The following is a 56,047-nucleotide window of genomic DNA, read 5'->3' as shown; positions in this document are numbered from 1 at the left end:
CATGATGGGGGTGTCGACCCTGCTCTACCACCTGATGATCCGGCGGTGGTGACGGACGGGGGCCACCGTCGGCGGCTGCCCGGCCCGCACCCCGGGCCCGTCCAGGCGCGCGCGTGCGCCGGGACCCCTCCCTCACCTTCGCGGGGCACACCCCCGCCCGCTCGTCCGGGCCCCGCCAGACTTCTCTGGAGACCGTCTTGAGGTCACTGATCCCCCTGTGCTCGGCGGGACTGCTGCTCGCCCTGACCGCCTGCTCCACCGCCGACGACGCCGACGACTACTCGTCCGTTCCGCTGACCATCTGGGCCGACGAGGAGCGGGCCCAGGCCATGCGGACCTTCGCCGAGGCCTTCGCCCGGGACGCCAACCGGCAGGTGGAGGTGATCGTGGTGGACCACGAGGAGCTGCGTTCGAGCTTCCTGAGCGCGCACTCCACCGGTCTGGGCCCGGACCTGCTCGTGGGTCCGCACGACTGGACGGGCGAGCTGGCGTCGGCGGAGTCGATCGTCCCGGTGGGGTTGTCGGCCGACGACGCGGACCTGTTCTCGCCGGGCGCCCTGGACGCGGTGACCTACGACGGCCGGGTGTACGGGGTGCCCTACGCCACCGAGAACCTCGCGCTCTTCCGTAACACGGACCTGGTCCCGGAGGCGCCCGCCTCGCTGGAGGCACTGGTGGAGACCGGTACGGACCTGGTGGATTCGGGCGCGGTGGACCGCGCCCTGAGCCTCCAGGTGGGCGAGGAGGGGGACGCCTACCACATCCACCCGTTCTTCACGTCGGCCGGCGGCTACCTGTTCGGCGAGAACGCCTCGGGCGATCCCGACCCCACGGACCTGGGGGTGGCGGCACCGGAGTCGGTGGCGGCCTTCGAGCGGCTGGCGGAGCTCGGGGAGGAGGGTTCGGGGGTCCTGGACCGTGCCGTCGACTCGTCCAACGCCACCGAGGCGTTCACCTCGGGCCAGGCTCCGTTCCTGGTCAGCGGCCCGTGGAGCATCGCACCCACGCAGGAGGCGGGGGTACCTTTCGCGGTGGACCCGGTACCGGCGTTCGCCGAGGGGGACCCGGCGCGGCCACTCATCGGCGTGCAGGCCTTCTTCGTGGCCTCGGGGGCCAGCGACCCGGAGCTGTCGGAGAACCTGGCACGCACTTTCCTGGAGGACCCGGAGCTGTCGGTGATCCTGCACGAGGCCGACCCGCGCGTGCCCGCGCTCGACGCGGCGCTGGAGATGGTCTCCGACCAGGACCCGAACCTCGCGGCGTTCCAGCGCGCGGGCGAGGGCGGCCTCCCGATGCCCGCGATCCCGGAGATGGAGGCGGTATGGAGCCCGTTCTCACAGGCCAGCGCCGACATCATCGCCGGACGTGAGCCGTCCGAGGCCCTGGCCGAGGCGGAGCGGCTCATCCTGGAGGGTTTCGGTCCGTAGCGCCCTTGGGCCCACGGCGAGCGGGGCGACACGTTCCGTGCGGGGAGACCCGATCTGTTTCCGGGGTGTTTCCACATCTTTATCCACAGCGCCTGCAAAGACTTTCAAAGCCTGCAAGTTATTGCTAACGTCACATCACCACGCATGCCCGCAACGGCTCCGGTCCCCCCGGTGAACCGTATGCACCCCACCTCAGTCCTCCCGGAAGGAAGACACCATGAGATCCCGTAGCGCTTCGGCGGTCGCCGGTATGGCCGCGATCGCCCTGATGGCGACCGCGTGCGGCGGCGACGGTTCGGACGGGGGCGGCGACGACGCCGCCGAGGGCACCCTCGTCATCTGGTCCGACCCCGAGCGCGCCGACGCCATCCAGGGCGCGGCAGCCGAGTTCGCCGAGGCCAACGGCATCACGGTGGACGTCCAGGGCCTGGCCTTCGACGACATCCAGGGCGACCTCCTCAACGCCCACCAGGCGGGCAACGCCCCCGACATCTTCATCGGGGCGCACGACTGGACCGGCAACCTGGTCCGCAACGGCGCCGTCTCCCCCGTCGAGCTCACCGGTGACCAGGAGGGCGGCCTGGACGAGACCGCCGTCGAGGCGCTCACCTACGACGGCCAGCTCTTCGGCGTCCCGTACTCGCAGGAGAACATCTTCCTGCTGCGCAACACCGACCTGGCTCCCGACGCCCCCGAGACCTTCGAGGAACTCGTCGAGGTCGGCACCGAGCTCAAGGACGCCGGGGACACCAGCGAGGTCCTGGCCATGGCGATCGGGCAGGAGGGCGAGCCCTTCCGCATGAACGCCCTGTTCACCTCCGCGGGCGGCTACCTGTTCGGGCAGGACGACACCGGCACCTGGGACCCCTCCGACCTCGGCGTGGGTTCGGACGAGTCCATCGCCGCGATGGAACGGATCGCCGAGTTCGGCGAGGGCGGCGAAGGCGTGCTGCGCCGCTCCATCGACACCGAGAACGACGCCAACCTCTTCTACGAGGAGGAAGCGCCCTTCTTCATCGCCGGTCCGTGGAACATCGGTGACGCCAACGAGGCGGGCATCGACTTCGAGATCAGCCCCATCCCCGGCTTCGAGGGCGAGGCGCCGGCCAGCCCCTACATCGGCTACCACGCCTTCTTCGTCACCGAGGGCAGCGCCAACAGCGCCCTCGCCCAGGAGTTCGTGACCAACTACGTCACCGCCAGCGACTTCGTCCTCAGCCTCTACGAGGCCGACCCGCGCACCCCCGTGCAGGCCGAGGCCCTGGAGTCCGTCTCCGCCGACGACCCCACCATCGCCGCCATCGCCGAGGCCGGTGCCGACGGCATGCCGATGCCGTCCATCCCCGAGATGGGCGAGACCTGGGACCCGCTGGGCCAGGCCCAGGCCCAGGCCATCGCGGGCGGGGACGTGCGTGAGGCCATGGAGGCCGCCCACGACACCATCGCCGAGCAGATCGGCGGGTAGAGGTGGCCGCTTCCAGCCACGACAGCGCGGGCGCCCCCTCCCGGGCGCCCGCCCGTCCGCCGCTGCCCGGCGGGCGCTTCGCCGCCAGGGGGTCGACCGTCGGCCAGCTCGTCAAGATCGCCCTGCTCAGCGTGTTCACCGCCTTCGGCGTGTGGGCGGCCCTGCCCCTGTACGTGGCGGGCAACTGGTGGGGCATCGCCCTGGTCGCCGCGGTGGTCGGCCTGGTCTACTACGTCTACCTGTCTAAGCGCACCGTCCCGGCCAAGTACCTGGTCCCGGGCGTGGTGTTCCTGTTGGCGTTCCAGATCCTGCCGGTGCTCTACACGATGAGCACCTCCGTGACCAACCTCAGCGACGGACACCGGGGCGACAAGGCACGGGCGATCTCGGCCATCGAGGCGTTCTCGGTGACCCGCGACCCCGACTCCCCCGAGTACGTGCTCACCGTCGCCACCACGGGCGACCCCGACACCGGTGAGCTGGCGTTCCTGCTCACCGACGCCGAGGGTCACACCTACGTGGGCACCGAGGACGGTCTGGGCGACCTCGGCGGCGCCGACGTCGACGCGGCGGGGAAGGTGACCGACGCGTTCGGGTACACGATTCTCACCCCCGCCGAGGTGAACGCGCGCAGCGACGAGCTCCAGGAGTTCGCGGTTCCCACCGGCGACGGTTCGGGAATCCGTTCCAGCGGGCTGTCCAGCGCGTTCGAGGGCGGCGCGGTCCGCGTCTACGACCAGGACTGCGACTGCGTCACCGACTCCGAGACCGGCCAGGTCTACACCGCCGACAACGAACGCGGCGCCTTCTACAACGAGGACGGACAGCGGCTGGCGCAGGGCTGGCAGGTCAACGTGGGCCTCGACAACTTCGCCCGCTTCCTGTTCAACCCGACCTTCGCCGGTTCGTTCTTCGGCATCCTGCTGTGGAACCTGGTGTTCGCGGTGGCCGTCACCGGGCTCGTGTTCGTGGTGGGCCTGGGGATCGCCCTGACCCTGCACGTGCCGCGCATGCGCGGACGGGTGCTCTACCGCGTGCTGGTGATCCTGCCCTACGCGATGAGCTCGCTGGCCATGTACCTGCTGTGGCGGGACATGTTCAACACCGACTTCGGCCTGTTCAACCGGATGCTCGGGCTCCAGGTCGACTGGCTGGGCGACGTGTGGACCGCCAGGGCCGCCGTCATCCTCGCCAACGTGTGGCTGGGCTACCCGTACATGTTCCTGGTGGCCACCGGTGCGCTACAGGCCATCCCGCGCGAGCTGGGGCAGGCGGCGCAGATCGACGGCGCGGGCCCCTGGCAGGCCTTCCGGCACGTCACCCTGCCGTTGCTGATGGTCGCCATGACCCCGATCCTCATCGCCACGTTCGCTTTCAACTTCAACAACTTCAACGCGGTGTGGCTGATCACCAGGGGCGGACCGTTCTCGCCGGACAACCCGACGGCGGGCGGCACGGACCTGCTCATCACCTACACCTACCGGCTCGCCTTCAACGAGGCCACGGCCCAGTACGGGTACGCGGCGGCGCTCTCGGTGATGATCTTCCTGATCGTCTCCGTGATCTCCGTGGTCAGCCTCGGTCGGAGCAAGGCCCTCAAGGAGGTGGACCGATGACGGTCGGTGTGACCGAAGCGGCGCGCGCGACCCACACCCGGAGCGCGGGGACCCGGTTCGCCCTGTGGGCGCGCCGCCTGGGATGGCGGCACGCGGTCATGGTGGTGGTCGTGGCCTTCGCGATCTTTCCGGTGCTGTTCGTGGTCTCGGCCGCGCTCAACCCCCTGGGCACCCTGAGCAGCGCGCAGCTGTGGCCGACCGGGGCGAGCCTGGCCAACGCGCAGGACCTGTTCCGGAACACGCCGTTCACCACCTGGTACGCGAACTCGCTGTTCTTCGCGCTCACCAACGCCGCGGTGACGGTGCTGCTCTCGGCCCTGGCCGCCTACACCTTCAGCCGGATGCGGTTCAAGGGACGCCGGGTGGGCCTGATCGGCCTGCTCATCATCCAGATGTTCCCGCAGTTCCTGGCGATCGTGGCCATCTACCTGATGTTCTCCACCATCGGCGAGCTCTACCCCGCGATCGGCTTCGACACCCGGTGGGGTCTGCTGCTCGTGTACCTGGGCGGCGCACTGAGCATCAACACGTGGCTCATGAAGGGCTTCTTCGACACGGTGCCCAAGGAGCTGGACGAGTCGGCGCAGATCGACGGAGCCACCCACGCGCAGGTGTTCTTCCGGATCATGCTGCCGCTGGTGACCCCGGTGCTGGCGATCGTGGCACTGCTGGTGTTCATCTCCACCATCAACGAGTTCCTCATGGCCAGCGTGTTCCTGCGGGACACCGACGCCAAGACGCTGGGCCTGGGCCTCTACCAACTGGTCGCCTCACAGCGCAACGCCAACTTCGGCATGTTCGCCGTGGGGGCGCTGATGCTGTCCCTGCCCACGCTGATCGTGTTCTGGTTCCTCCAGCGCTACATCAGCGAGGGCCTGACCGCGGGCGCCGTCAAGGGGTAGGACGGTCCGCCCGGCGGACACCGCGTGTGCGGTCGCACGGCACACGACAGGAGGGGCGCTCCCTGACGGGGGCGCCCCTCCTTCGTCGGGTCACGGCCCGGTCGGCGTTCGTACCGACCGGGGCCGCCCCCTACTTCTTCTTCTTGTCCTCGGCGACGCTGGAGTCGGTGGACAGCGCCGAGATGAAGGCCTCCTGGGGCACCTCGACCCGGCCGACCATCTTCATCCGCTTCTTGCCCTCCTTCTGCTTCTCCAGCAGCTTGCGCTTACGGCTGATGTCGCCGCCGTAGCACTTGGAGAGCACGTCCTTGCGGATGGCGCGGATGTTCTCGCGGGCGATGACCCGGGCGCCGATGGCGGCCTGGACCGGCACCTCGAACTGCTGCCTCGGGATGAGCTCGCGCAGCTTCTTCGTCATCTCGACGCCGTAGGCGTACGCCTTCTCCTTGTGGACGATCGCGGAGAACGCGTCCACGGGCTCGCCCTGGAGGAGGATGTCCACCTTGACCAGGTCGGCCCGCTGCTCGCCGATGGGCTCGTAGTCCAGGGAGGCGTACCCCTTGGTACGGGACTTGAGGGCGTCGAAGAAGTCGAAGACGATCTCGGCCATGGGGAGCGTGTACCGCATCTCCACGCGGTCCTCGGACAGGTAGTCCATGCCCTGGAGCTCGCCGCGGCGGTCCTGGCACAGCTCCATGATCTGGCCGATGTGGTCCGAGGGGCTCAGGACCGTGGCCTTGACCATCGGCTCGTAGATGCCGTCGACCTTGCCCGTGGGGAACTCGCTGGGGTTGGTCACCACGTGCTCGGCGCCGTCCTCCATCTCCACCCGGTAGATCACGTTGGGCGCGGTGGAGATGAGGTCGAGGTTGAACTCGCGCTCCAGGCGGGCCCGGGTGATCTCCAGGTGCAGCAGGCCGAGGAAGCCGCAGCGGAAGCCGAAGCCCAGCGCGGCGGAGGTCTCCGGCTCGAAGGCCAGGGCCGCGTCGTTGAGCTGGAGCTTCTCCAGGGCGTCGCGCAGCACCGGGTAGTCGGTGCCCTCGATCGGGTACAGGCCCGAGAACACCATGGGCTTGGGTTCCTGGTACCCGCCGAGCATCTCCGTGGCGGGCTTGGCCAGGGAGGTGATGGTGTCACCCACCTTGGACTGGCGCACGTCCTTCACACCGGTGATGATGTAGCCGACCTCGCCCACGCCCAGGCCCGCGCTCTTGGTGGGCTCGGGCGAGCTGACGCCGATCTCCAGGATCTCGTGGGAGGCCTTGGTGGACATCATCTGGATGCGCTCGCGTGGGCTGAGGTAGCCGTCCACGACCCGCACGTAGGTGACCACGCCGCGGTAGGTGTCGTAGACCGAGTCGAAGATCATCGCGCGGGCCGGGGCGTCGGCCACGCCGACCGGCGCCGGGATCTGGTTGACGATCTCGTTGAGCAGGTCCTCGACGCCCTCGCCGGTCTTGGCGCTGACCTTGAGCACGTCGGAGGCCTCGCAGCCGATGATCCCGGCCAGCTCCTCAGCGTACTTCTCGGGCTGCGCGGCGGGCAGGTCGATCTTGTTCAGGACCGGGATGATCGTGAGGTCGTTCTCCAGCGCCATGTAGAGGTTGGCGAGGGTCTGGGCCTCGATGCCCTGCGCGGCGTCGACGAGCAGGATCGCGCCCTCACAGGCGGCCAGGGAGCGCGACACCTCGTAGGTGAAGTCGACGTGGCCCGGGGTGTCGATGAGGTCGAGCGTGTAGGTCTGGTCGTCCACCGCGGTGAACGGGATGCGCACGGCCTGCGACTTGATGGTGATGCCGCGCTCGCGCTCGATGTCCATGCGGTCCAGGTACTGGGCGCGCATCTGACGGTCCTCGACGACGCCGGTGATCTGGAGCATCCGGTCGGCCAGCGTCGACTTGCCATGGTCGATGTGCGCGATGATGCAGAAGTTGCGGATCAGCGCGGGATCGGTCCAGTTCGGCTGTGCCACCGTGCTCCGTTCACAGGGTTGGGTGTGGGTCGTCGTGCGCCCGGGGAGGCGCCGCCCCGCCGGGCTCTCGGTGATGGGAGGACCATCCGGCCACGGCATCGTCCATCATCCCACGGCGCCGAGACCGTCCTCACCGGATACGTCCGGTGGGGATACGGCAGTATGGGCGCGAGCGCGGGACCTGGGACCAGATTATGCGACCCGGGACCGGGAACGGGCGACGCGGGTGCCGAGCGACGAGGGCGCCGGACGAGAGCGGGTGGCGCAGGGTGAAGTGGCTTCTGAAGCGGTTGCTGGCCGGTGTGGCGGCGGTCCTGGTCGTGGTGGTGGGCGCGGGAGCGCTGCTGGTCTACCAGTTCGCGGGGTCTCCGGAGGAGTGGGCCGCCTCCCAGGGGGCGGACGCGGCCTGGGTGGGCTCGTGGGAGGACACCCGGTCGCTGGAGGGGCTGCTCGACACCGGGTCCGTGAGCACCCTGTACGTGTACGCGGGCGAGGTGGACGCGGCCGGCGGGGTGGAACGCACGCCCGACACGGCCGCGCTGCTGTCCTGGCTGGACGCGAACTTCCCCGACGTGGAGGCCCTCGCCTGGCTGCGGCACGTGGAGTCGGGGTCCTCCCTCATCAGGGACCGGTTCGACTCCGCCGCTCGTGAGGCCCTGGCCCCGGCCGTCGCCGAGGTGGGCGCGGACGGGTTCGACGGGGTGCACCTGGAGGTGCGTCCGGTGACGGTGAACGACCCGTCCCTGCCCGCGCTCGTGGAACTGGTGCGCGAGGAGCTGGACGAGGACTCCGTGCTGTCCGTGCAGGCCCACCACGTGGAGCTGGTGCCGGGCGGCCGGGTGCCATCCTTCGTCGCGGGCGGTGAGGAGAAGTACTGGTCCAAGGGCTACCTGGACCGGGTGACGGAGCACGCCGACCAGGTGGTGCTGCCCGGGGTGGGCGCGAACATGCCCTCGGCCGGGCTGTACGGCGGCTTCATGGTGCGCCAGGTGACCGAGGCGGTGACGGCGCTGCGCACGCGCGAGGACGTCACCGTACGGTTCGGGGTGCCGACCTACACCAGCCGGACGTGGGGCCCGGCGACCGGGAACGAGACCGCGCTGACCGCGCTCGCCGCCGTGCGACTGGGGATGTCGCGTGTGGAGGAGGTTCCCGAGACCATGACCCTGGGGGTTTCCCTGTACCTGGTGGACGAGGCCGAGGAGGGCGACCTGACCGCCTACCGGACGGCGTGGCTGTCCCCGGTGGACCGGGAGTGAGGCCGTGTGGTGACCGGGCCCACGGGCCCGAAGGCGCGGGTCGTCCCCCCGGGGTCCCGAGTGGTCCGCCCGGTGCGGCATACTGAGAAGTCCGTGTCTCGGACTTCCACGTTCGAATTTGAGCCCTGTGGACTCACACACACCCTGCGTCGGCGCCCACGCAGGCCTCTCATGGAACGGCTGCCCATGGGATGAGCCGCCTGTTCGACCGACGCGAAGATCACAGTAACTGGAGCACGTTTTCGCATGGCGAACATCAAGTCGCAGAAGAAGCGCATTCGGCAGAACGAGAAGGCTCGTGTCCGCAACCAGGCGGTGCGCTCTTCCCTGAAGACGGCCGTTCGGAAGTTCCGCGAAGCTGCCGAGGCCGGGAACGTCGAGCAGGCCACCGTCGCGCAGCGTGACGCCGCTCGCGCCCTGGACAAGGCCAGCAGCAAGGGCGTCATCCACAAGAACCAGGCCGCGAACCGCAAGAGCGCGATCGCCAAGCGCCTGCACGACCTGCAGTCCGCCTAGGACCCAGGTACACGGCTTCTGAGGGGCCCGGTCCGTGGGACCGGGCCCTTCGCCGTGCCCGGGGGAGGCCCGCGGCCCGGTTGTCCACAGGCGGGGATCGCCCGGTGACAGACGGTCCCGACCTGCCTAGCGTTGAACCATGGCCCCTTCGCGCCGGTCACGGCGTACTCCCGCCCCGCCCGACCCCGAGGAACGGCTGCGCACGCTCGGCCTGGACTCCGTTCCCGGCCCGGTGGACCCGGGCGGCCGGTCGTGGTCGCCCTCCGATCCCGTGGCCGCCCTGCCCCGGCCGCCCTACGCGGTCGGCGCGGACGGGGAACCCCCGCCCTCCCGGGCTGCCGGTCACGATCCGGGGCCGCACCGGCGTTCCCCGTCCCCGCCGGGCCCGTTGTGGGAGGGGTGGTCCGGGGCGGCCCCGGACACCGGGGAGGACGATCCGGCGTCCGCGTCCACCGTTCCGACCTCCCCGGCCGGGGCACCGGACGGTGCGAGGGCCCCCTCCCCCGCCTCGCGGGGCGGACCTCCCGGGCGGGTGAGCGGTCCCGGGGCTCCGGCGGCGCGGAGCTCTCACGACGGCGCGCGCCCGAGTGGCCGCGACGGCTCGACCGGGCGCCCCCGGCTCCCGACCCACGGCCGGAACGGGTCCCCCACCGAGCCCGAGCCCGGCTCCGCGCGCACTGGCCACGACGACACCGACCACGTCCGCCAGAAGCGCGGGGGGCCGCCCGGGCCCACCGAGCCGGAGCCGGTCCGGCCGCCCTCCGGGTACACGGAGCTGGCGCCCGAGTCTGCCGTCTCCGCCCTGGAGCGCGTCGCCGCCAGCTGGGGCTCGCGGACGGCGTTGTCCCGGCGCGCCGTGGCGGCCCTGGCGGTGCTGTGCGCGCTCGCCGTGGTGAGCGCCCTCCTGTTCCTGCGGGAGCGGCCCGCCGAGGTGACCGTGTCCGCGCCGGAGGGCGGGGGCGCGCCCGCCGGGGGCTCGGCTCCGCCCTCGCCCGCCGACGGCGCGGAGGCCGTGCCCGTGCCCGACGGAGAGGCCGTGCCCGAGGGCGACGTGGTGGTGCACGTGGGCGGCGAGGTGGCCGAGCCCGGCCTGTACACGATGCCCGGGGGGTCGCGTGTGGCCGACGCCGTCGAGGAGGCGGGCGGTGCGCTGCCCGACGCCGACCTGGACCTGGTCAACCTGGCCCGGCCGCTGACCGACGGGGAACGCGTCCTCGTGGGCGTCCCGCCGCCGGAGGGCGAGGCGCAGGCCGGTGTCGGGGGCGGCCCGGCACCGGTCGACCTCAACCGTGCCGACCAGTCCGCCCTGGAGACCCTGCCCGGGATCGGCGAGAAGAAGGCACGGCAGATCCTCGCCCACCGCGAGGCCCTCGGCGGCTCCTTCGGCAGCGTCGAGGACCTGTTGGGGGTCGACGGCATCGCGGAGAAGACCTTCCGCACCCTCGAACCCCACGTGACGGTGGGGTGAGCGCCGTGGCCAGCTGGCTGGGGACCGACGCCCACGGCATGGACCGTCCGCGCGATCTGCGGCTGCTCCTGCCCGCCGTCGCCGCCTGGCTGGCGGCGCTCGGCGCCCTGGCCCTGCCTCCGTGGCTGTCCTGGCTCCTGGCGGGGGTGCTGGGCTGCGCGGCCCTGGCCGCGCTCACGGTGACCCGTCCCGCCTTGGAGGCCCCGGTGCTGGCGGTGGTCGCCGCACTGGCCTGCGCGGCGACGGTGGCGGCCGTGACCGGTACCCACGTGCACCGGACGGCGTCCAGCGCCGCCGTGGCGGCGGTGGAACACGACGGTGAGACGACCTTCCGAGCGGTGGTCTCCACCGACCCCCGCGCCCGGGCGGGGATGCCGCGCCCCGGCCGCGCCGCATGGGTGGTGCCGGCGCGTACCGCGTGGGTGCGGGTGGAGGGGGCGGAGCGGGCGTCGCGGGCCCCGGTGGTGGTGCTGGCCTCCGGCCCCGGCTGGTCGGAGCTGTTGCCCGGTCAGTCCTTCGAGGCCCGGGGCTCGTTCCTGGCCACGGACGCCGACCCGTTGACGGCCTCGCTGGTCCTCGTGCGCGGTCCCCCTGAGCGGGTGGAGCCGCCCGGAGGGCTCCAGGCGTTTGCGGGCGGGGTCCGGTCCGGTCTGCGGGAGGCCTCCTCGGGGCTGCCCCAACCGGAGCGGGGGCTGCTCCCGGCACTGATCGTCGGCGACGTGTCGTCGTTGCCGGAACGGACCGCCGAGGACTTCCGCGCCACCGGGATGACCCACCTGCTGACGGTGAGCGGCGCCAACCTCGCGATCCTGACCGGGTTCGTGCTGGGGCTGGTGCGGTGGGCGCGGGCTCCCGCCTGGTGCGCCGTGCTGGGCGGGGCCCTGATGATCTGGGTGTTCGTCCTGGTCTGCCGCCCGGAACCCAGCGTGGTGCGGGCGGCGTTCATGGGGTCGTTGGGCCTGTGGGCGCTCGCCGCGGGGCGGGAGCACGCCGGGTTGCGGGCCCTGTGCGTCACGGTGGTGGGGGTGCTGTTCGTGGCGCCGGGACTGGCCGCTTCCTACGGGTTCGCGCTGTCGGTGCTGGCCACGGCGGGCATCCTGCTGCTCGTACCGGGGTGGACCCGGGTGTGGTCGGCGCGCTGGCCCCGCCCGGTCGCCGAGGCCCTGGCGGTCGCGGTGGCGGCCCAGGTGGCGGTGGCCCCGGTGCTGGTGCTGCTGTCCGGTGAGGTGTCGTGGGTGGCGGTCCCGGCCAACGTCCTGGCCGCGCCGGTGGTGGCGGTGGTGACGGTGGCGGGTTCGGCGTTGACCGCGCTGGCCTCGGTGTGGCCCGGCGCCGCCGCGTTCCTGGCGCCCCTGCCCGGATGGGGGGTGTCCTGGATCGCCCTGGTGGCGCGGGTCGGGGCGGGCGTCCCGTTCGGCGCCCTGCCCTGGCGGTCGGACGTGGCGGGTGCCCTGGTGCTGGCCGTGGTGCTGTCGGTGTTCCTGGTGACCCGCGGCCTGGTCCGCAGGGTGCTCGCCGCCGGGGCCGTGGCGGTGCTGGTCCTGGGTTTGGCGGCCCGCTGCGTACCGGGCGGGTGGCCTCCGCCGGGGTGGGCCCTGGTCGCCTGCGACGTGGGCCAGGGTGACGCGTTCGTGCTGTCGGCGGGGCGCGGGGAGGCGGTGGTCTTCGACACGGGGGACGACCCGGACCTGGTGGACGCCTGCCTGGGGCGCCTGGGAGTGCGCGGGGTCGCGCTGCTGGTCCTGAGCCACGACCACGCCGACCACGTCGACGGCGTACCCGGGGTGCTGCGGCACCGGAGGGTCGCGGTCGCGCTGGCCCCGCCGGGGTTCGGTCAGGGCGCGGTGGGGCGGCTGCTGGAGGAGGAGGGGGTGCGACTGGAGGAGGGCGAGCGGGGGCGACGGTACCGCGCGGGTCCGTGGCTACTACGGGTGCTCTGGCCCACCAGCGGGTTCGTGGGTTCGGTGAACGACTCCTCACTGGTGGTGCGCGCGGACGGACCGCACATGTCGGTGCTGTTCACCGGGGACGTCGAGGAGCAGGGCCAGGAGGCCCTGCTGCGCGAGCCGGAACCGGAGCTGTTGTCGGTGACCGTGCTGACCACGCCCCACCACGGGGCGAACACGCAGTCCACGGCCTTCCTGACCGCCACCGGCGCGACGGTGGCGGTCACCTCGGCGGGCAGGGGGAACGCCTACGGACACCCGACCCCGTTCACGGTGGGTGTGCTGGAGGGGGTGGTGCGGGCGCACGCGCGGACCGACCTCGACGGCGACGTCGCCGTCCTGGGCGACCCGGTGCGGGTGGCCGTCCGGGGTCCGGGGCCCGATCCGTAGCGTCTGGGAGCGGGCCCCGCCGGGTCGGGCGGCCGCGGCGGGGGTGATCGGGCACCGGTTGGTCGGCGGGGCGTGGCATCCTCGTTGTATGCCTGCACCCGCCCTCATCACGCTCATCGTCGGCGACGAGGAGCTCCTCGTCGACCGGGCCGTGGCCGCCGTCGTCGCCTCGGCCCGCGAGGAGGACCCCGAGGTGGACGTCCACGACCTCGTGCCCTCCCAGGTCGGCCCGACCACCCTGGTGGAGGTCACCTCCCCCTCGCTCTTCGGCGACCGCCGGGTGGTGGTGATCCGCTCTTCCCAGGACCTGGTCAAGGACCTCGCGGCAACCGTCACGGACTACCTCCGTGCCCCCGCCGACGACGTGTTCATGGTGCTCACCCACGCGGGCGGGGCCAAGGGCAAGGCACTGCTCCAGGCCGCGGTGAAGGCGGGGGCCCTGAGGGTGGACTGCAAGGGGCCCACGAAGGGGCCCGAGCGGGTCGCCTTCGTCAAGGGCGAGTTCTCCTCCGCAGGTCGGCAGATCACCTCCGACGCCGCCCAGGCACTGGTGGACGCCGTCGGTACCGAGCTGCGCGAGATCGCCGCCGCCTGCACCCAGTTGATCGCCGACACCCAGGGCCGGGTGGACGCGGCGGCGGTGGCCCGCTACCACTCCGGCAAGGCGGAGGCCTCCGGATTCAGCGTCGCCGACCGGGCCGTGGAGGGGCGTCTGGCCGAGGCCCTGGAACAGCTGCGGTGGTCGCTCGCGGTGGGTACCGCACCGGTGCTCATCAACAGCGCGCTGGCCGGGGCGGTACGCGGGATCGCGGTGGCCGCCCAGCCGCCGCGCGGCATGAACGAGGCCGAACTGGCCAAACGGGCCAAGGTGCCCCCGTGGAAGCTGCGGACCCTGCGCCAGCAGGCCCGGGGATGGAGCGCGGCCGGGGTGACCCGGGCCATGGCGGTCATCGCGGAGACCGACGCGCTGATCAAGGGCGCCGGACGCGACCCCGAGTACGCGCTGGAGCGCGCGGTGATCGAGATCGCCCGCGCCCGGGGCGCCCGCTGACCGGAAGACCACCACACCTCCCAGCACTCGTGTGCCGGAGAGAGGGAGTTCCACGACGGGCGCCGACCCGGGGATGGGCACCTCCCGGAACGCGCGTGGTGCGGTCGCTCCGCCGGGGCGACCTCAGCGGATGGTGCGGCCACCCTGCCACACGCGCAGGGTGTGCAGGCCCATGGACCACGCGAAGGCGCCCTCGTGGTCGGCGTCCCACTGCACGAGGTCGGCCAGCATGCCCGGGGCGAGCATGCCCCGGTCGTTGAGGCCCAGGGCGTGCGCGCTACCCGCGGTGGCCGCGTTGAGGGCTTCCTGCACGGTCATCTCGAACATGGACACGGCCAGGGAGATGACCAACGGCATGGACGTGGTACCGGACTGCCCGGGGTTGTGGTCGGTGCCCAGGCCCACGGGGACGCCGTGGTCGAGCAGCGCGCGCACCGGCGGGGTGCGGCGTTCGTGCAGGGCGGTGGTGGGACAGGCCACGACGGGCGTGCGGGTGGCCGCCAACGCCAGCAGGTCCTCGTCGTCGGCCTCGTGCAGGAGGTCCACCGAGGAGCAGCCGAGCTCGGCCGCCATCCGGACCGCTCCGTGGCGGGGCCGTGAGCAGGCGTGCAGCGTGGTGCGCAGGCCCACCGACTGGCCCACCCCCAGGAGCAGGTGGGCGTCCTCGGTGGTGAACTGCTGGTTGTCGCAGTAGACGTCCACCCCGTCGGCTCCGGCCATGGCGGCGTCGCTGAGCCAGGAGGCGGCGGTGGCCACGTACTCCTTGGGGCGGCCGAAGAACTCCGGCGGGACGCCGTGCGCGGGGAAGAAGGTGACGTGCAGCCGGGGCATGCCGGGCTCCTCCTCCAGGGAGCGCAGCAGGCGCACGTCGGCGAGCTCGCCGTCCCGGGTGAGGTGGTAGCCGGTCTTGGCCTCCACGGTGGTGCTGCCGGAGAGCACCCAGTGCCGCAGGCGTTCCCGTACGGCGTTGCACAGCGTCCAGGGGTCGGTCCCCCGGGTGATGGTGACGGTCGTGGACACCCCGCCCCCGGCGGCGAAGATGTCGGCTCGGGTCGCGCCCTTGGCCCACATGTTGACCTCGGCGTAGCGGTCGCCCGCGTAGACGGGGTGGCAGTGGGCGTCGACCAGTCCGGGGGTGATGAGTCCGCCGCCGATGTTGACGACCTCGTCGACGTCGGTGAGGTCCTCCATCACCCCGGGGATGCGCTGGGGGAGCTCCGCGGCCGGGCCGACCCAGGCGATCCGGTCGTTGTCCATGAGGAGGGCGGCCTTGGTGAGCAGCTCGTTCCCGGTCCACAGGCGACCGATGTTGGTGAGGAGTACTACCGTCATGGGGGTCGCCGGTCAGTTCCGCGGCGACACACGCGGAGCGGGGACGTGGCGTGCGCGGGCGGGCATGGCGACCTCGTATCTGGATGCGATTCCGACAGGGCCGAGGGCGACCCGGAGTCGCCTCGCGGTGCCGTGACAGTGGGGGTGCGCGTTGGCCCGGGGGGACAGCGATCACTGCCGGCCAGTGCTCCAAAACCGTAGTCCATCCCCGGAGTCCGTGTACACCTCTCCAGGCGGACGAATGCGAGCGTTACCGAGCGAAACTCGCAAGCCCGCAGGGTGACGAAGGCCACCCGACCTCCCGAACTGCCCGTCCTTGCCGTGTGCGGCGTTCGGGACGGTTCTCGGGAACGCGAGGTCCGGCCCGCTGCCGCCGGGAGAGGGGGCCCGAACGCACGGCGGCCGGGACGTCGCGTGGACGTCCCGGCCGGGTGGTCGCCTGGCCTCAGGCGTTGCTGGGCGTGTACTCGTCGAGCTTGGCGGCGAGCAGCGCGGGGACGAAGGCGTGCAGCGCCGTCCCCTCGGCCGTGTGCTCCTCGCTCAGGATGCGGCCCTCCTCGTGGGCCCTGGCGATGAGGTCGCCCCGCGAGTACGGGACGAGCGCGCGCACCTCCTTGGCGAGCTCGGGGAGCGCGTCGGCCAGCGCGGTGACCAGATCGGGCACCCCCTCGCCGGTGCGCGCGGAGACCTCGACCAGGTCGGGGTAGCGGGTGCGCAGCGTCCTGAGGGTGTCGGGGTCGGCGGCGTCGACCTTGTTCACCACGATGAGCTCGGGCACGTCGACGGCCTCGATCTCGGCGAACACCTCGCGGACCGCGCTGATCTGCTGTTCGGGGTCGGGGTGCGAGCCGTCAACCACGTGCAGGATCAGGTCGGAGTCGGCGACCTCCTCCAGGGTGGAGCGGAACGCCTCCACCAGCTGGTGCGGCAGGTGCCGGACGAAGCCGACGGTGTCGCTCAGGGTGAAGCCCCGGCCGTCGGGCGTGCGCGCCTGGCGGACGGTCGGGTCGAGGGTGGCGAACAGGGCGTTCTCCACCAGGACCCCGGCACCGGTGAGCCGGTTGAGCAGGCTCGACTTGCCTGCGTTGGTGTATCCGGCGATCGCCACCGAGGGCACCTCGCGGGTACGCCGGACGTCCTTCTTGACATCGCGCGCGGTACGCATGTGGGCGAGCTGACGGCGCAGCTTGGCCATCTTGTCGTTGATGCGTCGGCGGTCGGTCTCGATCTTGGTCTCACCGGGTCCGCGCAGTCCCACGCCGCCGCCCGCGCCGCCACCGCCGGAGCCGCCGGCCTGTCGGGACAGCGAGTCGCCCCAACCGCGCAGGCGCGGCAGCAGGTAGTTGAGCTGGGCGAGTTCGACCTGGGCCTTGCCCTCGCTGCTGCTGGCGTGCTGGGCGAAGATGTCGAGGATCAGGGCGGTGCGGTCGACCACCTTGACCTTGACGACCTCCTCCAGTTGGCGCAGCTGGCCCGGGGTGAGTTCGCCGTCGCAGATGACGGTGTCGGCACCGGTCGCCTCGACGATGTCGCGCAGTTCGGCGGCCTTGCCCTTGCCGACGTAGGTTGCGGGGTCGGGCTTGGACCGGCGCTGGGTGAGTCCTTCGAGGACGAGGGCGCCCGCCGTCTCGGCGAGTGCGGCCAGCTCGGTCAGCGAGTTGTCGGCGTCGGTCTGGTTGCCCCTGGTCCAGACGCCGATGAGCACGACACGTTCGAGCCGGAGCTTACGGTTCTCGACCTCGGTGACGTCGGTGAGCTCGGTGGACAGGCCCTGGACGCGGCGGAGCGCGTGCCGTTCGGCCAGTTCCATCTCGCCCTGGTCGGGCGCGTGGCCCTGGTCCTCGTGGTGGTCACCGCCGGTGGCGGCGCCACCGGTGGTGCTCTCCTCACGGAGGTCGTCCGCGCCGTGGGCCCCGTGGCCCGCGCGGTCGCTTCCGTGGGTGTCAGCTGTATTCATATCCCTCCAGGTGGGTCAACGCGTACGCCGCCGTCGTTCTTCCCGGAGCGGGTGGGCGGCCCCGTGGCCACGATGCTCGCACCTCCGCTCGGGCGGGGCATCCGAATTATCGCAGGGAACGTGACACAGGCCATGTCTCGACTCGGGCGCGTGAGACGCTGGGAGTAGATCGGACACTCAAGAAGCGCAGAACTTTCGGAGAAACTTTGGGCATACTTCCGAGACGATGAAGATCTCCACTGATCAAGCGTGTGAGTGACGTTGACCGCTCGACATCAAGATAGTAGCTTCATTTCCACATCCCAGAAGCTTGTTTCGTATTGCGGAAGGTTTTCCATGGGCGCCACGCACGGGGTCGAGATCACCGGCCCCCTCAACGATCGGTTCGACGAGATCCTCACCGAGGACGCCCTCGCCCTCGTCGCCGAACTGCACCGCACCTTCGAACCGCGCCGCCAGGAGCTGCTGGCCGCGCGCCGGACCCGCGAGGAGCGGATCGCCGCCGGTGAGGACCTCGACTTCCTCCCCGAGACCAGGCACATCCGCGAGGACGACAGCTGGAGGGTCGCCCCGGCCGCGCCCGGCATCACCGACCGCCGCGTCGAGATCACCGGTCCCACCGACCGCAAGATGACGATCAACGCGCTCAACTCGGGCGCGAAGGTGTGGCTGGCCGACTTCGAGGACGCCAACACCCCGCTGTGGGAGAACATGATCCAGGGGCAGCTCAACCTGCGCGACGCCCTGGACCGCGAGATCGACTTCACCTCCCCCCAGGGCAAGACCTACGCCCTCAAGGACGACTCCGAGCTGGCCACGATCGTGGTCCGCCCGCGCGGCTGGCACCTCGACGAGAAGCACGTCCTCGTCGACGGCCAGCGCACCAGCGGCGGCATCGTCGACTTCGCGCTCTACCTCTTCCACAGCGCCAAGCGCCAGATCGCCAAGGGCCGGGGGCCCTACTTCTACCTGCCGAAGATGCAGAGCCACCTGGAGGCGCGCCTCTGGAACGACGTCTTCGTGCTGGCCCAGGAGCGCCTGGAGATCCCGCGCGGCACCATCCGCGCCACCTGCCTGATCGAGACCATCCCGGCCGCGTTCGAGATGGAGGAGATCCTGTACGAGCTCCGCGAGCACTCCGCGGGCCTCAACGCGGGCCGCTGGGACTACCTCTTCAGCATCATCAAGACCCACCGCACCCGCGGCCGCGCGTTCCTGCTGCCCGAGCGCAACGCCGTCACGATGACCGCCCCGATGATGCGCGCCTACACCGAGCTGCTGGTCAAGACCTGCCACAAGCGCGGCGCCCACGCCATCGGCGGCATGGCCGCCTTCATCCCGTCCCGCAGGGACGAGGAGGTCAACCGGAACGCCTTCGCCAAGGTCCGTGACGACAAGTCCCGTGAGTCCGGCGACGGTTTCGACGGCTCCTGGGTCGCCCACCCCGACCTGGTCCCGATCGCCCGCGAGGTCTTCGACGGCGTCCTGGGCGACCGCCCCAACCAGATCGACAAGCAGCGCCCCGACGTCGAGGTGACCGCCGCCGACCTGCTCGCCGTGGACCAGACCCCGGGCGGCGTCACGCTCGCCGGTCTGCGCAGCAACGTCAACGTCGCCCTCCAGTACCTGGCGGCGTGGATGGGCGGCAACGGCGCGGTGGCGATCCACAACCTCATGGAGGACGCCGCAACCGCCGAGATCTCCCGGTCGCAGATCTGGCAGTGGCTGCACAACGACGTCACCCTGGACGGCGGCGAGAAGGTCACCGCCGAGCTGGTGCGCCAGATCATCGGCGAGGAGCTGACCGCGATCCGCGAGTCCCTGGGCGACGGCTTCGACGAGGGCCTGTACAAGCAGGCCAGTGAGCTCTTCACCGAGGTGGCCCTGGACGACGACTACGTCGACTTCCTGACCCTGCCCGCCTACGAGCGCATGCCGTAGCGGCCCGGGGCCCGTCCGGACCGGCCTCCCCGGCGGCCCGGCGGAACCCCACCGGTTTCACACAACGAAATACCGTTTCCACCGTGCCCCCTTGCCTCGGCAGGGGGCGCGGTCGTACGGTCCCCTTGCGAGACCGCAGAAGGAGGACACCGCCCCCCGCCGGGTCCTCCGGACGGAACCGGGAGGCGCCCATGACCACGCCCGTACAGCGCACCACCGAGGTGTTGGCCGCCCTGACGCCCCGGCTGCGCGAGATCTGCGGTGACGACGGGGTCCTCACCGACCCCTCCCAACGCCGCGTCTACGAGAGCGACGGCCTCACCCACCACCGTGCCACCCCCGGTGTGGTGGTCATGCCGACCACCACCGAACAGGTCGCGGCCGTCGTCCGGCTCTGCGCCGAACACGGCGTCCCGTTCGTCCCGCGCGGTGCGGGCACCGGCCTCTCGGCCGGTGCGCTCCCCCACTCCGAGGGCGTCCTGCTGGTCACCTCCCGTATGCGACGCGTGCTGGAGATCGACGTCGACAACGAGTGCGCGGTGGTCGAACCGGGCGTGGCCAACCTCGACGTGACCCGGGCCGCCAGCCCCTTCGGGTACTACTACGCGCCCGATCCCTCCAGCCAGCAGGTGTGCTCCGTGGGCGGCAACGTCGCGGAGAACTCGGGCGGTGCGCACTGCCTCAAGTACGGGTTCACCGTCAACCACGTGCGCGGCCTCCAGATCGTCACCCCCTCCGGCGAGGTCGTCGAGCTCGGCGGAAAGGCCCCCGGGGCGCACGGGTACGACCTCATCGGTGCGTTCGTCGGTTCCGAGGGCACCCTGGGCGTGGCCACACGGGTCACGGTGTCCCTGACCCGGAGCCCCGAGCGGACCGTCACCCTGCTGTCGGCGTTCACCTCACTGGACGCGGGCGGTCGGGCGGTGAGCGCGATCATCGCCGCCGGGGTGCTGCCCTCCGCGATCGAGATGATGGACGCGCTGGCCGTCGAGGCCGCCGAACGCGCCGTGGCCTGCGCCTACCCCGAGGGGGCGGCCGCCGTACTGGTGGTGGAACTGGACGGCCCCGCCGAGGAGGTCGACGCCCAGCTGGAACGCGTCACGGCGCTGTGCGCGGACACCGGGTCCTTCGAGACCCGAGCGGCCAGCGGTGCCGAGGAACGGGCCCTGATCTGGAAGGGCCGCAAGTCGGCCTTCGCCGCGGTGGGCCGGATCAGCCCCGCCTACATCGTCCAGGACGGAGTGGTGCCGCGCACCGCCCTGGGTGAGGTGCTGGGCCGGATCGCCGCCCTGTCGCGGGAGTCCGGCATCCGGGTGGCCAACGTCTTCCACGCCGGGGACGGCAACCTGCACCCGCTCGTGTTGTTCGACGACGCCGAGCCCGGTGAGGCCGAGCGCGCCGAACGGGTGTCGGGGGCGATCCTGGACCTGTGCGTGGAGTACGGCGGGTCGATCACCGGCGAACACGGGGTGGGTGTGGACAAGGCGTGCAAGATGCCCCGGATGTTCGACGACGCCGCCCTGGAGACCTTCGACCTCTTCCGGCGGGCCCTCGACCCGGAGGGGATCGCCAACCCGGAGAAGCTGTTGCCCACACCGCGCCTGTGCGGTGAGCGTCCCGGGGTGCGCACCGGGGTCCACCCCCTGGTGGAGTCCGGCGCGGCCGAGCAGTTCTGAACCGGTCGGGCGCGGGCCGACCGGTGGTACGGGAGCGACGACGAGGGCTGGAGGGCCGAGGGTGACACCGAACCTGGATGTCGAGGGCTGTTCGCTGCGGGAGGCGACGGAGCGGGACGCCGTGTGCGGCGTGCGCCCGGGGCGGGTGGCGGCGCCGTCCGACACCGACGCCCTCGCACGGGTGATGGCGGCGGCGCACCGGAGCGGGCTCACGGTGACCCCGCGCGGCGGCGGCACCGCCCTGGACTGGGGCGGGACGCCGCGCTCGGTGGATCTGCTGGTGGACGTCGCGGCGCTCTCCTGGATCGACCACGACGCCGGTGACCTGGTGGTGGAGGTCGGCGCGGGCACCCCGGTGGCCGACCTGTACGCGGCGCTGAACTCGGCGGGCCAGCGGTTGTCCTTCGACCCGGTCCGGCGGGGCGGCACGGTGGGCGGCGCCGTGGCCACCGGGGTGAGCGGGCCGCGTCGCCTGCTGTGCGGAGCCCTGCGCGACCTCGTGATCGGGATGACGGTGGTGCGCTCGGACGGGGTGGTGGCCCGCAGCGGCGGGCGCGTGGTCAAGAACGTGGCCGGATACGACCTGGCCAAGCTGCACACCGGCGGGTACGGAACCCTCGGCGTGGTCGCTTCGGTGGCCTTCCGCCTGCACCCCCTGCCCGAGGCGTTGGGCCTGGTGAGCGCGCGGGTATCCTCCCGATCGCGGGCCGAGGAGGCCCTGGCCTCGTTGCGGGCTACCTCCGTGGTGCCCTCGGCCGTGGAACTGGACTGGCCCGCCGAGGGCCCCGGACGGCTGGACGTGGTGGTGGAGGGGACCCCCGCCGGGTTGCAGGCACGCGCGGGGAGGACGGTGCGGGCCCTGGCGGAGTCCGGCGCCGACGGCCCGCCCACCGTCTCAGAGGAAGTGCCCGAGGACTGGGGGCTGTTGCCCGAGGAGGGCACCCTGGCCCTGGTCACAGTGCCCCCGGCGGAGAGCGTGGCGGCCGCGTGCCGGGTGGTGGAGGTGTCCGGAGCGGTGGGCGCGAGCGCCCACGTGCGCGGCTCGGCGGCCACCGGTTCCCTGGTGGTGTCCTTCCCGCCCGGTACCGACCCCGAACGGGTCCGGCTCGCGGTGGACGGCCTGCGCTCGGAAACCGCGTATCCGCTGGTGCTCCTGCGCTCCGAACCGGACGTGCGGGCCAGCGGTGTCAGTCCGTGGGGCGAGGTCCCCGGGCTGGGCCTGATGCGCGCGGTCAAGGACGCGCTCGACCCCGGACACCGCCTGTCACCCGGCCGCTTCGCCGGGGGCATCTGACCTCGGTCCGCCCTCGGTGCCCATCGCCTGGGCGCCGACCGGACCGCCGCCCCGTACGCACCGACCCAGGGAGCCCGCGTGACCGACCTACCGTCCCCGCCCAGTGGTGGCCCCGAGGAGAGGGAGCGGCTCTTCGGTGAGCTGCTGAGCGACTGCGTGCACTGCGGGTTCTGCCTGCCCACCTGCCCCACGAACGTGCTGTGGGGCCAGGAGATGGACTCCCCGCGCGGGCGCATCCACCTCATGGGCCAGGCGCACGAGGAGGACGTGCTCACCCCGACGGCGGTCGGCCACTTCGACAACTGCCTGGGGTGCCTGGCGTGTGTGACCTCGTGCCCGTCCGGGGTGGCCTACGACGCCCTGATCGAGCACACCCGGTACCGGGTCGAGGAGGAGCACCGGCGCACACCGGGCGAGCGCGCGCTGCGCGGCGCGGTGTTCTCGCTGTTCCCGTACCGGAGGCGACTGCGGGCCCTGCGCGGTCCGCTGCGCGCCTACCAGGCCAGTGGTGTCTCGGCCCTGGTCCGCCGATCCGGAGTCCTGGACCGGCTCTCACCGGCGCTGGCCACGATGGAGCGGATCGCCCCGCCGCTCTCGGCCGCCCCGCCGCCGCTGCCCGAACTCGTTCCCGCGGTGGGCGGGCGGCGCGCCCGGGTGGGCATGCTCGTGGGGTGCGTGCAGGGCGCGTTCTTCCCCGAGGTCAACACCGCCACCGCCCGCGTTCTGGCCCTGGAGGGGTGTGAGGTGGTGATCCCGCGTTCCCAGGGGTGCTGCGGGGCGCTGTCGGGGCACGCGGGGCGGCTCGCCGAGGCGGCGGGCTTCGCCAAGGACCTGGTCGAGGTGTTCGAGGCCCGGCAGGTGGAACGGGTCGTGGTGAACTCGGCCGGGTGCGGGTCGGGCATGAAGCACGTCGAGCGCACGCTCGCGGAGGCGGGCGCCGGTCCGGCCTGGGTGGAGCGGGCCCGCGCGTTCTCCGCGCAGGTGGTGGACCTGAGTGAGTACCTGGTGGAACTCGGGCCGCGCGCCGAACGCCGACCGGTTCCGCTGCGCGTGGCCTACCACGACGCCTGCCACCTGTCCCACGGCCAGGGCGTGACCCGACAGCCTCGCGAGCTGCTGCGGGGCATCCCGGGGTTGGAGGTGGTCGACCTGCCCAACGCGGAGATCTGCTGCGGCTCGGCGGGCGTGTACAACCTGTTCCGTCCGGAGGCCGCGGCCGCGTTGGGCGACCGCAAGGGCGCGGACGTGGCCGCCACGGGGGCCGGGGTGCTGGTGTCGGGCAACCCGGGGTGCGCGCTCCAGATCGCGTCGGCGATGGAGCGCGCGGGGGCGCCGACAAGGGTGGCCCACACCGCGCAGATCCTGGACGCCTCCCTGCGCGGTCTGGGAGCGGAGCCGTTCACCGGAGTTCGCGAAAGGGCGTGAACCGGGGGCGGAGCGGGCGGCGATAGGGGTGTGGAGAGCACCGATCGCCGCCTTTCCCTTGGGAGGGCAACGCTCTGCGCACGGGACCGCGTCGGGACGCATCGGGCGAACCCCCGGAGTGGTCCGAAAACGAGAACGGGATCAGGTATCCACGCGCGTGCGCCACGGCGAGCGCGCTCCCTGACGCGCCTGAACCCACCGCCCGCCCACACGCACACCACGCCTCACCTCCACCCCCCTTCCGACTCACCAGCTGCGGCCCGCCGGTGCCGACACCGGCGGGCCCCCGACAGGAACGTTCGTGCCCAACAGAACCCTCTCCTTCGCCTACACGGCCTGTGCCCTGTTCGCCGTCCTCATCGCCTACCTCCTCGCCATCGGAGTCGAACGCCTCCAGTACACGCTGGAGGACACGCGCGTCGTGTGGATCTCCGAGAACGACGAGAGCAGCGACGCCGCCGAGGTCGCGGCCGCCGTGCAGCGGGTCGCCGAGGACCACGACACCGTGATCGGCTACGGGGTCCTCGACGTGAACGACCCGTACTCGGTGAGCCACCTCTACCTGGCGCTGCCGGACTCCCCCACCCCCCAGGCGCGGTGGTTAGAGGAGGGCTATCCCGGCTTCGACCCGGGATTCACCGTCCGGACCCACCCCCTGGCCGACTTCGAGGACGTGGGACCCAACGGCCACTACCTGGTCTTCGGTTCGTCGGAGACCGAGACGGCCCTGCGCGCCGAGCTCGCCGAACTCGGCCTGTACGAGGCCCCCGGGGTACAGACCACCCGGGCGTGGCACTTCTTCACGGGCGGACACCTGCTCCACCTGTCGGTGGTCGCCCTGCTCGCCGCCGTCACGGCGGCCGGAGCCGGGGTCCTGCTGGCCTCGAGGGACTACGGCGTGTGGCGCCTCCAGGGGCGTTCCTACCTCCGCGTCCTGGCGGCCGACCTGCTCAAGGTCGCCCGGCTGGCGGCGGTGGTGCTCCCCCTGGTCACCGCGGGCACGCTGGTGTTCCTCGGCCCGTACAACGGGTGGAACCAGCTCGGCCTGTTCTCTCTCATGGCCCTGGTCTTCCTCGGTCTGCTCACGGCCGCCTGTCTCCTGGCCCACGCCGCCGCGCTGGGCCTGGTGTACTCGACCAGCGTCCTGGCCTCCCTCAAAGGTCGTCTGCCGGTCCGCAGCACCTACGCCTGCGTCTACCTCGTCAGGCTCCCCGTCCTGGTGCTGACCCTGGTCGTCCTCGGCAACATCGTCACCGCCGCCCAGGGCCTACGGGACCAGCGGGTCCAGCTGGACCTGGCCGAGGCGCAGGGCGACACCTCGTTCCCCTCCCTGAGCGCCAACTACGGGTGGGCCGACGAGCAGGCCGTGGACGACGAGCTCGGCCCCTGGCTGCGCGAAGCCGACTCCCGGGGCGACATGGTGCTGGTCGTTCCCAGTGACACCGCCCTGCTCTCACCGCCGTCCCCGGACCTCCCGCCGACCCCCGGCTCCGAGCGGCCGCTCCTGTTCGTCAACGACACCTACCTGGGCGAGCAGGAGGTCCTCGCCCCCTCAGGGGAGCGGTACGGCCCGGGCGGGTCCGTGCGCGTCCTGGTCCCCGAAGGCGCCGCGGCGGACGTCGGGGCCGTCACCGCGGACGCCATCGGCTCCTGGCTGGACCTGCACGGCGGGCCCGACCGGGCACCCCGGACCGAGGTGCTTCCGCTGGCCGACGGGCAGACCCTGTACACCTACGCCGCCAAGGGCCTCGACTCCCCGCGGCCCCACCTGCCGCTGGTCCACGACGCCGTCGTGGTCGTCCTCCCCAACGCGGGGGTGCTCTCCGACAGCGCGTACGTCTCCTACATGACGACGCGTTCGACCGTCTTCCCCGACCCGGACGTGGTGGAGGACCACCGGGAACGCGACCCCACCGCGTCGCGGTACATCGCCATGGTGGAGCCCCTCTCCACCAGTGCGCGCCACACCCACAGCCAGACCCTGACGGTTCTGCGCGGCGAGCTGTTCAACCTGGTCGGCGCGGCCGCGGTCCTCCTGCTCACCGGCATGGCCGCGTGCGTCATCCACGTGCGCTCCCGCGCCCAGGAGATCTTCGCCCGGCACATCTGCGGCTGGACCTTCCCGGCCACGCATCGGCGGCTCCTGCTCACCGAGGGGGCGATCACCCTGGTGTTCCTCGGTGGGGTCCTGTGGGACACGCTCTCCAGGATCGCCGCCGCCGCGAATCCGGCCACAACGGGACTTCCGACGGCCGCGCCCACCGGGGCCGAGCCGCTCTACGCGCTCGGGATCGCCGCGGTCTGCCTGCTGGTCACCGTCACCGCGCTCGCCCTCTTCCACCGTCGTGTCGTCCGCGAGGGCGCCTCCCAGGCCTGAGGGCCTCGAACCGAAGACGTAAGGAAACCCATGATCACCCTGAACGACCTCGGCAAGTCCTTCGGCTCCCGCGTCCTGTGGGAGGGCCTGGACCTCACGGTGGAGCCGGGCCGCATGCTCGCACTGGTCGGTGCCAGCGGCTCGGGGAAGACCACCCTGCTCAACTGCATGGGCCTGTTGGACAAGCCCAGCTCCGGACGGATCGTGTTCGAGGGCACGGACGTCACCCGGCTCGGCCCGGGGCGCCAGCGCAGGTTCCGCCGCGACCACCTCGGCTACCTCTTCCAGAACTACGCCCTGATCGAGAACGCCACCGTCAGGGCCAACCTCGACGTGGCCCGGCGGCGCCGCACCCGCACCCGCACCGGGCCCGCGAGCGCGCTGTCCCGGGTGGGTCTGGCCGGGCGGGAGGCGGAGAAGGTACACCACCTGTCCGGCGGAGAGCAGCAGCGCGTGGCCCTGGCACGCCTCATGGTGAAGAGGCCCTCACTGGTCCTGGCCGACGAGCCGACCGGCGCCCTGGACGGGGACAACGCCGCGATGGTCGTGGACGTCCTGCGCGAGATGAGCCGGGAGGGCTGCGCAGTGGTCGTCGCCACGCACAACGACACCGTCCGTGACGCCTGCGACGCCGCCTTCGACGTCTCGGCCGGGCGGGAGGCGACCGTGCGGTGAACGCCCGGGCGGTCCCGTCAGACCAGCACGGTCTCGCCCTCGGCGACGATCACGGCGGGGCCGCGCAGCCGGGCGCCCGAGGCGTCCAGGTAGACCACGCACTCACCGCCGGGGACGCGCACCCGCCACGTGGCGCCCTCGCCCTCGGGGGTGGCGGCAGCGGCGGCGGCGACGATGCCGGTGCCGCACGATCGGGTCTCTCCGGAGCCTCGTTCGTACACACGCATCTCCAGCACGCCGGGACCGACCTCGGAGAACACCTCGACGTTGGCTCCCTGGGGGAAGGCCTCGGCGTCCACCACGGGGGGCTCGGTCAGGTCGATCCCGGCCACGGGGGCGTCGACCGCGCAGGCCAGGTGCGGGTTGCCCACGGAAATCCGGGCACCGCGCACGACCTGTCGGGCGAGCTCGGCCGAGGAGGTGCCGAGCCGTTCGACCCGGCCCATGTCCACGGTGACGTCCCCACCGGGCTCGATGACGACCCCCTTGGCGCCGTCACGGGTCCCGACCTCGAAACGGTCGCCGGTGACCAGCCCGGCGTGCCTCAGGTAGTGGGCGAAGACCCGCACCCCGTTGCCGCACATCTCGGCCACGCTGCCGTCCGAGTTGCGGTAGTCCATGAACCACTCGGTCCGTTCGGCGGTACGGGCGGACGGGGCCAGTTGCTCGCCCAGTGCGCGCGTGCGCACCACCCGCAGGACACCGTCGGCCCCGATACCGGAGCGCCGGTCGCACAGCGACCGGACCGTCTCCTCCGTGAGCTGGAGCTCCCCGTCGGGGTCGGGGAGGATCACGAAGTCGTTCTCGGTTCCGTGGGCCTTGGCGAATCGCATGCCCGCCATCCTAGACGCGGGCGAGCGGGTCACCGAACGGACCGGACCGCGCCGGGGCCAGGGGCGTCCCGGGCCTGCCGCCCAACTCCCACCGATCTCTCACCCGCCCTGGCACCGGCGCGGCCCGGACGTGGTTACGCTGGGGGAATGATCAAGGTGATCGCGGTCGTGGGCCCGACCGCTGTGGGCAAGTCGGACCTGGCCGTCGATCTGGCGGAGTGGTTGGAGGAACGGACCGGGCGCCGGGGCGAGGTGATCAACGCCGACTCCATGCAGCTGTACCGGGGCATGGACATCGGCACCGCCAAGCTCGCCCCGGAGGAGCGCCGGGGCGTGCCCCACCACCTCCTGGACATCTGGGACGTGCACGAGCCCGCCGACGTCGCCACCTACCAGGCCCTCGCCCGCGAGCGGGTGGACGACTGCGCCGACCGCGACGTCATCCCCGTACTGGTGGGCGGTTCCGGTCTGTACGTGCGCGCCGTCCTGGACCACATGGAGTTCCCCGGCACCAACCCCCGGGTGCGCGCCCGTCTGGAGGGCGAGCTGGCCGACGTCGGGCCCGGGCTGATGCACGCCCGGCTCGCCGAGGCCGACCCCGAGGCGGCCCGCACCATCCTTCCGGGCAACGGACGGCGGATCGTCCGCGCCCTGGAGGTCATCGAACTGACGGGGCGACCGTTCACCGCGAACCTGCCCGACCACACCTCCTTCTACCCGTGCGTGCAGCTGGGGCTGACCGCCCCGCGCCCCGAACTCGACGAGCGGATCGACCTGCGGGTGGAGCGCATGTGGGAGCAGGGCCTGGTGGAGGAGGTCCGGGGCCTGGACGCGCGCGGGCTGCGCGAGGGCCGCACCGCCGCCAAGGCGCTCGGCTACGCGCAGGCGCTGGCCCAGTTGGACGGCGCGATCACCGAGTCGGAGGCCAAGGCCCAGACCGCGCAGGCCACACGCAGGTTCGCCCGGCGCCAGGAGTCGTGGTTCCGCCGCGACCCCCGGGTGCACTGGCTCCCCTATGACGCGCCAACCCTGCTGGAACGGGCGTTGACGCAGGTGGAGTCCGCGCTGTCGGGGCGCACCGAGGAGCCGGGTGAGGCGCTGGTGGACGTCGCCACGATGCTGCCGCACTCCCTGTCCTGAGCCGCGGGCGGTTCAGGTCCAGGCTGCCACGAAGTACCCGACGCCGTAGGGGGCCTCGTAGGCGAGCAGCTCGCCGGTGAGGGAGGCCCCCGCGGCGGCCCCGGCCAGGACCTGCCAGGCGGCGCGGCCCGCCACCATGAGGTCACCGGCCAACACGGGGTCGAGTGCGGCCAGCCGGGCCTGGTCGGCCGCGGCCAGCGCCTCGGCGACCGCGTCGTCGTGGGGGACGGCGCGGTCGTCCACGCGTCCGGGTGAGTGCTCGGTTCGGCGGGCGCTGCCGTCGCCCGTGACCAGGAGCGCGACCCGCTCCGCCGACCCGGCGATCTCGGCGCCGAGCACGGCGGCGCGCTCGGGAGCGGTGTCGGCGGGGACCTCCAGGTAGCCGTCGGGGGTGAGCCCGACCCGTTCGGCCAGCCAGCGCCCGGTCGTGGCCGCCATGTCGAGGACGGCGGGGGCCGGTCCGACCCCCAGGGCGAGGCCGAAGTCAGCGAGGTCGCCCCCGGCGTCCGGACCGAAGCGGCGTTCGGCGGGCCCCCGGCCCACGACCACGAGGCGTTCGGCGCGGGCGTCGCCGAGCCGGGCGACGGCGCGGTCGCAGGCGGCCCTGAGTCCGTCCAGGTCCGGTGCGGCTCCCTGGGCGATCTCGGGGAACAGCACGGGCGGGTGCGGGCACACTGCGGCGGCGATCAACACAAGGGCGAGGCTACCGCCCCCTCTCCCTCCCGGTCGGTTCCCCTCCTCCGCGCCGCGACCCGTTCCGGCCCCCGAAGGGCCTGTCCCCGAGCCCTCCCTGGCCTAGATTTGACTGTGTGACCAGATTCGAAATCCAGTCACACAGTCATTTCGATGCGGTCGGGGAAGGGAGGGCTGGATATGGTCGTCGCGTCGACGCTGGTGGCCGCCCCACCGGCGACCACCGCACCGAAGGAGCCGCACGTGTCCCCGTCCGCCGACAGCAGGGCCCAGGCCCGGCCCGCCTCCGAACGCGAGCTGCGGGCCGACCGCATCCTCGACGCCGCCGAGGAGCTCATGGTGGCCTGGGGCCACCGCAAGACCACCATCGACGACGTCGCGCGACGGGCCGGGATCGGCAAGGGCACCGTCTACCTGCACTTCCCCACAAAGGAACGCCTGTTCCTCACGGTGGTGATGCGCGCCCAGCACACCATCGTCGAACGGCTCCTGGACATCATGCGCGCGGACCCCGAAGCCGCCCGCCCCAGCGAGGTCGCCCGCCACGTCTACCTCCTCCAGTTCGACACCCCCGTCGTCCGGACCCTCTACGGCAACGGCGGCGAGGAGCTCGGCGCCTTCTCCCGCACCTATCCCCACCTGGCCAAGGACCTCTCGGAGGCCCGGCAGAGCGTCCTGGGCGACTACTGGGCCCTGTTGGACGAACACGGTGTCCTGGGTCCGCAGATCCCCGCCGACCAGCGCTTCTACGCCTACTGCTCGACCATCGTCGGGCACCTGCTCACCGAACCCCTGCTCGCCCAGCAGGGCTTCCCCGTCCCCGACCGCGCTGCCCGGGCCGACCTGGCCGCGCGCAGCATCCGTCTGCTCCTGGAACAGGACGTGCCCGAACCCGCGATGCGGGCCGTGCAGACGGGAACCATCGCCCTCTTCGCCGCTCTCGACCAGCTCCTGACCGGCGAGATCGAGGAACAGAAGAGCGTCAAGCGCAGCACGTAGACCCCAGGAGGGGCACATGCACACCGTCACACCCCGCACGGACCAGTACGAACCCGGGCCGGTCAACATGCGCTCGGAGGAGTTCACCTCCCGTCCGCTGGAGGTCGTCGAGCGCATCCGCGCGGCGGGCGGCTCCGCCCCCGTCGTCTTCCTCGACGGCCAGCCCGCCCGGGCCTTCGTCGACGACGCCGACGTGCGCACCATCCTCGGCGACCGCCGGTTCGTGGTCGACCCGGACCACGTGCCCGGGGGCCCCAGTGTCCGGCGCTCCGACGCCATGGCCCACCTGGGCCTGCGCCCCGACCTCATCACGTACCTGACCGAATCCCTGCTGGACAAGGACGGCTCCGACCACGCGCGCCTGCGCAAACTCGTCTCCCGCACCTTCACCGTGCGGCGCGTCAACGCGATGCGGCCGGCAGTGGAGCGGATCACCGCCGACCTGCTGTCGGCCCTGCCCGGACACGCGGACGACGATGGCGTGGTCGACCTGATCGAGCACTTCGCCTACCCGCTGCCCATCACGGTCATCTGCGACCTGGTGGGCGTCCCGGTGGCCGAGCGCGCCCAGTGGCAGGCCTGGAGCCACCAACTCGCCCAGTTCGACCCCGCCCGACCGGAGGTGATGAACCGGCTCCTCGGTGCGATGATCGAGCACGTCGAGGCGATGATCGACGAACGCCGCGACCACCCGCGAGAGGACCTGCTCGACGCGCTCGTGCGCGCCCGGGACGAGGGCGGTGGCCGCCTCTCCCAGAGCGAACTGGTCACGCTGGTGTTCACGCTGGTCATCGCCGGGCACGAGACCACCGCGCACCTGTTGGGCAACGGCACGCGCGCACTCCTGGAACACCCGGACCAGCTCGCCCTGCTCCGCTCCGACCCCGCGCTCCTGCCCGACGCCGTCCACGAGATGCTCCGTGTCGGGGGCACCGCCGTCACGACCAAGGCCCGGTACGCCGCCGAGGAGGTCCGGCTCACCCGGGGAACGGTGGCCGCGGGGGAACGGGCCGTGGCGATCGTGGCGGGAGCCAACCACGACCCGGCCGTACACGCCGATCCGTACCGGTTCGACGTCACCCGGCACCGGGGCAGGCCCGGTGAGGCCCACGTGGCCTTCGGGCACGGCGCGCACTACTGCCTGGGCGCCGCGCTGGCGCGCCAGGAGGGGGAGGTCGCCGTGGGAGCCCTGCTCGCGGCCTACCCGGAACTCTCACTGGTGCCCGGCCGACCGCCCGTGCGCGACACCGTCCCGGCAACACTGCGCCTGAGGGAGCTTCCGGTACGGCTCGGGGCCGCCGGGTCGTGAACCCCGCCGGTTCCGGACGGCACGAGGCCCCCGGCGCGAGCGCGTCGGGGGCCTCGCGGCCCGTGCGGGGTGCGGCGGTCAGGCGTCGCAGCACCCACCCTCGGGGGCGGGCTGCTCCGGGGGGACACCGATCCGGGGCATGCCCAGCAGGACGTCGGGCTTGGTGACCTGGACCGGTCGGCCCTGGCGGGCGTCCCAGGCGTCGCCCGCGCGGGTGCGGCGCAGGCGCCTGATCCCGGAGTCGGCGACCAGGTGGTGCGGGGCGGCGTAGGTGACCTCGACGGTGACCATGTCGCCCGGCCGCGGCTCCTCGGAGTCGCCCACGGCGAAGTGCACCAGGCGGTTGTCGGGGGCGCGGCCGGACAGGCGGCGGTGCTCGCCGTCCTTCTTGCCCTCGCCCTCGGAGACCATCAGTTCGACCTCGCGGCCGACCAGTGCCTGGTTCTCCTCCCAGGAGATCTGGTCCTGGAGCTCCACCAGGCGCTGGTAGCGCTCCTTGACGACCTCCGGCGGGATCTGGCCGTCCATGGTGGCGGCCGGGGTGCCGGGGCGCTTGGAGTACTGGAAGGTGTAGGCCATGGCGAACCGGGACTCGCGGACCACGTGCAGGGTCTGCTCGAAGTCCTCCTCCGTCTCACCGGGGAAGCCCACGATGATGTCCGTGGTGATGGCGGCGCGGGGCATCGCCGCGCGCACCTTCTCCACGATGCCGAGGAAACGCTCCTGGCGGTAGGAGCGCCGCATGTCCTTGAGCACCTTGCTGGACCCGGACTGCAGGGGCATGTGCAGCTGGGGCATCACGTTCGGCGTCTGGGCCATGGCCTCGATGACGTCGTCGGTGAAGTCGCGCGGGTGCGGGGACGTGAAGCGGACCCGCTCCAGGCCCTCGATCTCACCGCAGGCGCGCAGCAGCTTGGAGAAGGCCTGGCGGTCGCCGAACTCGCTGCCGTAGGCGTTCACGTTCTGCCCGAGCAGGGTCACCTCGGTGACGCCCTCGTCGACCAGGGCGCGCACCTCGGCGAGCACGTCGCCCGGGCGCCGGTCCTTCTCCTTGCCGCGCAGCGCGGGCACGATGCAGAAGGTGCAGGTGTTGTTGCAGCCGACCGAGATCGACACCCACGCGGCGTAGGCGGACTCGCGGCGGCTGGGCAGCGTGGAGGGGAAGTGCTCCAGCGCTTCGGCGATCTCGACCTGGGCCTCTCGCCCGACGCGGGCGCGCTCCAGCAGGGTCGGCAGGGAACCGATGTTGTGGGTGCCGAACACGACGTCCACCCAGGGGGCCCGGCGCACGATCTCGCCGCGGTCCTTCTGGGCGAGGCAGCCGCCCACGGCGATCTGCATCCCCGGGTTGGCGTCCTTGACCGGCCGCAGGTGTCCCAGATTGCCGTAGAGGCGGTTGTCCGCGTTCTCACGGACCGCACAGGTGTTGAAGACGACGATGTCTGCGGTGGTGTCCTCAGCTGCGCGAGCGTACCCAGCGTCCTCCAGCAGACCGGAGAGGCGCTCGGAGTCGTGGACGTTCATCTGGCAGCCGTAGGTCCGCACTTGGTAGGTACGACTCTGGCTCACCGGTCCAGGCTATCCGCTTCGGGGCCTCGCCCAGGACGCCCCGGCGGGCCCACGCGTCGCGCGGGGGAACGTGTTCCCGGGGCGGGCGGCGGGCACGGTGTGCCCCCACCGGGCACCGGCACCGGCGCGAGAGCCGATTCGGTCGCCTGGAGCGTGTTTTGGACAGCGAAGCGGCTCATTTCAGGGGGAGAGGTTTCACAGTCAGATCCGCGCGGCGGCCACGTCTCCACGAGGGCCGCGGTGACGGAGAGTCGGTTTCCGAAAATAAGACGTTCCGTATCACGATTCCGTTCGGACGTCGGGCACTTCGCGCCACCCCCACTCCCGCTACCTGCGCATACACGGCCCCGCACGGGTAATCCGCCCCCGGCGGGAGCACGGAAGACGACCTTCGCCGGGAACTCTGGAGAACGACTCCGCCACTCCCTGCAACGTCATTCATCCTACGTCCGCGCCATTCATAACGGTTTTGCCGATCACGCCGTAACAAGTCGGCCACTCCTCCCCTGAGAAGCGTTTTCGTGATGACACGGCAACTCCGACCCATTAGGTTCCGATGCATGACTTCAACTCCTCTCGTCGTGCTGGAGAACGTCAACAAGCACTTCGGCGACCTGCACGTGCTCCGCGACATCGATCTGACGGTTAACTCCGGCGAGGTGGTAGTCGTCATCGGCCCGTCCGGGTCCGGCAAGTCGACGCTCTGCCGCACCATGAACCGGCTGGAGACGATCGACACCGGCGTCATCTCCCTGGACGGACAGCCGCTGCCCGCCGAGGGCCGCGGCCTGGCCAAGCTGCGCAGCGACGTCGGCATGGTGTTCCAGTCCTTCAACCTGTTCGCGCACAAGACCGTGCTCCAGAACGTGACGCTGGGCCCCATGAAGGTCCTCCGTCAGTCGAAGAGCCAGGCCAACGAGCGGGCCATGGAGCTCCTGGACCGGGTCCGGATCGGCAACCAGGCGCACAAGTACCCCGCCCAGCTCTCCGGCGGCCAGCAGCAGCGCGTGGCCATCGCCCGAGCCCTGGCGATGAACCCGAAGGTGATCCTCTTCGACGAGCCGACCTCCGCCCTGGACCCCGAGATGGTCCAGGAGGTCCTCGACGTCATGACCGACCTCGCCAGCGAGGGCATGACCATGGTCGTGGTCACGCACGAGATGGGCTTCGCCCGTCGCGCCGCGAACCGGGTCGTCTTCATGGCCGACGGCCAGATCGTCGAGGAAAACACCCCCGACGAGTTCTTCACCAATCCCCGGTCGGAGCGGGCGCAGGACTTCCTGTCGAAGATCCTGACCCACTAGGTCCCGGACCCGACCGCGCTCCCCAGATCTTCGCGTTCTTCGCACGCGCACAAAGAAGAAGAGGTACCCCACATGCGAGCACGTCGATTCAACTCCATCCTGGGCGGCGCCGCCGTCCTGGCCCTCGCCCTGTCCGCCTGCGGCACCGCCGATGTCGGTGGCGAGGGTGACGGTGGCGGCGGTGACGGCGGTTCCGGCAACGGCGACACCATCACCATCGGCGTCAAGTACGACCAGCCGGGCCTGGGCCTGAGCGAGGGCGGCACCCCCGCCGGCTTCGACGTCGACGTCGCCACCTACATCGCGGGCGAGCTCGGCTACTCCCCCGACCAGATCGAGTGGACCGAGGCCGCCTCCGCCAACCGTGAGTCGTTCCTCCAGCAGGGCACGGTCGACATGATCCTGGCGACCTACTCGATCACCGACGAGCGCCGCAACGTCGTCGACTTCGGCGGCCCGTACTACGTCGCCCAGCAGGACATCCTGACCCAGGCCGACAACAGCGACATCAACGGCCCCGAGGACCTCGACGGCAAGGTGCTCTGCTCGGCCTCCGGCTCCCGCTCCGCGCACAACATCACCGAGGAGATGGAGATCGACGCCGAGCTGCGCGAGGCCGGCAACTACTCCGAGTGCCTCGAGCTGCTCAGCAACGGCACCGTCGACGCCGTCACCACCGACAACACCATCCTCGCGGGCTTCGCCGCCCAGAACCCGGACAACTTCCGGATGGTGAACAACCCGTTCGGCGAGGAGAAGTACGGCGTCGGCCTGCCGCAGGGCTCCACCGAGCGCTGTGAGGACATCAACGCGGCCATCACCAAGATGTGGGAGGAAGGCGCCGCCACCGACTACCTCGAAGACGCCTTCGGCGCGACCGACTTCGCCTACGAGGAGTCCGTCCCCGAGCTCGAGACCTGCGCCTAAAACCGTCAACTGACCGTGTTCGGAAGGTGGGGTCGGGACCGCCCGGCCCCACCTTCCGGGCCTTGACCGGCTGGGACCTATGGAAGCCTTTCTCAGCAACATCGACAGGGTCGTCGACGGTTTCTCATGGACCGTCCGGCTCACCCTGCTCAGCGCCATCTTCTCCTTCGTCCTCGGTGTGCTGCTCACCGCGATGCGGGTCTCCCCCGTCCCGCTGCTGCGCGGCCTGTCCACCGCCTACGTCGAGGGCATCCGTAACTCCCCCCTGACCCTGGTGCTGCTCTTCTGCGGCCTGGGCCTGAACAGCGCCCTGGGCCTGAGCCTGGCCGACAGCGTGGCCATGGACGTCTTCTGGTGGGCGGTGATCGGCCTGTCCGCCTACACCGCGTGCTTCGTGTCCGAGTCGCTGCGCGCCGGTATCAACACGATCCCCCTGGGCCAGGTCGAGGCGGCCCGATCCCTGGGCCTGACCTTCACCCAGAACCTGCGCCTGATCGTCATCCCGCAGGCGCTGCGCACCGTCGTCGGCCCGCTCGGCAGCGTGCTCATCGCGCTGACCAAGAACACCACCGTCGCCTCCGTCGCGGGGCTGGGCGTCCAGGAGGCGTCCCGGGAGATGAAGCTCATGTTCGACCAGGGCATCGCCCCGGTCCTGCCGACCTTCGTCGGGTTCGCGATCGGGTTCCTGATCCTGACCCTGCCGATGGGTTACTTCTTCGGCTGGCTCGCCAAGCGCGTGGCGGTGGTCCGATGAGCGCGCAGGCCGTACTCTTCGACACCCCGGGGCCCAAGGCCCGGGCACGCAACGCCGTCTACACGGTCTTCACGGTCGTCCTCGGGCTGGTCGGGCTGGCCGTGCTGTACCTGGGGTTCAACCGGACCCTCAGTGATCGCGAGGCGCCGCTGTTCTCGGCGCAGACCTGGGCGGTCAACCCGTCGGGGCAGTGGGCCGCGGACAAGTGGGAACCGTTCCTGCGTCCGGACACGTGGACCGGCTACATCATCCCCGGTCTCCAGAACACCCTGACCGCGGCGCTGACCGCCTCGGTGCTGGCGGTGCTCTTCGGTCTGGTCTTCGGTATCGGGCGCCTGTCCGACCACTGGTGGATTCGGGTCCCGGCCGGGGTCGTCGTGGAGTTCTTCCGCGGCATCCCGCTGCTGATGCTGATCTTCTTCACGATGGCGCTGCCCATCGTCGCCTGGCAGCTCTTCGACATCCCGACCGGCACGTTCCAGGTGACCGCGCTGGTCGCGGTGGTCACCGGCCTGACCCTGTACAACGGTTCGGTGCTGGCCGAGGTGTTCCGGGCGGGCATCCTCGCGGTGCCCAGGGGCCAGGCCGAGGCCGCGCAGTCCATCGGCATGAGCAAGACCCAGACGATGTGGACGATCCTGATCCCCCAGGCGATCACCTCGATGATGCCCGCGATCGTGGCGCAGCTGGTGGTCCTGCTCAAGGACTCCGCCCTGGGGTACATCATCGCGTTCCCGGAGCTGCTGCGCAGCTTCACGCTGGTCGCCACGCGGGAGAGCAACGTGATCCCCGCGGCCATCATCTGCGCGGTCATCTACATCGTCATCAACCTGTCGCTGAGCCGGTTCGCGATCTGGCTGGAGCGCCGCAACGCCCAACGGGGCAGGCCCTCCGCGAAGGCCACCGCGGCGGGCGGGGCGCCCACCGACGTCACCGGACCCGGTGGCGTGGCGGCCCCCACCGGTGCCGCGCCGACGGTGGTCGTCCCCGTGGACACCGGGACCGACGAGGACACCGGGCGCGACGAGCCCGTGTCCGGCCCCGAGTCCACCGACGGGGGTTCCGGTTCCACCGGTGACTCCGGTTCCGGTGGAGGCTCCGGCTCCGGTGGAAGCTCCGGCGGCGACTCCGGCTCCGGTGGCGACGGGGGATCGGTCTCCTAACCCGCCCCCGGGACACACCCCGCGACGGCCCCGTGGACGCACCCCGAGTGCGCTCCCCGGGGCCGTTGCCGTGGGCCCGACCGGTCCCGGGGCCGCGCCCCGCCCCCCGTACCGGAGGGCACCGGCCCGTCCACCGCACCGCCCGGCGCGGAAGGCACACGGCGGCGTCCGGTTCGTCCACAGGCGGGTCCTTCGGGACTGCACACGAAGGCCACGGAGCACTAAGGTCGACATGTCATCTGATCACACCCACGACCCATCCTGAGCGGGACATGTCTGAACTGTCGAGCCGCCACGGCTCCTGGCCATCACCCATCGGTGCCGGTGACGTCGCCCGAGGAGTGCGCCAGATGGCGTACCCCTCCGTACTCGGCGAGGAGGTCTGGTGGGAGGAGTACCGACCAGCCGAGGGGGGTCGCACGGCACTCGTGCGCCGTGACGCGGACGGTACCGTCCGCGACCTGCTGCCCGCCCCCTGGAGCGTGGGGACGAGGGTGCACGAGTACGGCGGCCGCTCCCACCTCCCGGTTCCGCGCCGCGACGACAAGGCCATCGCCCGTGTGGGCGCGGTCTTCGCCAACGCCGAGGACCAGCGCCTCTACCTCCTAGAACGCGGGGCCCGTGAGCCCGTGCCCCTCACCCCCGAGCCCGACGCGCCCGGGGCGCTGCGCTACGCCGACCCGGCCCTGCTCCCCGACGGCAAGCAACTGCTGTGCGTGCGCGAGCAGCACGTCGACGGCTCCGTGCGCCGTGCGGTGGTGACGGTGCCGCTGTCGGGCCGGGGCGCCCACGACCCCTCCGCCGTCCGCGAACTCGTCTCCGGCGCGCACTTCTACGCCTCCCCCACGGTCTCACCGGACGGCCGCCACCTGGCGTACGTGCGCTGGAACCACCCGAGGATGCCGTGGGACGGCACCGAGCTGCGGGTGGGCGAGCTCACCGAACACGGGCTGACCGGCGAGTACACGCTCAAGGGCGGGGTCGACGAGTCGGTGCTCGCCCCAGTCTGGTCGGACGACTCCACGCTGTACCTGGCCTCGGACTGGCCCGGCTTCTGGAACCTCTACCAGGCGGGGCTGACGGGGCAGGCCATCGCCCTGTACCCGGCGGAGGAGGAGTTCCACTCCGCCCCGTGGCGGCTGGGCGACCGCTGCTTCCGCCTGCTGGACGACGGTCGGATCGTGACCCTGCACGGCGACACCGCGCTGCGGCCGAGCGTCTACGACCCCGACACCCTGGAACTGGAGCCGGTCCCCACGGAACTGACCGCGTGGTCGCACCTGGACTCGGACGGGACGAGCGTGGTGGCCATCGCGGGTTCGGCGGACACCGCCGAGTGCCTGGTACGCCTGCACCCCGGGCGCCGCTCCGTCGAGGTGCTGGTGCGCGGCGCCGAGGCGCAGGTGGACCCCGCCTATCTGCCGGTGCCCCGCAAGGAGACGCTGAGCGGCCGCTACGGCGCCACGGTGCACGCCAACGTGTACCCGCCCACCCACCCCGAGATGACGTCGGAGGGGCCCGCCCCCTACGTGGTGTGGGCACACGGCGGCCCGGTGGGGCAGGCCTCGCGCACCCTCGACCTGGTGAAGGCCTACTTCACCAGCCGGGGGATCGGCGTCGTGGACGTGGACTACGGCGGTTCCACGGGGTACGGGCGCTCCTACCGCAAGCGCCTGCACAAGCAGTGGGGCGCCGTGGACGTCGAGGACTGCACGGCCGCGGCCCGGGCCCTGGTGGAACGGGGGCTGGCCGACCCCGAGCGCCTGGCCATCCGGGGGCCGAGCGCGGGCGGGCTCACCGCCCTGCTCGCGCTGACGGGGGACACCTTCGCCTGCGGGGTGTCGTACTTCGGTGTCGCGGATCTGCTGGGGCTGGTCAAGACCACCCACGACTTCGAGTCACGTTTCCCGGACACCCTGGTCGGCACCCTGCCCGGCTTCGTGGAGACCTACCGGGAGCGGTCGCCGATCAACCGGATCGGCGAGATCGACGTCCCCGTGCTGCTGTTCCAGGGCTTGGACGACAAGGTGGTCACCCCGGACCAGGCGACCCGCATGGCCACGGGGCTCGGTCGGCGACGGGTGCCCCACGCGCTGCTGGAGTTCGAGGGCGAGGCCCACGGCTTCCGCTCCCAGGAGGCACGGGTGCGCTCGTTGGAGGCGGAACTGGCCTTCTACGCGGGAGTGTTCGGGTTCTCCTCGGACGCCCCCGAACTGGAACTCACCACCGACCCGCCCGCGCCCCGCGCCGTGGAAGCCGAGCCGGAGGACGACCTCCCCGTCGTGGAGCAACTGCCCGAGGTGACCCCGGAGGCCGGGGTGAGCGCCGGGACCGGCGAACCGGTGGTCAGGCAGGTCCGGGAGTCCCCGTAGCGGGGGGAGCGCCGCTCCCGGTCCGCGGCCCGGGAGCCGGGACGGACACGGTGTCGTGCTGGCGGTCGCGTATGACCGCCGATCCGGGCGGTGCGCGCGGCGGGGCCGGCCGCCGCGCTACCCCCGGCGGGCCAGCAGGTGGGCGTCGAGGAATCCCCGCTCGGAGGCCGGATCGTGCACCAGCCGGGCGAACTCGGTGAACCCGGCGTCGGCCAGCAGCCCGGCGAACCGGTCCACCGGCCAGCTGTGGGCGGGCGCCACCCGGTGGTCGAAGCGGACCGGTTCCGGCCCGTCGGTGGCGAAGAACGAGGCCAGCAGGAGACCGCCCGGTGCCAGGACACGGGCCTGCTCGGTGAGGAGGGCGGGGACCTCTCCGGGCGGGGTGTGGATCATCGAGTAGTGGGCGAGCACCCCGCCGAGGGCCCCGTCCCCGAGGGGAAGGGACTCCATGCGGGCCTGTTCGAACCTCAGCTCCGGGTGGGCTCCGCGCGCGTGCGCCACCATGCCCGGGGAGAGATCGAGCCCGAAGGCGTCCAGGCCCAGGTCGCGCAGCAGGGCCGTGAGGTGTCCGGGCCCGCATCCGAGGTCGGCGACGCGCGGGTCGCCCCGCTCGCGCACCAGCTCGGCGAAGGCGCCGATCATGCTCCGGGTGAAGGTCTGCGTCTCCGGTCGCCCGGCGACCACCGACGCGTAGAGTTCGACGACCCCGTCGTAGGCCGCCCTGGTCCGTTCCTGGTGCTCCGTCACAGAAGGGGAAGCTAGCACCCCCGCGCGACGGTCGCCGCCGGTGTGCGCCGGTCCGGGACGCGGGGCGTCTAGAAGCCGGGACGGTCCGGGTCGGCCTCCAGGCCCTCCACGTCCATCTCCTCGCGGACGATCCGGTAGGACAGCCCGCCCGGGTACCCCTTGCGGGCCAGCACGCCCAGGGCCCGCCGGACCCGGGCCTCCCTCTCCCTGCCCCGGCTGCCCCGCAGGCTCTTGCGGGCCAGGGCGCGGGCGGCCTCCTGCTCGTCCTCGTCGCTGACCTCGGCCACCGCCGCGCGGACGGTCTCCTCCTCCACCCCCCGGGTGCGCAGCTCCTGGGTCAGGGCACGGCGGGACAGGCCCCTGCCGTGCTGTCGGGAGTCGACCCAGGCGCGGGCGAAGGAGGCGTCGTCGACGAGCCCGGCCTCGTCGAGGCCGTTGAGCACCCGCTCGACCACCTCGTCCGGGTACTCCCTGCGGTGCAGGGAGCGCTCCAGCTGGGCGCGGGTGCGCGGTGAGTGGGTCAGCATCCGCAGGACCAGGTTCCTGGCCTTGTTCTCCAGGTCCGCTCCGGGGCGTGCCTCCGGAGCGGACCCCTCGTCGGAGTTCACCAGGCCGGTCTCGGCCGGTCCGGCGCGGTCAGGTGACCGGCGCCCCTCACGCATCCGGAACGGCGGCCTTGGTGGTCTTGGCCGCGGCGCGCTTGGCGGGGGCCTTGGGCTCCTCGGCCTTGACCGGGTCGGCCTTGGGCTCGGCGGGGCCGGAGGCGCTGTCGTCGCCCGAACCGGGGATGCCCAGCTTCTCCTTGATCTTCTTCTCGATCTCCTTGGCCACGTCGACGTTCTCGCGCAGGAAGTTGCGGGCGTTCTCCTTGCCCTGCCCGAGCTGGGTGCCGTCGTAGGTGTACCAGGCACCGGACTTGCGCACGATGGCGTGCTCCACGCCCAGGTCGATGAGGCTGCCCTCGCGGGAGACGCCGACACCGTAGAGGATGTCGAACTCCGCCTGCTTGAAGGGTGGCGCGACCTTGTTCTTGACGACCTTGACGCGGGTGCGGTTGCCGACCGCGTCGGTACCGTCCTTGAGCGTCTCGATCCGGCGCACGTCCAGGCGGACCGAGGCGTAGAACTTCAGCGCCTTGCCGCCGGTGGTGGTCTCCGGCGAGCCGAACATGACGCCGACCTTCTCGCGGAGCTGGTTGATGAAGATCGCGGTGGTGCCGGTGGAGTGCAGGGCTCCGGCGATCTTGCGCAGCGCCTGGGACATGAGCCGGGCCTGGAGGCCGACGTGGCTGTCGCCCATCTCGCCCTCGATCTCGGCGCGGGGCACCAGGGCCGCCACGGAGTCGATCACGATGATGGAGACGGCGCCGGAACGGATGAGCATGTCGACGATCTCGAGCGCCTGCTCGCCGGTGTCCGGCTGGGACAGCAGGAGGTTGTCGGTGTCGACACCGATCTTCTTCGCGTATTCGGGGTCGAGCGCGTGCTCGGCGTCGACGAAGGCGGCGATGCCGCCCATCTTCTGGGCGCTGGCCACGGCGTGCAGGGCGACGGTGGTCTTACCGCTGGACTCCGGGCCGTAGACCTCGACGACCCGGCCCTTGGGCAGGCCGCCGATGCCCAGGGCGACGTCGAGCGCGATGGCGCCGGTGGGGATCGCCTCGATGGGCGGACGGTCGTCGTCCCCCAGCCGCATGACGGAGCCCTTGCCGAACTGCCGCTCGATCTGCGCGAGCGCTGTTTCGAGAGCCTTGTCTCGGTCTCCAGATGCCACGGGATTCCCCTGTTGGGTTGATGCTTTTTTCTTCATGATGGGCATGACGCTACGCGGTCGGTACGACAATCGCGACGCTCGTCGTCGGTCCGCCGCAGGCCCAGAGTACCCGAACTCATGTTCGAAATCCGGTGCGAACGCCCGGCGGCCCGGTTTTTACGCGGACTTGGGGAACGCGGGGTCAGCGAACGGAGGCGGGAAGGTCGAACGCGTCACACACGGCCCGCCACACCTCCTTGGCCGCGGTCCCGTCGGCCAGCGCCTGGTTGACCGTGCGGGAGCCGAGGGCCTCGATGACGTAGTCCTTGGCCAGGCTGTCCGCGTAGGCCTCGCCGAACTGGGCGTGCATGTTGTGCCAGAAAACAGTGAGTCTCATCGGCCCCAGTATGAGTGACGGGAGGGGGCCGCGAGGACGTGTCCACAGGACGGGTTCCGGCTCCTCCCGGACCCGGGTGTCCTGCGCCGTTCTGTCGGAACCCTTGGGCAGACTGGTGCGATGAGCGGAGCGACCGACCCCCTGGCCCCCTTCGGACCCGCGACCCGGTCGTGGTTCGCGCGGACCTTCCCGCACGGCCCCACGGCCGCGCAGACCGAGGCCTGGCGGACGATCGCCTCCGGCCGGGACACGCTGGTCGTGGCGCCGACCGGCTCGGGCAAGACGCTGTCGGCCTTCCTGTGGTCCCTGGACCGGCTCACCCACGCCCCGGTGCCCGAGGACCGCGCGCGGCGCTGCCGGGTCCTGTACGTGTCCCCGCTCAAGGCGCTGGCCGTGGACGTGGAGCGCAACCTCCGCCTGCCGCTGGCCGGAATCGCCGCGGCCGCCGCCGAGGGCGGCGAGGACCTCTCCCCCGTCACCGTGGGGGTGCGCACCGGGGACACCCCCGCCCAGGAGCGGCGCCGGATGGCCACCCACCCGCCCGACGTCCTCATCACCACGCCCGAGTCCCTCTTCCTGGTGCTGACCTCCCGGGCCCGCGAGGGCCTGGCGGGCGTGGAGACGGTCATCGTGGACGAGGTGCACGCCCTGGCCGGAACCAAGCGCGGCGCCCACCTGGCGCTGAGCCTGGAACGCCTGTCGGTCCTGCTGGACCGCCCGGCGCAGCGGATCGGCCTGTCCGCCACCGTGCGCCCGCGCGAGACCGTGGCCGCCTACCTGAGCGGGAACGGTGCGAGCGCCCCGGGCACCGTGATCGTGGCCCCGCCCGACACCCCGCACATGGACCTGCGGGTGGAGGCGTCCGCACCCGACCTGGACGAGCCGGGGAGTCCGCCCGAGGCCTCCGCGGGCGGGGCGCCGGACCCGCGCTCGGGGGGTGCGATGAGCCGGGGCTCGGTGTGGCCGCACATGGAGCGGCGGGTGCTGGACCTGGTCGAGGCGCACCGCTCGACCATCGTGTTCACCAACGGCCGCCGCACGGCCGAGAAGCTGTGCGCCCGGCTCAACGACCTGCACGCCGAGCGCCTAGGCGAGGAGTTCCATCCGGAGGAGGTCGCCGCCCAGGTGATCGGCCAGTCGGGGCAGAGCCGTGGCGGCGCGCCGGTGATCGCCCGCGCCCACCACGGGTCGGTGTCCAAGGCCGAGCGGGCGCTCATCGAGGACGACCTCAAGGAGGGACGGCTGCGGTGCGTGGTGGCCACCTCCAGCCTCGAACTCGGGGTGGACATGGGCGCGGTGGACCTCGTGGTGCAGGTGGCCGCTCCCCCGTCGGTGGCCAGCGGCCTCCAACGGGTGGGCCGTGCGGGGCACCAGGTGGGCGAGACCTCGCGCGGGGTGTTCCTGCCCCAGTACCGGGGAGACCTGCTGGCGACCACGGTGGTGACCGAGCGGATGCGCGCGGGCGGGATCGAGCGGCTGGAGATGCCGCGCGACCCCCTGGACGTGCTGTCGCAGCAGGTCGTGGCGATGGTGGCGATGGACGACTGGGCTGTGGACGACCTCGCCGCGCTGGTGCGGCGCGCGGCCCCCTTCGCGGAGCTGGGCGACGCGGTCCTGGAGGCGGTGCTGGACATGCTGTCGGGCCGCTACCCCTCGGACGAGTTCGCCGAGCTGCGTCCGCGTCTGGTGTGGGACCGCGACGGCGGCCTGCTGCGGGCCCGGCCGGGTGCCCAGCGGCTGGCGGTGATCAGCGGGGGCACCATTCCGGACCGGGGCCTGTACGGGGTGCACCTGGCCTCGAAGTCGGCGAGCCGGGCCCCGACCCGTGTGGGGGAACTGGACGAGGAGATGGTGTACGAGTCGCGGGTGGGCGACGTGTTCGTGCTGGGGTCGACCTCGTGGCGGATCGAGGCGATCACCGCCGACCGGGTGCTGGTCTCGCCCGCCCCGGGAAGGCCGGGCCGGATGCCGTTCTGGAAGGCGGACGCGCTCGGCCGCCCCGCCGAGCTGGGCCGGGCGGTGGGCGCGATGACGCGCGAGCTGGCCGGTCTGGACGCACGACGGGGCCGGGAGCTGGCCACCGCGGCCGGGTTGGACGGTTGGGCCGCCGACAACCTGGTGGAGTACGTGGCCGACCAGCGCGAGGCGACGGGGAGCGTGCCCGACGACCGCACGGTGGTGATCGAGCGCTTCCGCGACCAGGTGGGCGACTGGCGGGCCGTGGTGCACTCACCGCTCGGCGCCCGGGTGCACGCCCCGTGGGCACTGGCGATCGCGGGGCGCGCGCGGGAACGGTTCGGGGCGGACGTCCAGGTGGTGCACGGTGACGACGGCATCGTGCTGCGGTTGCCGGACGTGGAGTCGGGCGGGCACCTGCGCGCGGGCGAGCTGGCCGACCTGGTGTCGTTGGAACCGGAGTCCGTGGAGGCGGTGGTCACGGACGAGCTCACCGGGTCGGCGCTGTTCGCGTCGCGGTTCCGCGAGTGCGCGGCACGGGCGCTGCTGTTGCCCCGTCAGCGCCCCGACCGTCGGATGCCGCTGTGGCAGCAGCGGTTGCGGGCCCAGCACCTGTTGTCGGTGGCGGGCCGGTACGGGTCGTTCCCGATCGTGTTGGAGACGGTACGCGAGTGCCTGCGGGACGTGTTCGACGTGCCCTCGCTGGTGGAGGTGCTCACCGACGTGCGGGCTCGGCGGACGCGGGTGGTGGAGGTGGAGACCCGGTCGGCCTCGCCGTTCGCCCGGTCCCTGCTGATGGAGTACACGGCGGCGTTCCTGTACGAGGGGGACGCTCCCGCCGCCGAACTGCGGGCGCAGGCCCTCACCCTGGACCCGTCGCTGTTGGCGGACCTGTTGGGCGGCGCCGACCTGCGGGAGCTGCTCGACCCGGAGGTGGTGGAGCACACGGGGGCGCTGTTGCAGCGGACCGCGGCCCCGGTGCGGGACCTGGAGGGCGCCGCCGACCTGTTGCGGGAGGTCGGACCCCTGACGACCGCCGAGGCGGCGGAGCGGGGGGCCGAGCGGGGGTGGTTGGCCGAGCTGGAGAAGACCGGCCGCGCGGTGCGGATGCGGGTGGCCGGGGCCGAGCGGTGGTGCGCGGTGGAGGACGTGGCAAGGCTGCGCGACGCCCTGGGGGCCGAGCCCCCGCCCGGGGTGCCCGAGGCCTTCCTGGAGCCGGTGGCGGCGCCCGTGGTGGACCTGGTGTCCCGGTTCGCCCGCACGCACGGGCCGTTCACCGCCACGGAGGCGGCCCGCGGCCTGGGGCTGAACCGGGACGTGGTGGAGGGGGCGCTGCGCGAGCTGTCGGGGCGCGGCCGGGTGGCGCGCGGCGGGTTCCGGCCCGGCGGCAGCGGTACCGAGTGGTGCGACGACGACGTGCTGCGGCGTCTGCGGAGGGGTTCGGTCGCCCGTCTGCGCAGGGAGGTCGAGCCGGTCGAGCCGTCGGCCCTGGCACGGTTCGTCCCGCTGTGGCAGCGGGCGGTGCCCGACGCCCGGCTCAGCGGACCCGACGCGGTGTTCGAGGCCGTCGAGTCGCTGCGCGGGACCCCGTTGGCGGCCTCGTCATTGGAGTCGTCCGTGCTGCCCGCCCGGGTGGAGGGCTACGCGCCGTCGGGGCTGGACGCGCTCACCCAGGCCGGTGAGGTGGTGTGGGCGGGGGCGGGGTCCCTGCCGGGCGGAGACGGCTGGCTGGTGCTGGCCCCGGCGGACGAGGCTCCCCTGCTGTTGCCGGACCCGGTCCCGCCGGAGGAGGGTTCGCTGGAGGCCACCGTCCTGGACGCGCTGAGGCAGGGCGGGGCGCTGTTCCTCCGGGACGTCGCCGACCGGGTCGCCCGCGCCCTGGGCGGGGCGGTGGTCTCCGACGCGGACCTGGTGGCGGCGGTGTGGCGGCTGGTGTGGGCGGGGTGCGTCACCAACGACACCCTGGCGCCGCTGCGCGCCGTGCTGGAGGCGGGCCCGGTCACGCGCCGGAGCCCCTCCCGGTCCCGGCGCCGCCCGGTCCTGCCCACCCGTGCGGGGCCGCCCACCGCGGCGGGGCGCTGGTCGGTGGCCCCGGTGCCCGAACCCGATCCGACCCGGCGCACGCTGGCGCGCGTGGAGGCGCGGCTGGAGCGCGACGGCCTGCTACTCAAGGGGCAGCAGGGTGGAGGCGTCTCGTCGGACGAGTACCGGGTGCTGCGCACCATGGAGGAGGCCGGGCGGGTCCGCCGGGGGTACTTCGTGGAGGGCCTGGGTGGAGCGCAGTTCGCGCTGCCCGGGGCCGTGGACCGGCTGCGCGCGCTCTCGGACGAACGGCCCGGGGGCCGCACGGCGCCCGTGGTGCTGGCGGCCACGGACCCCGCCAACCCGTTCGGCTCGGTACTGGCCTGGCCTTCGGGGGTCCCGGGTACGGAGGGGGCCCACCGGCCGGGCCGGGCGGCGGGCGCTCTGGTGGTGCTGGACGGCGGCCACCTCACCCTGTTCGTGGGCCGGGGCGGCCGGTCGGTGCTGACCTTCGGCTCCTCCCCGGAGCTGGTGGAGCGGGCCGCCCGCGCGGTGGCCGGGCTCGTGCTCTCGGGAGCGGTGGAGTCGTTGACGGTGGAGCGCGCGGACGGCGTGGAGGTGTTCGGTACCCCGGTGGACACCGCCCTGGTCGCGGCAGGGTTCCACGTCACCCCCAAGGGCCTGCGCCTGCGCCGGTGAACGAGGGCGGGCGGGGGCGGGCGGGAATCCACTGGCCGGACCGCCCGGTGGTGCGCGAGGATCACCACCGGACCGTGAACCCGACTCAGGAGGTGGCCTTGTCACCCCTCATCCGCCCCATGGAACCGGGCGACACCGCGTCCCTGGTGGAGGTGTCCCTCGCGGCGGACACGCTCTTCGCGGAGGCGGGGCTCGCGCTCCCGCCCGACGACCCCCGGGAGATGCTCGACCACGTGGAGCGGGTCCTGGTGGCCGTCACCGACCGGGGCGTGTGCGGCCTGGCCGCCACGACCACCCTGGACGGGGCCGTCCACCTCGAACAGCTCGCCGTCCACCCCGACCACGGGCGGCGCGGGATCGGCGGCGCGCTCCTGGCCGCGGTGTGCGACCGGGCGGCGGAGGACGGGCACGACCGGGTCACCCTCACGACCTTCCGCGACCTGCCCTGGAACGGCCCCTGGTACGCGCGCCGGGGCTTCACCGAGTTGCCGCGTGCGGCGTGGGGCCCCGGGCTGGAGCACCAGTGGCGGGTCGAGGAGGAGGCCGGGATCGTCGTACGCGTCCGGATCGCGATGGTGCGGCGGCTCGCGCACCGCTGACCCGTGGCGCCCCGTCCGCTGACAGGGCTCGCGGACCGGGTCGGGGGCGCGGGGGAATCGCCCCGGCTCTCCGGTTTGCGAGAATGGGCGCATGAACCCCGCCGCCCCTGACGCCCCCGACGACCCCTCCGGCCCCACCGTGCGCCTCGGCCCCGCCGCCCAGCACCGGACGGTCGGCCGCTACACGTTCCTTGAGGAGCTCGGCAGCGGAGCGATGGGCACCGTGTGGCGGGCCCACGACACCGGCCTGGACCGTGAGGTCGCGGTCAAGGAGGTGCACCTCCCCCACGACATGCCTCCCCGGGAGCGCGAGCGCGCCCGGGCCCGGATGGTGCGTGAGGCCCAGGCGGCGGCTCGGGTCTCCCACCCCTCGGTGGTGACCGTGCACGACGTCCTGGAGGAGGGCGGGGTTCCGTACATCGTCATGGAACTGTTGGACGGCGAGTCGCTGCGCGAGCGGCTGCGGCGCGGCGGCCCCCTGCGAGAGGACGAGGTGAAGCGGATCGCCCGCCCGCTGCTGGGGGCGCTGTGGGCCGCCCACCGGGCGGGGGTGGTCCACCGCGACGTCAAACCCGCCAACATCATGCTGAGCGGGGGCGGCTCCCGGCCGGTCCTGACCGACTTCGGGATCGCCAACCTCCCCGACCACGGGGGCACGGCGCTGACCGGGACGGGCGCCATCCTGGGCACGGCCGCCTACGCCGCCCCCGAGCGCCTGGAGGACGAGGAGAACGGGGCGGTCTCGGACCTGTGGAGCCTGGGCGCGACCCTGTTCGCCGCCCTGTCCGGGGAGTCCCCGTTCAAGCGGGACTCGCTCACCGCGACCCTCACGGCGGTCCTCACCCAGCCCGTCCCCCCGGTTCCGGCGCGGGGCCCGGTGGCGGCCGTGGTGTCCGGGCTGCTGGTGCGCGACCCCCGGCGGCGACTGCTCCCCGAGCCGGCCCTGGCCCTGCTGGACGCGCCCCCGCCGCACCACGCGGAGTCCTCCGAGGCCCCGCTCCCCCACCGTCCCCGTCCACCCCAGGCGCCGCGTACCCGGCACTCGCGCGCGCCGCTGTGGATCGGCGCCGCCGTCCTGGCCGCCCTGGTGGTCGCGGGCGGCCTCGCCCTTCCGGGGCTGCTGGCCTCCGACGACGGAGAGGACGACCGGTCCCGGGCGCCGTCCCCCGAACCGACCGCCGGAGCCTCGGAGCCCGCCGCCACACCGGAACCACTCCCCCAGACCCTCACCGACGACGCCCCCGAGGGGTACGTGCGCCTCGGCGACGGTGTGGTCGAACTCGTCATGCCCCAGGACTGGGTCGTGCGTGAGGGCGACCTCCAGGGCGGGGGCGACTCGGTCACCCGGCTGTCCTCGTACGAGCTGGAGACCGGCGACGCGGACACGAACGTGACCGTCGTCGCCACGCAGTCCGACTTCCTGCTGCGCGACGCCGAGGGGTCCATGACGCGTATGGAGGAACTCCTCCAGGAGGACGACGACTTTAGCGACGTCCGACGGCAGAGGCTGGAGACCGAGGAACTGGAGGGACGCCTCCAGAGCGCCGTCTACGAGGTGCTCTACCGCTACGAGGAGCGCGAGCACCCGGAGCGGTGGATGTTCACCCGGGAGATCAGCGACGGCGACCGGGGCATCGCCTACCGGATCAGCTTCAACGTCCCGGCGGAGCTCCGGGACACCCGCCAGGACGACTTCCAGGAGGTCATCGACTCCTTCGGCCCCGACTCCGGCACGGACTGACACCGGCCGCGCGCCCCGGCGCTTGGGGGTGCCGGGGCGCGGATTCGGTGTGTGCGGGGCGGGGTGGGGCAGGGCGGGTGCGGGGGTCAGACCGTGGAGGAGAAGACCTCGTCGCGGGCGCGTTCGAGGGCGTGCAGGAGGGCGCCGCGCACCACCGGGCTGCCGCCGACGGAGCCCAGGGCCACCTCGGTGACGTTGGGGGCTATCCGGGCGGTGGCGGCCTGCACCCGTTCGGCGAGCCTGGGGCCGCCCGCCTTGGCGACGTCGCCGCCCAGGACCACCAGACCCGGGTCGATGATGACGCTGACCGCCGCCACGCCCCGGGCGAGGCGGTCGGCGAAGGCGTCGAGGAAGGCGTCTCCCCCGGGGGTGCCGCTGGCCGAGGCGGAGGCCACGACCTCGGTGACGTCGGAGCCGTGGATGCCGTGCTCGGCGGCGAGCTGGACCACCTGCTTGGCCTTGACCAGCGCCTGGAAGCTGTGCGGCAGCTCCCGGTCGCCCGCCGCGAGGTGGGCCTCGTAGGAGCCGGACAGGCCCACGTCGACCGGCATGGGAGCGCCGGGCACGGGCAGGTAGCCGATCTCGCCCGCGCCGCCGGACCGGCCCCGAAGGATGCGGCCGTCGATCATCGTGGACATGCCGACGCCGCCGGCGGCGCTGAGCCAGATCAGCACGAACTCGTCGACGCCCTCGGCCGCGCCCTCGGAGTACTCGGCCAGGGCGGCCAGGTTCACGTCGTTCTCCAGCACGACCGAGCGTTTGAGGTCGCTGCGCAGGGCCTCCAGGACCCCTTCGTGCCAGGACATGAGGTCGAAGGAGAACCGGATGTCGCCGGTGCGCGGGTCGACCACGCCGGGGGTGCCGATCACGCAGGCGCGGACCTTGTCCAGCGGGACCTCGGCGGTCTCGGCCAGCCGCATCACGGCGGTGTGCACCAGGGCGACGGGGTCGTCGGAGGCGCTGGGGTCGACGGTGACCTCGCTGATGACCCGGCCGGTGATGTCGGCGATGGTGGCGGTGACCCGGCCCGCGCTGACGTCGAGGGCGGCGACGTAGGCGCTCTCGGGTACCACCGCGTAGAGGGCGGCGTTGGGCCCCCTGCCCCCGGCCTGGCTGCCGACGACCCGGACGAGGTCGCGTTCCTCAAGACGTGAGAGGAGCTGGGACGCCGTCACCTTGGACAGGCCCGTCCTCGTGCCGAGCTGGGTCCTGGTGAGCGGACCGCCGGACAAGAGGAGTTCCAGTGCCGCGCGATCGTTGAGCTGGCGCAGCAGCCGGGGAGTCCCCGGACGTTGAGACATAACCGTGACACCTCACCCTGTTTTTATTAGGAAAGTTTCCTGTTAATTTAGCTGACAACCTCACAGGAGGTCACGTCCCGGCAGGTCCGAGGTGGTATTCGGACCACCGGTACCCGCGCCGGCGGGGCGGTCACAAACCAGTGCTGTCCCAGCACACCCCCATAAGAGACGTCGAGGCGCCCGGGTCCGTTCATGATCCCAGGTCGTTTCGAGCACAGGCGCCGAGCCCCGGCGCGACGTGCGAAGGGAGATACGTTCACATGAGGTTCCCCAAGATCGCCCTGGCCTCGGCCGTGGTGTTGCTCGCGGCCGCCTGCGGCGGCGGCTCCGACGACGGAGGCAGCTCCTCCGGTGACGCGCCCGACACCCTGACCGTGTGGCGCATGGGTGACGCCAGCGAGGCGCAGAACACCTTCATGGACTCGGTGACCGAGCAGTACCAGGAGCTCTACCCGGACACCGACGTCGACGTCCAGTGGATTCCCTGGGGCGAGTTCAGCCAGCGGTTCCAGACCGCCATGGTCTCCGGCGGACCCGACGTCGTCGAGATCGGCAACGACCAGGTCCCCACCTGGGCCGACGCCCAGGCCCTCTACGACGTGTCGCCCTACGTCGGTGACTGGGAGGCCGCCGACGACCTCCTCGAAGGCGCCTACGCCAACGGCACCTTCGGCGACGCGCAGTACAGCATCCCCTGGTACAGCGGCGTCCGCGCCCTCTGGTACAACGCGGACTGGCTCCGCGACCTGGGCCACGAGCCCCCGGAGAACTGGGACGATCTGGTCGAGGTCTCCGAGGCCATCGAGGAGGAGCACGGCGTCCCCGGTTTCGCCGCGCCGACCGACTTCCTCAACGGCGTCGCCAGCTTCGTGTGGGCCAACGACGGCGAGTTCGCCGTCCAGGAGGGCGACGAGTGGGTCGGCCAGCTCGACTCCCCCGAGACCCGTGAGGCCCTGGAGTTCTACGCCGGCCTGACGGTCGACGGCATCTCGCCGAGCGCCTGCGTCGGCCTCAACGAGGTCGACTGCGCCCACGCCGACTTCGTGAACCGCGAGGTCGGGATGTTCATCGACGGTCCCTGGGCCCGCGCCCAGCTGGAGGACCTCAACGACGAGTACGCCGACCAGTGGGCCACCGCGCCCATCCCCGGTGTCGACGGCATGGCCCCCGCCTTCGGCGGCGGCTCCGACCTCGCCGTGTGGGGCACCTCCGAGCACCCCGAGGCCGCCTTCGACTACATCACCGTCCTGAACAGCAAGGACAACGCGATGCCCTACAACGAGGTGTCGTCGATGTTCCCGACCTACGGTGACGTGCTGGAGAGCGACGCGTTCCAGGAGGACCCGGTCCTGGCCGGTGCCGCCACGCAGGCCACCGGCGACCTGCGCCTGTTCCCGGACACCGCCAACTGGGGCCACGTCCAGTGGGAGCTGACCACCATCCAGAACGCCGTGCAGCGTCTGGCCCAGGGTGAGGACGCCGACGACGTCCTGCCCGAGCTGAACGAGGAGCTCACCGAGGCCCTCAACCGCGAGGTCGCCGAGTAACTCCCGTCCGCGTATACCTCGCGCACGCTCCAGGGGCGGTCGCCCGAGAGGCGGCCGCCCCCGCTCAACCCGCCAGGAACGGCTCATGACACAAACGCTGGAACGCCCCACGGAACCCGAGGCCCGACGGCCCCGGGGGAGGTCGGGCCTGTCGCACCGCACGCGCCTCAGGTTCGTTCCCTACCTCCTGATCCTGCCCGCCCTGACCGTGCTGGCCGTGGTCCTCCTCTGGCCCATCGGCCAGATGGTGTGGATCTCGCTGCACGACTACGGTCTGCGTCAGCTCCAGGGCCAGGAAGCCAACTGGAACAACTTCGGGCACTACCTCTACGTGCTCACCGACGACCGCTTCTGGTCGATCTTCCGCAACACCATCGTCGTCTGCCTCTCCATGGTGGTCCTGACGATGATCCTCGGAACGCTCGTCGGCATCCTCATGCACAAGCTTCCGAAGTGGGCCTCCACCGCCCTGGGGCTCGGGCTGATGCTGGCGTGGGCCACCCCCGTCATCAGCGCCGCGATCGTCTACCGCTGGCTGTTCGACACCCGGTACGGGCTGGTCAACACCATCCTGGACAGCCTCCCGAACTGGCTGGTCGGCTCGGGCTGGAACGAGTACAACTGGTTCAACGCGCCCGAGACGCTGTTCCCGATCCTGATCATCACCGTGGTGTGGCAGTCGTTCCCGTTCGTCGCCATCAGCGTGCTGGCCGGGCTCAAGAGCATCCCGAACGAGCTCTACGAGGCCGCGCGCATCGACGGCGCGACCGCCTGGCGGAGCTTTTGGAACGTCACCTTCCCGATGCTCCGGCCGCTCTTCGCACTGCTGCTCATCCTCCAGGTGATCTGGGACTTCCGCATCTTCACCCAGCTGTTCATCCTCGCGGGCGGCCTCACCAACCGGGACATCCACCTGATCCCGACCTACATCTACCAACTGGGCTTCGCCTCGACCCCGCCCAACTACGGCATGGGGTCGGCGATCGCCGTGATCATGACCGTCCTGGTGCTCGTGATCAGCGCGTACTACCTGCGCGCGATGATCCGCCAGGAGGAGGCCCGATGAACAACGTGTACCGTCTGCGCAAGGCCCTCGGCAGGCTCGGCGCCTACCTCGCGGCCCTGGTGGTCTTCGTCTTCGCGGTCTTCCCCGTCTACTGGGTGCTGGCCACGGCGCTGCGGCCCACCGGGGAGATCTTCACGCGCGAGCCCACCCTCTTCCCCCGCGAGATCACCTTCGAGCACTTCGAGCGGGTCCTGTCCGGCGTACTCATCCCCGGCACGTCCTTCTGGTCCTTCCTCACCAACAGCCTCATCATCACCGTCGGCGCGGTGTCCTTCGGCGCCCTGCTGGCGCTGCTCGCGGCGATCGCCGTGGCGCGGTTCCGGTTCAAGCTGCGTTCGGCGTTCATCATCATGCTGCTGGTGATCCAGATGGTCCCGGTGGAGGCGCTGATCATCTCGCTCTTCATCAACTTCTTCCACCTGGGCAAGACCCTGGACATCGAACTGGTCGGCAACCTGAGCGGCGTCTTCGTCATCTACGTCGCCGTGTCCCTGCCGATCACCATCCTGATGATCCGCAACTTCGTGTCGGCGGTGCCCCGGGAACTGGAGGAGGCCGCGGCCATCGACGGCGCGAACGGCTGGACCATCTTCTGGCGCATCCTGATGCCGCTGGTCGCGCCCGGTCTGGCCGCCGCGAGCATCTTCGCCTTCATCACCGCTTGGAACGAGTTCCTGGTCGCGTTCACGTTCCTCCAGAACAACACCGGTGCCTACACGCTGCCGATCTCGCTCCAGTACTACTTCGGCGCGGTGTCCATCGAGTGGGGCTCGATCATGGCCGCCTCGACCCTGCTGACCGTACCGGTGATGATCTTCTTCCTCTTCGTCCAGCGCCGCATGGTCTCCGGTCTGACCATGGGAGCCGTCAAGGGCTGACCGCCCGCGACCGTCACCTCCACCACCCCGTCCCCGCTACGCGTCTGCCCTCCCCTGGGCACCCTTGCTCACGAACGGAGTTCGTCATGCCGCACGACCCGACACTGGAGCGTCTGGCCAACGCCACGCTGCTGGTGCCCTTCGAGTCCCTCCATGCCCCCCGATGGATTCTGGACGGGCTGGCGGACGGGATCTCCGGCGTCTGTCTCTTCCACAACAACCTGGAGAGCCCCGAGCAGGTCACCGCGCTCAACGCGAGCCTGTGCGAGGCCACGGACACGCCCCTGATCTCGCTGGACGAGGAGGGCGGCGACGTCACCCGCATCGGCCAGGCCCGGGGAAGCGACTACCCCGGCAACGCCGCCCTGGGCGCGGTCGACGACCCCGAGCTGACCCGCGCCACCCTGCGCGCGCTGGGACGGCAGCTGTCGGGGCTGGGCTTCAACATGGACCTGGCCCCTTCGGTGGACGTCAACGTCGCCGACGACAACCCCGTCATCGGCACCCGTTCCTTCGGGGCCGACGCCGAGCTGGTCGCCCGGCACGCGGCCGCCTCCGTCCGGGGCCTCCAGGAGGCCGGGGTGGCCGCGTGCGCCAAGCACTTCCCCGGCCACGGCGCCACCTCCCAGGACTCCCACCACACCCTGCCCCGTGTGGAGGCCGACGCCGACCTGCTGCACCGCCGTGAGCTGCTGCCGTTCCGGGCGGCCATCGACGCCGGGGTGCGCTCCATCCTGACCGCGCACATCGAGCTGCCGGGTCTGGGCGGCGGCGACGGCCCCGCGACCCTGAACCAGGCCCTGCTCAACGACCTCCTGCGCGGTGAGCTCGGTTTCGACGGGGTCGTGGTCAGCGACGCGATGGACATGCGCGGGGTCAGCGGTGAGATCGGCATCCCCGAGGCCAGCGTGCTCGCGGTGGCCGCCGGGTGCGACCTGCTGTGCCTGGGCCGGTTCGTGTACGCCGACCAGGTCGCCCAGGTGCGCACCGCGCTGGTGGAGGCGGTCCGCGACGGGCGCCTGTCCGGTGAGCGCCTGGAGGAGGCGGCCGACCGCAACGCCCGCCTGCGCCAGTGGATCAGGAGTTCCGCCGAGGAGCGGTCGGCCGGGGCCGACGGTTCCGATCGGGTCGGTCTGACCGGGGCCCGCCGCGCCACCCGCGTGGACGGCGACATCCCTCCGCTGGAGAACCCCTACGTGGTCGAGGTGGACGCGCCGGCCGGGGTGGCCGTCGGCGACGTGCCGTGGGGCCTGGGCCCCTGGTTCGCGGACACCGTGCGGGTCTCACCCGAGACCGACGAGCCCGCCGCCGTGCTGGCGGCCGCCGCCGACCGCGACCTGGTGGTCGTGGTGCGCGACGCGCACCGTTACCCGACCGCCCAGGCGTTCGTCAACGGCCTCCTGAGCGCCCGGCCGAAGGCCGTGGTGGTCGAGATGGGCCTACCCATCTGGCGTCCCGACTGCGGCGCCTACGTGAGCACCTACGGCGCCGCCCACGTCAACGGGCTCAGCGCCGCCGAGCTCCTCGGCTCCGCGGGCGCCCTGGAGGCCGCCCGGTAGCGGGCGCACGCCACACAGCCCCTCCCCGGGC

41 protein-coding genes are annotated in these 56,047 nt (G+C 72.1%); 30 read left to right on the top strand and 11 right to left on the bottom strand.

What is annotated here, in order from left to right; genetic code table 11:
- Positions 1-197 precede the first annotated feature (197 nt).
- The 4 genes from ABZ635_RS05110 to ABZ635_RS05095 all read left to right on the top strand — a co-directional run bounded on the left by ABZ635_RS05110 (position 198) and on the right by ABZ635_RS05095 (position 5,410).
- The gene (locus ABZ635_RS05110) at positions 198-1,427 is read left to right on the top strand and encodes a maltose ABC transporter substrate-binding protein (RefSeq protein ID WP_357759128.1); all 1,230 of its coding nucleotides are present in this window, start codon (positions 198-200) and stop codon (positions 1,425-1,427) included.
- A 217-nt stretch (positions 1,428-1,644) separates the two neighbouring features.
- Positions 1,645-2,892 (top strand): maltose ABC transporter substrate-binding protein, encoded by a 1,248-nt coding sequence (locus tag ABZ635_RS05105; RefSeq protein ID WP_357759125.1) that lies wholly within the window; start codon positions 1,645-1,647, stop codon positions 2,890-2,892.
- Between the two features lie 2 nt (positions 2,893-2,894).
- Positions 2,895-4,508 carry an ABC transporter permease subunit gene (locus ABZ635_RS05100; protein ID WP_357759122.1) on the top strand — a complete coding sequence of 538 codons (1,614 nt, stop codon included), beginning with the start codon at positions 2,895-2,897 and terminating at the stop codon, positions 4,506-4,508.
- Positions 4,505-5,410 carry a sugar ABC transporter permease gene (locus tag ABZ635_RS05095; RefSeq protein ID WP_357759120.1) on the top strand — a complete coding sequence of 302 codons (906 nt, stop codon included), beginning with the start codon at positions 4,505-4,507 and terminating at the stop codon, positions 5,408-5,410. The genes ABZ635_RS05100 and ABZ635_RS05095 overlap by 4 nt, the downstream gene beginning before the upstream one ends.
- A 130-nt stretch (positions 5,411-5,540) precedes the next feature.
- Here the strand turns inward: ABZ635_RS05095 and lepA are convergent, their stop codons facing one another.
- A complete protein-coding gene (lepA, locus tag ABZ635_RS05090; RefSeq protein ID WP_357759117.1) occupies positions 5,541-7,382 on the bottom strand; it encodes a translation elongation factor 4 in 1,842 nt (613 codons plus the stop codon).
- Between the two features lie 269 nt (positions 7,383-7,651).
- Between lepA and ABZ635_RS05085 the strand changes: the two genes are divergently transcribed.
- The 5 genes from ABZ635_RS05085 to holA all read left to right on the top strand — a co-directional run bounded on the left by ABZ635_RS05085 (position 7,652) and on the right by holA (position 14,012).
- Complete coding sequence (locus ABZ635_RS05085; protein WP_357759113.1) at positions 7,652-8,641, top strand: hypothetical protein; 990 nt, start codon at positions 7,652-7,654, stop codon at positions 8,639-8,641.
- A 246-nt stretch (positions 8,642-8,887) separates the two neighbouring features.
- The gene (gene rpsT / locus ABZ635_RS05080) at positions 8,888-9,157 is read left to right on the top strand and encodes a 30S ribosomal protein S20 (RefSeq protein ID WP_357759110.1); all 270 of its coding nucleotides are present in this window, start codon (positions 8,888-8,890) and stop codon (positions 9,155-9,157) included.
- 139 nt (positions 9,158-9,296) lie between these two features.
- Positions 9,297-10,625, top strand: coding sequence for a helix-hairpin-helix domain-containing protein (locus ABZ635_RS05075; protein ID WP_357759107.1), 1,329 nt, complete (start codon positions 9,297-9,299; stop codon positions 10,623-10,625).
- Between the two features lie 5 nt (positions 10,626-10,630).
- Positions 10,631-12,961 carry a ComEC/Rec2 family competence protein gene (locus ABZ635_RS05070; protein WP_357759105.1) on the top strand — a complete coding sequence of 777 codons (2,331 nt, stop codon included), beginning with the start codon at positions 10,631-10,633 and terminating at the stop codon, positions 12,959-12,961.
- 88 nt (positions 12,962-13,049) lie between these two features.
- Positions 13,050-14,012, top strand: a complete 963-nt coding sequence (gene holA, locus ABZ635_RS05065; protein ID WP_357759103.1) for a DNA polymerase III subunit delta — start codon at positions 13,050-13,052, stop codon at positions 14,010-14,012.
- 123 nt (positions 14,013-14,135) lie between these two features.
- Here holA and ABZ635_RS05060 read toward each other — a convergent pair whose 3' ends face one another.
- Positions 14,136-15,344, bottom strand: a complete 1,209-nt coding sequence (locus ABZ635_RS05060) for an amidohydrolase family protein (protein WP_357759100.1) — start codon at positions 15,342-15,344, stop codon at positions 14,136-14,138.
- A gap of 445 nt (positions 15,345-15,789) precedes the next feature.
- Positions 15,790-17,301 carry a GTPase HflX gene (gene hflX, locus ABZ635_RS05055; RefSeq protein WP_357759097.1) on the bottom strand — a complete coding sequence of 504 codons (1,512 nt, stop codon included), beginning with the start codon at positions 17,299-17,301 and terminating at the stop codon, positions 15,790-15,792.
- 336 nt (positions 17,302-17,637) lie between these two features.
- Between hflX and aceB the strand changes: the two genes are divergently transcribed.
- The 6 genes from aceB (at position 17,638) to ABZ635_RS05025 (ending at position 26,689) form a co-directional block, all read left to right on the top strand.
- The gene (gene aceB / locus ABZ635_RS05050) at positions 17,638-19,242 is read left to right on the top strand and encodes a malate synthase A (protein ID WP_357759095.1); all 1,605 of its coding nucleotides are present in this window, start codon (positions 17,638-17,640) and stop codon (positions 19,240-19,242) included.
- A 191-nt stretch (positions 19,243-19,433) separates the two neighbouring features.
- Positions 19,434-20,918, top strand: a complete 1,485-nt coding sequence (locus ABZ635_RS05045) for an FAD-linked oxidase C-terminal domain-containing protein (RefSeq protein ID WP_357759092.1) — start codon at positions 19,434-19,436, stop codon at positions 20,916-20,918.
- Between the two features lie 61 nt (positions 20,919-20,979).
- Positions 20,980-22,212, top strand: coding sequence for an FAD-binding oxidoreductase (locus ABZ635_RS05040; protein WP_357759089.1), 1,233 nt, complete (start codon positions 20,980-20,982; stop codon positions 22,210-22,212).
- A gap of 78 nt (positions 22,213-22,290) precedes the next feature.
- Positions 22,291-23,637, top strand: a complete 1,347-nt coding sequence (locus tag ABZ635_RS05035) for a (Fe-S)-binding protein (RefSeq protein ID WP_357759086.1) — start codon at positions 22,291-22,293, stop codon at positions 23,635-23,637.
- Positions 23,638-23,938: 301 nt separating this feature from the next.
- Positions 23,939-26,014, top strand: a complete 2,076-nt coding sequence (locus ABZ635_RS05030; protein ID WP_357759083.1) for a hypothetical protein — start codon at positions 23,939-23,941, stop codon at positions 26,012-26,014.
- A 30-nt stretch (positions 26,015-26,044) separates the two neighbouring features.
- On the top strand, positions 26,045-26,689 hold the full coding sequence (locus ABZ635_RS05025; RefSeq protein ID WP_357759080.1) for an ATP-binding cassette domain-containing protein: 645 nt from the start codon (positions 26,045-26,047) through the stop codon (positions 26,687-26,689).
- A 17-nt stretch (positions 26,690-26,706) separates the two neighbouring features.
- On the opposite strand, the gene dapF is transcribed toward ABZ635_RS05025, so the two are convergent.
- Positions 26,707-27,531, bottom strand: a complete 825-nt coding sequence (dapF, locus tag ABZ635_RS05020; RefSeq protein ID WP_357759078.1) for a diaminopimelate epimerase — start codon at positions 27,529-27,531, stop codon at positions 26,707-26,709.
- Positions 27,532-27,669: 138 nt separating this feature from the next.
- On the opposite strand from dapF, the gene miaA reads away from it, so the two are divergent.
- Positions 27,670-28,662: a tRNA (adenosine(37)-N6)-dimethylallyltransferase MiaA gene (miaA, locus tag ABZ635_RS05015; RefSeq protein ID WP_357759076.1), complete on the top strand. Its 993-nt coding sequence runs from the start codon at positions 27,670-27,672 to the stop codon at positions 28,660-28,662.
- 12 nt (positions 28,663-28,674) lie between these two features.
- Here the strand turns inward: miaA and ABZ635_RS05010 are convergent, their stop codons facing one another.
- Entirely contained in the window at positions 28,675-29,355 is a 681-nt protein-coding gene (locus ABZ635_RS05010; RefSeq protein ID WP_357759073.1) for a hypothetical protein, read from the bottom strand.
- Positions 29,356-29,598: 243 nt separating this feature from the next.
- Between ABZ635_RS05010 and ABZ635_RS05005 the strand changes: the two genes are divergently transcribed.
- Both ABZ635_RS05005 and ABZ635_RS05000 read left to right on the top strand, forming a co-directional pair.
- Positions 29,599-30,354, top strand: a complete 756-nt coding sequence (locus tag ABZ635_RS05005) for a TetR/AcrR family transcriptional regulator (protein ID WP_357759070.1) — start codon at positions 29,599-29,601, stop codon at positions 30,352-30,354.
- A 16-nt stretch (positions 30,355-30,370) separates the two neighbouring features.
- Positions 30,371-31,663, top strand: a complete 1,293-nt coding sequence (locus ABZ635_RS05000) for a cytochrome P450 (protein ID WP_357759066.1) — start codon at positions 30,371-30,373, stop codon at positions 31,661-31,663.
- Positions 31,664-31,741: 78 nt separating this feature from the next.
- On the opposite strand, the gene miaB is transcribed toward ABZ635_RS05000, so the two are convergent.
- Positions 31,742-33,208 (bottom strand): tRNA (N6-isopentenyl adenosine(37)-C2)-methylthiotransferase MiaB, encoded by a 1,467-nt coding sequence (gene miaB / locus ABZ635_RS04995; RefSeq protein ID WP_357759146.1) that lies wholly within the window; start codon positions 33,206-33,208, stop codon positions 31,742-31,744.
- 584 nt (positions 33,209-33,792) lie between these two features.
- Between miaB and ABZ635_RS04990 the strand changes: the two genes are divergently transcribed.
- The 5 genes from ABZ635_RS04990 to ABZ635_RS04970 all read left to right on the top strand — a co-directional run bounded on the left by ABZ635_RS04990 (position 33,793) and on the right by ABZ635_RS04970 (position 39,752).
- Positions 33,793-34,536 (top strand): amino acid ABC transporter ATP-binding protein, encoded by a 744-nt coding sequence (locus ABZ635_RS04990; RefSeq protein ID WP_357759063.1) that lies wholly within the window; start codon positions 33,793-33,795, stop codon positions 34,534-34,536.
- A gap of 72 nt (positions 34,537-34,608) precedes the next feature.
- On the top strand, positions 34,609-35,463 hold the full coding sequence (locus tag ABZ635_RS04985) for a glutamate ABC transporter substrate-binding protein (RefSeq protein WP_357759060.1): 855 nt from the start codon (positions 34,609-34,611) through the stop codon (positions 35,461-35,463).
- A gap of 79 nt (positions 35,464-35,542) precedes the next feature.
- On the top strand, positions 35,543-36,217 hold the full coding sequence (locus ABZ635_RS04980; RefSeq protein WP_357759057.1) for an amino acid ABC transporter permease: 675 nt from the start codon (positions 35,543-35,545) through the stop codon (positions 36,215-36,217).
- The gene (locus ABZ635_RS04975) at positions 36,214-37,380 is read left to right on the top strand and encodes an amino acid ABC transporter permease (protein ID WP_357759055.1); all 1,167 of its coding nucleotides are present in this window, start codon (positions 36,214-36,216) and stop codon (positions 37,378-37,380) included. Before ABZ635_RS04980 ends, ABZ635_RS04975 begins: the two co-directional genes overlap by 4 nt.
- A 272-nt stretch (positions 37,381-37,652) precedes the next feature.
- The gene (locus tag ABZ635_RS04970) at positions 37,653-39,752 is read left to right on the top strand and encodes a prolyl oligopeptidase family serine peptidase (RefSeq protein ID WP_357759053.1); all 2,100 of its coding nucleotides are present in this window, start codon (positions 37,653-37,655) and stop codon (positions 39,750-39,752) included.
- Between the two features lie 117 nt (positions 39,753-39,869).
- Here the strand turns inward: ABZ635_RS04970 and ABZ635_RS04965 are convergent, their stop codons facing one another.
- The 4 genes from ABZ635_RS04965 to ABZ635_RS04950 all read right to left on the bottom strand — a co-directional run bounded on the left by ABZ635_RS04965 (position 39,870) and on the right by ABZ635_RS04950 (position 42,648).
- Positions 39,870-40,499 (bottom strand): class I SAM-dependent methyltransferase, encoded by a 630-nt coding sequence (locus ABZ635_RS04965; RefSeq protein ID WP_357759050.1) that lies wholly within the window; start codon positions 40,497-40,499, stop codon positions 39,870-39,872.
- 68 nt (positions 40,500-40,567) lie between these two features.
- A complete protein-coding gene (locus tag ABZ635_RS04960) occupies positions 40,568-41,161 on the bottom strand; it encodes a regulatory protein RecX (RefSeq protein ID WP_357759047.1) in 594 nt (197 codons plus the stop codon).
- A complete protein-coding gene (gene recA, locus ABZ635_RS04955; RefSeq protein ID WP_357759045.1) occupies positions 41,154-42,308 on the bottom strand; it encodes a recombinase RecA in 1,155 nt (384 codons plus the stop codon). Before recA ends, ABZ635_RS04960 begins: the two co-directional genes overlap by 8 nt.
- A 145-nt stretch (positions 42,309-42,453) precedes the next feature.
- Positions 42,454-42,648: a DUF3046 domain-containing protein gene (locus tag ABZ635_RS04950; protein ID WP_357759042.1), complete on the bottom strand. Its 195-nt coding sequence runs from the start codon at positions 42,646-42,648 to the stop codon at positions 42,454-42,456.
- A gap of 120 nt (positions 42,649-42,768) precedes the next feature.
- Here ABZ635_RS04950 and ABZ635_RS04945 point away from each other — a divergent pair, with 120 nt between their 5' ends.
- The 3 genes from ABZ635_RS04945 (at position 42,769) to ABZ635_RS04935 (ending at position 49,665) form a co-directional block, all read left to right on the top strand.
- The gene (locus ABZ635_RS04945) at positions 42,769-47,325 is read left to right on the top strand and encodes an ATP-dependent helicase (RefSeq protein ID WP_357759039.1); all 4,557 of its coding nucleotides are present in this window, start codon (positions 42,769-42,771) and stop codon (positions 47,323-47,325) included.
- Between the two features lie 119 nt (positions 47,326-47,444).
- Positions 47,445-47,924, top strand: a complete 480-nt coding sequence (locus ABZ635_RS04940; RefSeq protein ID WP_357759143.1) for a GNAT family N-acetyltransferase — start codon at positions 47,445-47,447, stop codon at positions 47,922-47,924.
- 91 nt (positions 47,925-48,015) lie between these two features.
- Positions 48,016-49,665, top strand: a complete 1,650-nt coding sequence (locus ABZ635_RS04935; RefSeq protein ID WP_357759036.1) for a protein kinase — start codon at positions 48,016-48,018, stop codon at positions 49,663-49,665.
- An 86-nt stretch (positions 49,666-49,751) separates the two neighbouring features.
- On the opposite strand, the gene ABZ635_RS04930 is transcribed toward ABZ635_RS04935, so the two are convergent.
- Positions 49,752-50,966 carry an ROK family transcriptional regulator gene (locus ABZ635_RS04930; protein ID WP_357759033.1) on the bottom strand — a complete coding sequence of 405 codons (1,215 nt, stop codon included), beginning with the start codon at positions 50,964-50,966 and terminating at the stop codon, positions 49,752-49,754.
- 260 nt (positions 50,967-51,226) lie between these two features.
- Between ABZ635_RS04930 and ABZ635_RS04925 the strand changes: the two genes are divergently transcribed.
- The 4 genes from ABZ635_RS04925 to ABZ635_RS04910 all read left to right on the top strand — a co-directional run bounded on the left by ABZ635_RS04925 (position 51,227) and on the right by ABZ635_RS04910 (position 56,016).
- Positions 51,227-52,513: an extracellular solute-binding protein gene (locus ABZ635_RS04925; RefSeq protein ID WP_357759030.1), complete on the top strand. Its 1,287-nt coding sequence runs from the start codon at positions 51,227-51,229 to the stop codon at positions 52,511-52,513.
- Positions 52,514-52,598: 85 nt separating this feature from the next.
- Positions 52,599-53,579: a sugar ABC transporter permease gene (locus ABZ635_RS04920; protein ID WP_357759027.1), complete on the top strand. Its 981-nt coding sequence runs from the start codon at positions 52,599-52,601 to the stop codon at positions 53,577-53,579.
- Complete coding sequence (locus tag ABZ635_RS04915; protein WP_357759024.1) at positions 53,576-54,457, top strand: carbohydrate ABC transporter permease; 882 nt, start codon at positions 53,576-53,578, stop codon at positions 54,455-54,457. Before ABZ635_RS04920 ends, ABZ635_RS04915 begins: the two co-directional genes overlap by 4 nt.
- 86 nt (positions 54,458-54,543) lie before the next feature.
- Entirely contained in the window at positions 54,544-56,016 is a 1,473-nt protein-coding gene (locus tag ABZ635_RS04910; RefSeq protein ID WP_357759023.1) for a glycoside hydrolase family 3 N-terminal domain-containing protein, read from the top strand.
- Positions 56,017-56,047: the final 31 nt, after the last annotated feature.

Source organism: Nocardiopsis sp. NPDC007018 (assembly GCF_040635075.1).
Classification (GTDB): Bacteria; Actinomycetota; Actinomycetes; order Streptosporangiales; family Streptosporangiaceae; genus Nocardiopsis.
This window is presented reverse-complemented; position numbering and strand designations above follow the sequence as displayed.

Excerpts from the sequence above, each read along its gene's own strand:
- ABZ635_RS05105 (WP_357759125.1), top strand. The coding sequence starts at position 1,645 with ATGAGATCCCGTAGCGCTTCGGCGGTCGCCGGTATGGCCGCGATCGCC.
- ABZ635_RS05095 (WP_357759120.1), top strand. The coding sequence starts at position 4,505 with ATGACGGTCGGTGTGACCGAAGCGGCGCGCGCGACCCACACCCGGAGC.
- rpsT (WP_357759110.1), top strand. The coding sequence starts at position 8,888 with ATGGCGAACATCAAGTCGCAGAAGAAGCGCATTCGGCAGAACGAGAAG.
- ABZ635_RS05075 (WP_357759107.1), top strand. The coding sequence starts at position 9,297 with ATGGCCCCTTCGCGCCGGTCACGGCGTACTCCCGCCCCGCCCGACCCC.
- holA (WP_357759103.1), top strand. The coding sequence starts at position 13,050 with ATGCCTGCACCCGCCCTCATCACGCTCATCGTCGGCGACGAGGAGCTC.
- ABZ635_RS05060 (WP_357759100.1), bottom strand. The coding sequence starts at position 15,344 with ATGACGGTAGTACTCCTCACCAACATCGGTCGCCTGTGGACCGGGAAC.
- hflX (WP_357759097.1), bottom strand. The coding sequence starts at position 17,301 with ATGAATACAGCTGACACCCACGGAAGCGACCGCGCGGGCCACGGGGCC.
- aceB (WP_357759095.1), top strand. The coding sequence starts at position 17,638 with ATGGGCGCCACGCACGGGGTCGAGATCACCGGCCCCCTCAACGATCGG.
- ABZ635_RS05045 (WP_357759092.1), top strand. The coding sequence starts at position 19,434 with ATGACCACGCCCGTACAGCGCACCACCGAGGTGTTGGCCGCCCTGACG.
- ABZ635_RS05025 (WP_357759080.1), top strand. The coding sequence starts at position 26,045 with ATGATCACCCTGAACGACCTCGGCAAGTCCTTCGGCTCCCGCGTCCTG.
- dapF (WP_357759078.1), bottom strand. The coding sequence starts at position 27,531 with ATGGCGGGCATGCGATTCGCCAAGGCCCACGGAACCGAGAACGACTTC.
- miaA (WP_357759076.1), top strand. The coding sequence starts at position 27,670 with ATGATCAAGGTGATCGCGGTCGTGGGCCCGACCGCTGTGGGCAAGTCG.
- ABZ635_RS05000 (WP_357759066.1), top strand. The coding sequence starts at position 30,371 with ATGCACACCGTCACACCCCGCACGGACCAGTACGAACCCGGGCCGGTC.
- ABZ635_RS04990 (WP_357759063.1), top strand. The coding sequence starts at position 33,793 with ATGACTTCAACTCCTCTCGTCGTGCTGGAGAACGTCAACAAGCACTTC.
- ABZ635_RS04985 (WP_357759060.1), top strand. The coding sequence starts at position 34,609 with ATGCGAGCACGTCGATTCAACTCCATCCTGGGCGGCGCCGCCGTCCTG.
- ABZ635_RS04980 (WP_357759057.1), top strand. The coding sequence starts at position 35,543 with ATGGAAGCCTTTCTCAGCAACATCGACAGGGTCGTCGACGGTTTCTCA.
- ABZ635_RS04975 (WP_357759055.1), top strand. The coding sequence starts at position 36,214 with ATGAGCGCGCAGGCCGTACTCTTCGACACCCCGGGGCCCAAGGCCCGG.
- ABZ635_RS04970 (WP_357759053.1), top strand. The coding sequence starts at position 37,653 with ATGTCTGAACTGTCGAGCCGCCACGGCTCCTGGCCATCACCCATCGGT.
- ABZ635_RS04960 (WP_357759047.1), bottom strand. The coding sequence starts at position 41,161 with ATGCGTGAGGGGCGCCGGTCACCTGACCGCGCCGGACCGGCCGAGACC.
- recA (WP_357759045.1), bottom strand. The coding sequence starts at position 42,308 with ATGAAGAAAAAAGCATCAACCCAACAGGGGAATCCCGTGGCATCTGGA.
- ABZ635_RS04950 (WP_357759042.1), bottom strand. The coding sequence starts at position 42,648 with ATGAGACTCACTGTTTTCTGGCACAACATGCACGCCCAGTTCGGCGAG.
- ABZ635_RS04945 (WP_357759039.1), top strand. The coding sequence starts at position 42,769 with ATGAGCGGAGCGACCGACCCCCTGGCCCCCTTCGGACCCGCGACCCGG.
- ABZ635_RS04940 (WP_357759143.1), top strand. The coding sequence starts at position 47,445 with ATGGAACCGGGCGACACCGCGTCCCTGGTGGAGGTGTCCCTCGCGGCG.
- ABZ635_RS04935 (WP_357759036.1), top strand. The coding sequence starts at position 48,016 with ATGAACCCCGCCGCCCCTGACGCCCCCGACGACCCCTCCGGCCCCACC.
- ABZ635_RS04930 (WP_357759033.1), bottom strand. The coding sequence starts at position 50,966 with ATGTCTCAACGTCCGGGGACTCCCCGGCTGCTGCGCCAGCTCAACGAT.
- ABZ635_RS04925 (WP_357759030.1), top strand. The coding sequence starts at position 51,227 with ATGAGGTTCCCCAAGATCGCCCTGGCCTCGGCCGTGGTGTTGCTCGCG.
- ABZ635_RS04920 (WP_357759027.1), top strand. The coding sequence starts at position 52,599 with ATGACACAAACGCTGGAACGCCCCACGGAACCCGAGGCCCGACGGCCC.
- ABZ635_RS04915 (WP_357759024.1), top strand. The coding sequence starts at position 53,576 with ATGAACAACGTGTACCGTCTGCGCAAGGCCCTCGGCAGGCTCGGCGCC.
- ABZ635_RS04910 (WP_357759023.1), top strand. The coding sequence starts at position 54,544 with ATGCCGCACGACCCGACACTGGAGCGTCTGGCCAACGCCACGCTGCTG.